We start from the raw sequence: 57671 nt of genomic DNA on the forward strand, positions 1-57671 counted from the left end.
ATGGATGAGGTACCTTCTGAAACCATTGATAAATATATTGAAAAACTTAATCTAAGACCAAAAAAGGTCTTGGGCTGGAAAACACCTTATGAAATCTTTTTTGAAGAGGTGTTGCACTTAACTTGACAATTCAAGCTACAAAAAATGGCGGTAGATTTTCATCTACCACCACAGATTATACAGAACCAGAAAATGTCACATAAAAAAAGCAGCTCCAGTCTGCTTTTTTGTTTAAATGACATTCATTGTAAATGAGCGGCTCTCCATCACACGGAGGATAGCTTCTGCTGTATCTAAAGCTGTGAAGAGTGGAATACCACGACTGATTGCTTCTTGGCGAATCAAGAAACCGTCTGTCTCAGTTGTCGAGACACGTTTGCTGCCCATAGTATTGATGATAGCTTGAACACGTCCCTTACGAATGTCATCGATAACGGTGTCTTCAGTCGACTCCGTTACTTTACCAACTTCTCGAACATAGAGTCCTGCAGTTTTTAGATACTGTGCCGTTCCCGAAGTGGCGATTAAAGAATATCCGATATTGGCGAAACGTCTCGCCATCTCCAATGTTTCTGCTTTGTCTTCATCTGCGACCGTAAAGAGAATTGAACCGTGATCAGCCATGTGTAGTTTTGCAGCTTCAAAAGACTTATAAAGCGCCTTTTCTAAGGTTGTATCTGATCCCATCACTTCACCTGTGGATTTCATCTCTGGACCGAGAAGGCTGTCCACTTTTGCTAATTTGCTAAAGCTGAAGACAGGCGCTTTGATGTGGACAAGTTCTGACTCTGGGGCAAGACCCGATGTGTAACCAAGTTCCGCCAATGTTTTCCCTAAAATCATCTGTGTGGCAAGCTGTGCCATCGGAATTCCTGTAACTTTTGATAGGAAGGGAACCGTACGCGAAGCACGTGGATTCACCTCAATAACATATACTTGCTCTTCATGGATGACAAACTGAATATTCATCATCCCGATACAGTTCAAACCCTCTGCCAAGCGTTGAGTGTAATCCACGATTGTCTCAATAATCTCAGGACTAAAGGTTTGTGGTGGATAAACTGCCATCGAGTCTCCTGAGTGAACCCCTGCGCGTTCGATGTGTTCCATGATTCCTGGCAATAAAACATCTTTTCCATCACAAATAGCGTCAACTTCACACTCTTGTCCAGTCAAATAGCTGTCTACTAATACGGGATGCTCTGGCGAAGCCTTGACTGCACGGTTCATATAATTACGCAAATCGACTTCATTATCAATAATTTCCATGGCACGTCCACCTAAGACGAAGGAGGGACGGAGTAAGACAGGATAGCCTATCTTCGCGGCATTGGCAACCGCTTCTTCTTCATTCGTGGCTGTCGCACCTGGAGGTTGTGGGATATTTAGGTCTGACAAGGCCTTCTCAAAGGAATCACGGTCTTCCGCACGCTCCAAGTCAGCAACTTGTGTCCCTAAGATACGTACACCTGCTTTTTCTAAAGGTTCTGCAAGGTTGATTGCTGTCTGTCCACCAAACTGCACGATAACACCCTTAGGCTCTTCCAAGTCGATAATGTTCATAACATCTTCGAAAGTTAATGGTTCAAAGTAAAGTTTATCTGAAATTGAGAAATCAGTAGAAACCGTCTCAGGATTGCTGTTGACGATAATTGCTTCATAACCTAAAGCCTGAATCGCTTTGACAGAGTGAACAGTCGCATAGTCAAACTCCACCCCTTGACCGATACGTATCGGACCTGAACCTAAAACAAGGATCTTTTCCTTTTCAGATTTTACAGATTCGTTCTCCCATGCATAAGACGAGTAGAAATATGGCGTGCTACTTTCAAACTCAGCAGCACAAGTATCTACCATTTTGTAGACCGGAAGAATTTCTCCATCTTTGCGACGACGACGTACTTCTGACTCTGTCACATTCCAAAGACGGGCAATCTCTTTATCCGAAAAACCATTTTTCTTGGCTGTCTTCAAAATCTCTGGATCAAAAACATTCAGTTCTAACTCTTTTTCAATCTCAACGATATGAAGCAATTTATCCAAGAAGAAAATATCAATCTTACTTAAAGCCGCAATTTCTTCAATGGGAATCCCCCGGCGAATCGCTTCGGAAATATAGAAGAGACGGTCATCCTGTGCTTTAATAATTTTTTCGTACAAGAACTCTTCTGTAACTTCCTCTGCTTCTTCCAGACGATTGTGGCTCACACCTATTTCTAAAGAGCGTACAGCTTTGAGGAGACTTTCTTCGATGTTACGACCGATAGCCATAACTTCCCCTGTCGCTTTCATTTGCGTACCAAGGTTACGGTCGCCATGTTCAAATTTATCAAAAGGAAAGCGCGCAATTTTAGAAACTACGTAGTCAAGAGCTGGCTCAAACATAGCATAGGTTGTGTTTGTGACAGGATTGATGATTTCGTCTAGAGTCATTCCAACTGCAATTTTAGCGGACATCTTAGCGATAGGATAGCCTGTCGCCTTAGAAGCCAAGGCAGAAGAGCGTGAGACGCGTGGGTTTACTTCAATCACATAATATTTATAAGAATGTGGATCCAAAGCAAGCTGAACATTACAGCCCCCTTCGATTTTCAAAGCACGAATGATTTTTAATGAAGCATCACGAAGCATTTGGTATTCAACATCTGACAAGGTTTGACTTGGCGCAAACACAATCGAGTCTCCTGTATGTACACCTACGGGGTCAAAGTTTTCCATGTTGCAGACCACGATGGCATTATCTGCTGAGTCACGCATCACTTCATACTCTATTTCTTTATAGCCAGCTATTGATTTTTCGATCAAACATTGTGTCACTGGAGAAAGTTTTAAGCCATTGGCAACAACTTCACGAAGTTCTGCTTCGTTGTCACAAATACCGCCTCCAGTTCCTCCCATCGTAAAGGCAGGACGAACAATGATAGGGTATCCGATTTCTTTTGCTTGCACAACTGCTTCTTCAACACTTGTGGCAATTTCGGATTCACATAAAGGTTCGCCGATACTTTCGCAGAGCTCTTTAAATAATTCACGGTCCTCTGCTCGGTCGATGGCGGATAGTTTTGTGCCTAAAAGTTCAACCGAAAGTTCTTCCAAAATACCGCTTTCGGCTAATTCCATGGCCATATTTAAGCCTGTTTGCCCTCCTAAAGTTGGCAAGAGCGCATCTGGTCTTTCTTTACGAAGAATTTTACTGACAAACTCAAGCGTAATCGGCTCAATATAAACCTTATCCGCAATTTCACGATCAGTCATAATCGTTGCTGGATTAGAATTAACCAAAATAACTTGATAGCCTTCTTCTTTAAGCGCTAAGCAAGCTTGAGTACCAGCATAGTCAAATTCTGCGGCTTGTCCAATAACAATCGGTCCTGATCCGATAATCATAATTTTTTTAATATCCGTACGTTTTGGCATAATATCTCCATTTCTAAAATTCCAAGTAGCTGTGAGATAAACTTTGCTCCGCTCTCTGACAGGTATTTTCTTATTTCCCAAAAAGTTTGAGAAAAAAGCACCTGCCAGAAAAAACAGGTGCAAAGAAGATAGAGTACGCCCTCTTTTGAAAAGAGCTTAATATTCATGTCCACAACCTTGCTAGCCTCTCTGGACCAGTTTAAAAGTTTTATCCCTAGTAGAATAACATTTTCTTAGTAAACAGTCAAATGAAAGCTTTGAAAGTGAAAAATATTCTTACTTAACTTCATATAAAATAAGGAAGCAATATAAGCTCTATTATTAATAATTTTCACTAAATTACTAAGATGATTCCACTCAATTAATAAAAATAACATTGGATTAAAATTAAAACTTTCCAATGATGCTCTTGACACGCTCTTTAAAAATGTTATAATTAGTTCATATATAAATTAGAAAAAAATAAGATTTTCTATAAAGGAGACAACATGATAAAAATTTATACCGTTGCCGGGTGTAGCTCAAGCCGAAAAGCAAAAAAATGGCTACTTAATAACGATATCACTTTTAAAGAAATCAATCTTCTCACAGATGATATCAAAAAAGAGGATTTTCTTGAAATTCTTGCTCTGACAGAGCATGGAACCGAAGAGATTGTTTCAATGCGGAGCCACGCTTACAAAAGTTTATCATTGGATTTAGAGCAGTTTTCTTTAAACTCTATGATTAAAATCATGAAAGAAAACCGCACAATTTTACGCCGGCCTCTCATTCTTGATGAAAATCGTCTTCAGATTGGTTATAACAATGATGATATCCGCAAGTTTCTCCCTCGCTCTGTACGCCAAGTTAAGCTGAAAGATATCAGTCGGGAAGTTCGCAATATCGTTATGGAACGTGATTTCCAAACTCAGATTAGTTAAAAAACCTCACCTTTGTGAACAACAGAGGCGAGGTTCTTTTTATTTAAGTTTATTTTTTAGTCTATCTTCATTTTTCATATTATTGATAGATTGTTTCAATGCTTTCAATAAGCCTCCACTACTATAAATCAAAACATTAGATTTATAGAACCGTGCTGAGAACAAGAGAGTAAACACCATTGCAGCAAGCATGATTCCCATCGAAAGCCAAACTTGTAAATTACTTGCAACTCCTGTCGCAATCTGCATTGGCAGAACAAAACTAGAAATAAATGGAATATAACTTGTTACAGTCATCACAATATTATCAGGTTGAGAGGCAAAGATAATGGATAGCATATACCCCAATAAACCAATCATTGTTATTGGTGTTTGAGCTTTAGGCACATCTTCCACACGTGAAATCAGTGATCCAGATAGAGCAGCGAGGAAAGTAAACAGAAGAACTCCTAAAATTACAATAGGGATGACCAACCAAAACTGTCCCGTGAAGACTTCTTGAAGATTTAATCCTTGTAGGAGATGCCGAACCATATCATTATCCTTGAAAACGAGATAAGCTACCCCAATCTGAAAAACATAGGCCATAATATTCACCGTACAAACGAGTATAATCCCAACAAGCTTTCCATAAAAATGTGTTTCAGCTTTGACACTTGAAAGGATGACTTCCATAATACGTGTCCCTTTTTCACTTGCAATTTCTTGTGCAACAATACTGCCATAAGTTGCAACAAATATCCAAATAAGAATAATTAAAGCTGTAGCAATGGCCTGCCTTAAACCAGAATAATCCGTTCCCTGTATCCTATTTCCTTCCTCATCAAACTCCACATGTATAGGTTCTAATCGAGCTGGGGAAAGTAGATTGGCTTGCTCTTCTGGAGAGAGTCCTAGCTGAGTTGCCAAAGCACTCTGCTGTATGCTTGTGAGTGTTTGTGACACCAACATTTGAGTTGCCATATCCATTGAACGTGTCGTTTCTAAGCGTGCATGAATTTTTCCTTGATTTGACTCCAAGACTAAAATCGCTTCAACCTCTTCATCTTTGAGTTTATGATCAGCTTCTGAGCGATCCATCACCTTATAGTTAATTTCTCCTTTAACTTCATTAAGAGCAGAAGCGATATTTTTATTTTCCGTAACTACAGCGATGCTATCAACATTTCCTTGACCATTGTCCACCACTCTAGCAACCACATAGAAAACAAGCCCTATCAGTAAAGGAAGGAAAACCATGATGAGAAAAGAAACTGACTTAACATTTTTTCGAAAAACTTCTCTTACAATTATCCAGAATTTACTATTCATGTGTTTCACCTGCTTTCATTTTGAATATTTCTTCCAAACTTGGTGGTTGTTGAGAAAACATATGAATATAGCCTGATTTTGTGACATAATCAAAGACACCTTTTCCAGCTTCTTCATTTTCCAAAGTCAACTCATAAGTACCATTACGTTGTAAAAGTACTTCTTTTACCCCCTCAAGATGAGATAATTCTTCTTGTGATACAGGTGCTTCGACAAATACTTTTGTCCGGCCAAAACTCTGACGTACAGCATCCACAGTTCCGTCCAATATTTTCTTGCCTTCTTTCACCATAATCATCTTATCAACCATTTTTTCGACATTCATCATATTATGATCTGAAAAGACAACACACACTTTTTGGTTCCGAAGTTCAGCCACTGCTGTTTTTAATAACTCTGCATTAACTGGATCCAAGCCCGAAAAGGGCTCGTCTAAGATAACAAGCTTTGGTTCATGGATAAGCGTAGCAATAAGCTGAACTTTTTGTTGATTACCTTTTGATAGTGTTTTTACCTTATCTGTCCGTTTTCCTTTGACCTCAAACTTCTCCATCCAGTAATCAATTTTTTCATCAATTTCTTTTCTAGTTTTTCCTCTAAGCTGACCAAAAAAGCGCAGCTGTGACTCAATACTCTCTTTTGGATAAAGTCCTCTTTCTTCTGGTAAATAACCAATAATATCATAGTCCTTGCTGGACAGTGGGGATCCATTCCACAAAACACTTCCTGAATCTTGCGTCAAAAAATCCAGTATAAGCCGAAATGTTGTTGTTTTCCCAGCTCCATTTTGTCCGATAAAGCCCAAAATCTCCCCATCTTCTATGTTGAAGCTTAGGTCATCTACTGCAACAAGATCACCAAATGTCTTCCTAAGATTTTTTACTTCAAGCATTCCCTTCCTCCTTCTAAAAGCAAAGCGCTATCTTTTATAATTAGTATAACTTATTTCAACAATAAATTAAACTCAAAATACAGCAGAATTTATTTTTTCATCTGAATATTCGGATATTATCATCTCATGACAACTTTACTAATTTTCTTCTAAAGAAAGGTTTAAATAAAATGCCTCCAAGTGGGAGGCTTAGGAAAGGTCTATAGAGGTTGCTTGCTGGCTAGCATTAGCACCTTGAGGTGCAAGGATAGAGGCCTATCAAAAAAAGCAAGATGTTCTTGCTTCTCCTGTTTGCTATGGATTGATAAAGTAAACACCTGATGTTGAAACAGTACGTGTTGATCCCCAACCTCCATTAAAGTTTCCTTCAGAAATTACAACTTGACCATTTCCCAAAACTTGTTCTACAACGGCAACGTGACCATAAAATGAGTCAGCACCTTGAACCCCTGGAGGAAAGACAATAATGTTACCCGGAGCTGGACCTGCATTAGCATAAACTACCCAGTCTGCTGCATTGCCCATATAGGTTGGCATATTGCCACCAAGACGTTCCCATACATAAGCCGTACATTGCCCTGGTGGGTATGGGTTATTGCCAGGTGTTGGTGGTGGAGCTGGTGGACCTACTGGTCCAGGAGGTGCTGGTGGATTTGGCGGCGTAACTTCTGAGCCGCCTCCCAAGTCTGGTGTAGAAGGCTGCACTGGACTTGGAGAAGTTTCATTTGCCTTCTCTTGTTGCGCTACCATAGACTGTTCAGCAGCCAATCTTTGCGCCTCAGCAGCAGCCTGTGCAGCTCTTTCAGCTTCAGCTTTTTGACTAAGTAATTCTTGCTTCTTGCCTTCCTCAGTTGTTATCATAGCCTCATAATTCAACTGAGCAACCTTGAGCTGAGCTTCTTGAGTTGCTAACTCGTCTGCTTGACTTTCCAAGTCTTGCTGCAAGCGTGTGACCTTAGCATACTTGTTTTGGTTATCTTTTAGTTTATCTTGAATATCCTTTTGATCTGCCTCTTGCTGCTCAATCATCGACTTATTAGCACCAGCAACAGTTGCCATGGCAGTCATTTTTTGGATAGCATCTGTCAACGATTTAGAATCTAAAAGAGCAGAGATATAGTTTGTTGCTCCTCCTTCTGTTTGTGCACTGCGGGCTTGAGCTTCCAAGGCTTCACTGCGTTCTTGGATATTCTTATTTAACTCTTGAATTTGTTTAGACTGTTCCTTCTGTTGATTGGATAACTTTTCAACTTCCTCTTTCATTGAAACCTGTTTCTCTTTCAATGTATTGACTTGAGTCCCTACTGCCTCGACTTGAGATTGGGCTTGTGCTGCCTCATCTTTTACGGCTGCAATCTTTGAATCTTGCTCAGCAATTTGACGTTCTGTTGAATCAGCGTTTACGCTAGACAATGGAGCCCCTGCAGTCAAAACAACTGTTGAGAGCATCAATGTCGCAATCAATTTCTTTTTCATAAAAAGTAAAATCTACCTCCTCAAATTCTCTTGAATGAATATTACCATTTTATCACAATTGCTTTTATTAATGTAACAAAACAAAGGCTGTTGATTACATCAAAGTAACATTATATTTCTCAACGTAATATTTTCTTAATGAAATAAAAACATTTAATAAAAAAGATAATAAAACAAAAAAGCTTCAAAATGACTGAAGCTTTCATTTAAAAAAGACGATTTAAAATTAATATTATAACTGAGAAACTACTTCATCAACAAAATTTTCCACTTGACTGATCTGGTCTTTTGTTAGATCACCACCTGCAGGAGCGAAAAATGTGATGCCTTGCATGTTCATGTGTAGATCAAAGGATTTTTCATTAACTTTAATCCCCTTTTCTTTTGCTGCTGTGGTAATTTTTTTAATCGCTGATTCCAGATGACCAGAAGTAGAAAAAGCCACAATCTGCTTGATTTTTCCACTGTCTAGAGCCGCCAGATATTCTTTCATATCCTTGGTTACAGAGGCAAACCAAACGCCTGCTCCAAGAAACAGCACTTCAACTTCTTCTTCGAGTGGCTCTGAAATACGTTTCGCTTTAATATTGAGCTTATCTGCAATTACATCTGCAACTGCACGTGTATTTCCTCCACGTGATGCATATCTTACTGCATATTTCATTTTATAATTCCTCCTTTGTATTCTCATCTATAGCCTACCACATTTTGTTAATTATGTGAAATTTTTAGTTTGAGAAATTTAATCTTCTTCCCTTAACGTACTAAATCCGAAAGAAAAAAGCTTTTTCTATTTGAAAAGCTTTTCTATTATTTACTGCTTCTGCGTCTTCCTGTTGCCTTAACCCTTTGTTGTTGTGAAGTACGTGACAAGCGCGCTTTTTTATTTTCTAAAGATTTTCTGCCAGCTTCACGAACCATCACAAACTCTGGTAGCTGATTATATTTCATAGAAAGAACAAGTCCAAGACCGATAATATTACTAATGAGAGCCGATCCTCCTTGGGAGATAAAAGGCAACGGAATACCTGTTAACGGAAGCAAACCAATTGCTGCCCCAATATTTTCAAATACATGGAAGAGAATCATCATAATAATCCCCGTCGATATAAAGATATAAAATTGGTTATTGGACTGAAATGTCACACGAATCATGCGATAAATGAGGGCAAAGTAAAGTAAGATGACGAAAGTTGAACCAACGAAACCAAAGTCTTCTCCAATCACAGTAAAAATCATATCAGACTCACGAACTGGTACATTAACGTTTGCCACACCAAAACCACGTCCAAACAGACCTCCTACCCCAATAGCAATCAAAGCACGCGACTGTTGAAGTGAAAAACTTTGAGTGTACTCAAAGGGCTGCAGCCAAGCCAAGAAACGATTAACTTGATATTGACTAAATACATTTCCCAGCAGCTCCTGCCCTTGAGGATTCATAACCATGGCAACGATACCTGCTGCGACAAGTGCAACTGCAGCAAGAACAGGTAGGATAATTTTCCAAGATACACCTGACACTAAGACAATACCTGCTGCGATGGCTAAGAAAACCATGAAAGTTCCGAAGTCTTCCTGTAGTGCGGCAAGTACAGCTATGGGAAAAGTTGCTAAAGTAATCTTGCCAATCAAGATAAAGTCGTCCCTAATATAACGTTTTTTTAACTTGTTTTGAAAGGACACAACAATTCTTGCTAAAAATAATATATATGCTATTTTCATCAGCTCTGAAGGCTGGAAAAGGTTTGTATTGTGAAAGGCAATCCAGTTCTTGGCTCCTGTTAGATCATACACCGATTGGCTATAGAAGAATATAGGTAATACCATTAAAATGAGACCAAATCCATAAAAAACTGGTGTGAGGTTCCAAAGGAGTCTCGAATCCATATGCATCACAATCAAAGCTAAAATAACTCCGACAATAATCCAAGTTCCTTGTTGCCCCACCATCTTAACTGCTTGTGTCGGATAGTCATGGCTAACGGCAACCCAAATGGCATACAGTCCAATGGCTGTTAGAAGAAAGGCCGGTAAGATGAGCGCATAATCAATACGGCTGTCAAAACTTAGCTTACTTTTAGACTGCTTTTTCTTTTTCTTTATTGTATTTGTTTTATTGTTCAAAATGGAGCTCCATCACTAGAAAGTTTACTAGGTCTATTATACATTATTTATATAAAAATGGTTGCTTTCGCAAAACCATTTTTAAACATTATTTGAAGTCCTCTACTAGAAGATATTGCCAAGCAAATTCCCACCGAAAATCAAGGCATAGGAATAAAATAGAATCGGGAGTGGTTTGCATAAAATCATCACCCAATTAAAGAATTTCCAACTCATTCGCGTTTGACTCGCAATAAGAACAAGAGCATCATCTGGTGCAATCGGCGACAATATCAAGAGAAGGAAAGCGATATTAAAACGTTTCTGCCCCTTTTCCAACCAAGCCATATATTTATTGTAGGTTTTCTCTTTAACAAAAATTTGGACCAAAGATTGTCCGTATTTTCGGCCAAGGTGGAAAAGTATCACAGAACCTACAAGAATACCCAAATAATTATAAACAAATCCCCATACAGGTCCAAAAATCAGGACTCCCGCTGCTATAGTCAGTCCTCCAGGTATAATCGGAATAATAACTTGAATGATTTGCATGAGCAAGAATATAACAGGCCCCAGAATAGCATGAGCTGTTATTATGCGTTTTAAAATTTCTTGATCTTGGAAAGCACCCAAATGCCAGAGGTAAACACTACCAACAATAGTAGCAATAAAACCCAAAATAGTAATCACGTTAAAAACTCGTTTGGTATATTTTAAGACATTGTCGTTCATCTTCACCTCGTTTGTATTTTAGTTTACTCTTTCTCTTAAATAACTTTCGCCTTCTTCAATCCACATCTCCCTTTTATCCGCTAAGCTTTTAAAACCAATCTTGTCACGAGAATCTGTGAATCTTTTTTTGCGATAAAAATAATGGTTTTGTGGATGCTCCTCAAGACTTCGAATGGACAAACTGACTTTTCCATTGTACTCGTCAATGTCAATGATTTGCGCTTTTACATGCTGGCCAATTTTTATGACTTCTCGGATATTTTTAACAAAACCTGATCGTACCTCTGAAATATGAATCAACCCTTTATGTTCATTGTTTTCTCGATCTACAAATTTTACAAAAGCTCCATAGTCTTGCAAGCCGATAATTTCAGCGGTAACTTTGTCCCCAATTTTTACTGATTGATCCATCATTTTATTTCTCAATAATTTCAATGTTTTCAATAATAACGTCATCAACTGGACGGTCTTGTACGCCCACGTGCACAGCTGCAATCTTATCTAGAACTTTAAAGGAATTTTCATCTGCAAGCTGCCCAAAGACTGTATGGCGGCCATCAAGATGTGGCGTGCCACCTTGTACATAGACTTCAGCAATCTCTTCAGGCCAGCCTCCTTCAACCAAAGCCGACTTAGGATAAGGAAGATTTTGATTTTGCACGATAAAGAATTGACTTCCGTTTGTATCCGGTCCTGCATTAGCCATTGACAATGCGCCGCGGATATTAAAAACATCTTGTGAAAATTCATCTTCGAATTTTTCACCATAGATGGATTCGCCACCCATCCCCGTACCTGTCGGATCTCCTCCCTGAATCATAAAGTCCTTGATAATACGATGGAAAATAACGCCATCGTAATAACCTTTTTTACTCAGTTCAACAAAGTTTTTAACAGTCTTCGGAGCCAGGTCATCAAAAAGTTTCACAGTCATATCCCCATGATTAGTATGAATGATCGCTGTTGTTCCTTCATGTTTCTCAAGATTAAGTTGTGGGTAAGTCATTTGCTTCTCTTTTCTAAATTTTATCATAAGTCTCGCCAAGGAAACTTTCATTTTTGTAAGTTTAAAAGATTAAAAAACACTACTGTATGGCGCAAATTTCTGGAAAAATCTTCTAAGATACTTGGACAGTTACAGGTCCTCGTTTTTTAATCCTACAAAGTATCATCAACATAGCAAAAATTAGTTTTAATTTTCGAAACTTTTTAAACTAAACTTTTATTCTTCTATTATAACAGATATGGAGTGTTTTCGCTATTGGACATGCATGTTTAAACTACAGTAAGATAAAAAAATCTATCCGTAAGTGTAATATGCATACTAATCAACAAGCTTATGTTGAATCGCATAAATAGTCGCCTGTGTACGATCACTCACTTCTAACTTGTTAAAAATATTGGACACGTGTGTCTTGACAGTTTTGAGACTGATATAAAGTTGATCTGCAATTTCTTGGTTTGATAAGCCTTGGGCCAAAATTTTTAGTACTTCCATTTCCCTTTTTGAAAGCTCATCATAAAGTTCTGGCTTACGGTGCTTTTGTTGATTTATTTTTTCTTTAACAGCTTCTGATAATACATCCTGTCCACTCGCAACTTTACGGACAGCATTCGCAATTTCAGCGGCTTGGGATGTCTTTAAAATATAGCCTTTAGCCCCTGCAGCCAAGGCAGGAAAAACTTTTTCATCATCCAAGAAACTCGTTAATATCAGGATTTTCTGCTCTGGACTTTCCGCCAATATTTTCTGTGTCGCTCCAATACCGTCTAAGCGATCCATAACCAGGTCCATCAGTATTACATCAGGTTTTAAACTTTGGGCTTTGAGATATCCAGACTCACCATCTGCAGCCTCTCCTACCACTTCAATATCTGGTTGAATATTCATAAAGCTTGACAAACCAAGCCGAACCATCTGATGATCATCCACGATAAGTAATTTTATTTTATCCATTTTTTCCTTTTATCTTCTTAATTTGATTCACTTGTGGGATACGTATCTCTACGCTCGTCCCTTGATTTGGAGCACTGACTATCTTAACATCACCACCAAGTAAGAGTGCACGCTCTTTAATATTGACAAGTCCATAGCTGGCTGACTTACTGTTTTTAGTGTCAAAGCCAACACCGTCGTCAGTTATTCTTAATATTATATTATCATGTTGTTCCTTTAAGAGCACTTCAATATTATCAGCTTGCGCGTGTCTTAAGGTGTTACTCAGAATTTCTTGAGCCATTCGGAAAAGGTTATCTTCTATGTTTGATGAAGCTTGAATATCACTGAGTTTTACATTGATATTTGATGAAATTTTTGCCTGTAATTCGTCAGTTAAGGAATTCAGACCTGCTGCTAATGATTTGCCATCCAGTTCAATCGGTCTTAGATGCAACAATAAGGCTCGCATTTCATTTTGGGCTTCATGTAAGATTTTTAAAACCAGACGTGTTTGCGTTAAAATCTGGTCCTGCGTGAGATGAGTGGCTTCTGCCTCACTTCCTGTTACAGAGGATAAAATCATCGTTGCAGCAAAAAGTTCCTGACTCACTGAGTCATGAAGTTCACGCGAAATTCGCTTTCTTTCTGTTTCAATAATTTCTGCTTTATTGGCTGACTTCTGTGCTGATAATTCTTGGAGCTCTGTCGTCATTTCTTTTAAGCGCAAATAGAGTTCTTGCAGCTCCTGATTTTCTGGCTCTTGATTTTGACTAAGACGCTGAATGTCATCAAAGAAATTTTTCTTTATCTTACTGTTCTCTAAATAGTTAAAAAAGGTAAAGACTAATGCTAATAAGCCTGCTACGGAAAGAAAAATCCATATCCCATAAAAATTATTAACTTTCAAACCCACGAGATTTATTGTGGAAGCATCACTCGTGACTAAGAATAGTAGCGTATTAACCAAAACTATGATTATAAAAAGGACGGTAAAGGTTCTAATGATTGATTTTTTCATCCCTTAACCACCTCAATATTTCCTGTGTCTACTTGAATGTTGATACGGATACGTTTTTGACTTTCTTCTTTCATCTCAGAAAAATAGCGGAAATTTTTAGGATTAATTTCTGTTTCCTTATCAAAAATTTTGACAATACCATTATGAACTGTTATCTCTAAAGCAATTGCTACATCCTCGGGAACGATAATTTTAGTATTTCCTGCAGATTTTTTGATACTTAAGCTATTTCCTTCAGGTCTGAAGTTTACATCGTAAAGATCAATGACATCATTGCCATTACTGCGCGTAAGTTTTTCTGAACTTTCAGCATAGTTTTGCCCATAGTCAAAGCTTGAACCAGTTTCTGACTGCTTTTTCCATAAACTAATCCCTACAAAGAGAGGGAACAGCAAGGCCAGCCAGAACCAACCTGCTGTCAATAACATTACAGCAAAAAAAATCCAAAGCACTACTGAAACTGAGCGTAGAAAAATTATTTTTCTCGACAGAATACTGAAAGAGACAGCAAAAGCAAGTAGCAAAAGAAAGTAAGGCGATTTCATAATATGAAACAGCAAGGCAGCTATAATACATAGTTCAATGATGATGAAGGTTTTTATCTGTCTACTCATATCTCCATTTTACCAAAAAAAGACCTTGTTTCACTCGGTCTTTGGTCCTATTTTACAAGATATCATCTAACGGATACCTAGAGCGATGCGCGCATAGCGGCTCATTTTATCAACAGTCCATGCTGGATACCAGACGAGATTCACCTTAATCTCAGTTACTTCGTCAACTTCTTTAAGTGCATCATGAATTTGGTCTGTCAATACATCGGCTAAAGGGCAGCCCATAGTGGTCAAGGTCATTTTAACTTCGGTAAATCCATTATCCTCAAAAGAAATCTCATAAACCAAGCCCAGATTAATAATATCAATACCCAGTTCAGGGTCAATCACCGTTTCTAAAGCTCCTAAAATCTTTGTTTTAATTTCTTCAATTTGCGCTTCAGTGTATTTGCTTTCTTCGCTCATAAATTTCTCCCTGTTCTCACTGTAAAATCTATTTGACATTGTTATTCTATCATATTTTTCAAAATTTGACGAGAAGGATAGAGACAAATTTATTCACTATTTGCTTATGTATTTTTATATACAACGCGTCTAAAAAGTGCTATAATAAACTTTTAAAACAGGAAAGTAAAAATATAAGTTTCACAAAAGAAAAGGATTAAACGTTGGAAAATAGAAAAGAACGTACAAAAATGCGCCTTCGTGATGCAATGACTCAGTTGCTGCAAGAAAAAACATTTGACCAGATTACGACAACTGAACTTGTGAAAGTTGCAAAAACGAGTCGCAGTGGCTTTTATACACACTATCAAGATAAGTACGAGATGATTGACCAGTATCAAAAAACATTGCTCAATACCATTCAATACGTCTTTGAAAAAAATAATGGGGATTTGCAAAAAACGATGCTGGAAACATACGAGTTTCTCGATCATAACGAGATTTACGCTGCGCTTCTCTCCGAAAATGGCAGTAAAGAAATTCATCAATTCATGCAAGCCAAGTTAAAAAATATGATTGAACGCTCTATTCTTCCAAAAGATGCCAGAAGAAGTCACCTTGGCCAGCTCGGTAAAATCTATGCAGGAACTTATTATGCTCATGCAATTTTCGGGCTTACGCAAGCCTGGATTCGCCGGAAGCGTAAGGAAACACCTGAAGAAATCACCAGAATCCTTAGTCAACTCATTCACTAGCCTACAAAGAAAAGCGTCAACTCTTAGTTTGAACGCTTTTCATTTTTAAAGAGACTGGATACTTTTAAGTAAACGCTCAAGTCCTTCTTTGACCTTAGCTCTTGAGCAACCTATATTTAGCCGGAGAAAATTTGTTCCTGCTTGGCCATAGATTGCCCCATCCATAATTGCCACTTTTCCTACGTTAATCAAGGCTTTTTGCAAGTCTTCCATCGGGATTCGCAGCTCTGAAATATCAAGCCACAAAAGATATGTTGCTTCGGATTCAATCAGCTTTACCTGAGGCAACTTTTCTCGTAAAAAATTTCTCGTAAACACGATAGACTCATCCAAGTAGTCGTTGAGTTCTTCCACCCATTGACCAGCCGTTTTATAAGCTGAAACTGTTGCTTCCATGCCAAGAATACTGCAAGAAGAAAGACCATCTTTTTCTTTCAAGTGTTTACAAAATTTATCCCGAAGCTTGCCATCAGGAATCAGTAGATAAGAAAAAATTAATCCTGGAAAATTGAAGGTTTTACTCGCTGATGTGAGAAGAGCGATATTTTCCGTTCCATACCGTAAAATAGGATGGTGTTGTTTCCCTTTCCGAAGAATATCCATGTGGATTTCATCTGAAATGATAAACACATCATATTTTTGACACAGTAAAATTACTCTTTCTAATTCCTTGCTTGTCCACACACGACCTGTAGGGTTATGCGGTGAGCAAAAGAGCAAAATTTTATTCTGTGGTTCTGCTAATTTTTCTTCCAAATCTTGAAAATCAATTCTGTACTGCCCTTCTTGAAAAAGTAGGGGATTTTCAACATACAAACGTTCATTTGCCGTAACTGTCTTAGAAAAAGCATCGTAAGCTGGTGTTTGTACAACAACACCTTCTCCTGGCTGAGACATGATTTCAATCAGCTGTGAAAGGGAGTAAATAACACTTGGACTGTACAAAATCCAGTCTTCTTCTATCTTGAAGTCAAATTGCTTGTGGTACCAAGTTGAGACAGCAGACTTGAAATACTGGTGATTCCAACGCGTGTAACCATATATAGGATGCGTAAGTCGCTTTTGTAGTGCTGTGTTCACTGTCTCAGGAATTGCAAAATCAGTATCTGATATGGTAAAAGGAAGTAAATCCTTCTGGCCAAACCGATCCTCTACAAAATCCCACTGGGTACAAAACGTTCCTTTGCGATCAATTATTCTATCAAATTCTGTCATATCAATAAATAGTAAAACAAGACTTTCTGCCTTGTTTTACCTTTCTCCTTCTAAATCAAATTATCCAAATCATTTCGAACAGTTGTTACTTTTGTCCCGATGATAACTTGGACACTTGTATCATCCAAATGTACGACACCTAGAGCACCTAAATCTTTTAGCTTATCATCTTCAACAATGTTACCGTCATTCAAAATCAAACGAAGACGTGTAATACAGTTATCCAAAGTGACGATGTTTTCTTTTCCACCAAGAGCAGCTAAGATTGCTTCTGCATTATAACCTGAGGTATTTCCTGAGTGAGCCATTTCTTTGTCTGAATACTCTGGCTCTATAACTGCTTCACGTCCCGGTGTTTTCAAATTTTTCCAAAGAATAACTTTTTTGAATGTAAAGTAGTATGCTGCAAACCAAAATGCACCAACAAGAGGAATCAAGAACCACTGTGTATAAGAGCCTTGCATCACTCCGAAGATAAGGAAGTCAAGAACACCACCGTCTGTATTTCCGATTGTCACGCCTAAGAGACTCACAATCAATGCACCAAGACCTGTCATGATAACATGGAAAATCCAGAGGAATGGACTGATGAAAAGGAAGAGGAATTCAATTGGTTCTGTAATACCTGTAACAAATGTTGCAATAACACCGGAAATTAAGAGTCCTTTTATTTTTGCGCGATTTTCTGGTTTAGCGGTACGATACATCGCAAGGGCAGCGGCCGGAAGACCGAACATAAAGGTTGGCATCTTTCCTTGTGACAAGAAAGCAGTTGCTGAACCTGAGATAGGTAGGCGATTAGAGAGCTCTGCATAGAAGATATTCAAAGCGCCATACACTTCTTGTCCATCAATGAGTGCTGAACCTCCAGCCTGAGTGAAACGAATAGTAGCCACCAAGATGTGATGCAAGCCAAAAGGTAAAAGCAAACGTTCGCCAGAGAAGAAAAGGAAAGGTCCGAAGATACCTGCACCTTGTATCAAGCTCCCCACCTGTTGGATAAGAAGAGCAAAGAGCGGCCAAATTACAGGAATAAGCAAACCAACTAACGCCATTACTAGAGCTGTAATAATCGGGACAAACCTTGATCCCCCGAAAAATGCAAAACTATCTGAAAGTTGGATATTGTAGAACTTCTTATGGAGATTGTAAACAATAATACCAGCAATGATACCTCCAAGAACTCCCATTTCGATAGTTTGAACACCTAAGGCCATTCCTTGCCCTGCTTTTTGCATGAGTTCTGCATCCGCAAGTTGTCCACGTTCTGTTAAAAAGAAATTAATCGAGAGGTTCATCACCATGTAGCCTACAAACCCAGAAAAAGCAGCCACTCCCTTTTCTTTCTTTGCCAAACCTAAAGGAATTGCCATCGCAAACATCACTGGAAGATTACTAAAAGCAAACCCACCAATTGCGGAAAAGAAACGGAAAATAACTTGGAGTACTTCGTTGCCTAAGAATGGAAAAGCATCAATAGTAGATTTGCTGGAAAATGAACTTCCCAAACCTAAGAGTAAGCCCATAAAGGCCATAAGGGCAACTGGAAGCATGAAAGTTTTCCCTAACTCCTGAAAGAAGCCTCCCAAGGCAAATTTTTTCTTTTTCTTCTGAGGTTCGGAAGTCTTTGTTTTAGCTACTCCTTTTACAATGGCTTCACCAATCGGACTTCCACCTTTGACCTTTCCTACCTCACTGATCTGGAGTCTTTCCAGTTTTTCAGCTGTATTAGTAATGACTACGATAGCTGTTTTTTTAAGTCCAGCTTCTTCAACAGCTTTCCAATTTACGCGTCCAATAGCTTGTCCAGCTTTTACACTGTCCCCTTCTTTAATGTGAAATTCAAATACTGATTTGTCAAGGCTGACTGTATCAATACCGATATGAAGCAATACCTGCAAATCATCTGCTGTATCAAATCCTGCAGCATGCCCTTGAACCATTCTTACTCTGCCAGAAACAGGAGCATATATGGCTTCTCCTGTAGGCTCAACTGCATAGCCCTCCCCCATCGTTTTCTCAGAGAAAATCGGATCTTTAACATGCTCTAGTTTAAGGATTTCCCCATCAAAAGGAGCATAGAGATTCTTTTGGTTACTCATTGTTTAACCTACCTTTTTATTTTTGTTATAAATAAATATTACCACAATGTAAAACGCTTTCAACAAAACTACTAAAAAAACACTTTTCCTTCGAAAAGTATATTTTTAAATGTGTAAAATTCCACGATAGGCATAATAAAGCGACTGTAAAATCAAGAGTAAAGGCGTTTTATCAGTTGTATTATAACCGTTCACCTCCTCTTCTTCCGTTAAGCAAAAGAGCGAAATGTCTGAGAGTTGAACTAATCTGTTCCCCTTTAGATTAGTAAGGCTAACAATTTTGTGCTTGTTCTCCTTAGCCAGTGCCGCTAATTCTAAAACTGACGGTGTTTCGCCAGATAAGGAAACAAAAAAGAACAGCTCACTGGATGAGCTCAGAATTTTCTTTTTCATCTCCTGCTGATATTCAAAAAATTGAAACTTATTATCCAAAGCAAAGAGACTTTTCACATACATTTTAGTTAAAAGGCCTGTCTGATCCAAGGCATAAAAATTGACAAATTTAGCTTTCTGCATGAGCTGCACGACTTTCATCTCTCGTTCTTTATCAATGAGATCAAAGTTTTTCAAAAGAATTTCCTTGTGAGAGCTCGTTACTTCCGGAATTGCTAACTCTTGCTTGAGATTTATTTTAAACTCAGAAAAATTATCATAGCCTAATTTTTTACAGAAACGTGTAATGGTATTAGGTACGGTATAGAATTTTTGTGATAAGCTAACAATTTTTGTTTGACTCACTTCTTCCTTATGTTTCAGAATATAGTTTGCTAAGTCTTCCTCTAGCTCTGTCAATCTATTTTCTTTATTCTTTATACGTTCCTGAAAACTCAGCATATTTATTCCTCTTCATCCGTTTTTGATGCCTGCTTATTTATCTTTTATTCTATCACAGAACCTTTTTAAATCAAAAATGCTTTAATCACAAGTAAGTGTCAACTGAACTGCTCTAGTAAGTTTTGTTTTTATGACAGAATAATTTTTGTGGCGTTTAATGGACGGTGCGCCGACTGGAGATGATGCTTATGATATTTGTGTGAGCTAACCTCACAAAACATAAAGGCGATAAATTTGTCAGTGTATCAAGCATTGTCATTAATGATTGCATTTGCAACATTAATACTCATGCTCAATGATAGGAACAACAAAAATAACGTCCAACTTTAGCCAGTATTGACGTTATTTTAACATGAATATTAGGTTACCGTTCTTAAAACGGCTACATGGGACTTATTGACGTAAGTCCTTTTTTGATGCCTCGATTATGTCATATTTAGATTTTAAAGTTCAACAGTTCAAATCCAACTGCTCCCTTTTTTAATTTCCAGATTTCACTGTCTTTTATAAGTCATTTTAACAAAAAGAAAAACCGCTCAACAGGGCGGTTAGACAAGTCAAAATTATTTACGGCGTTCTGGGATACGAGCCGCTTTACCTTGCAATGCACGCAAGTAGTAAAGTTTAGCACGACGCACACGACCGTGACGGATAACTTCGATTTTTTCAACACGCGGAGTGTGAAGAGGGAAGATACGTTCTACACCCACACCGTTTGAGATTTTACGAACAGTGTAAGTTTCTGAGATACCAGAACCTTTACGTGCAATAACGACACCCTCGAACATTTGGATACGTTCGCGAGTTCCTTCGACAACCTTAGCGTGAACACGTACAGTGTCTCCTGGACGGAATTCAGGGATATCTGAACGAAGTTGACCTGCATTGATAGAATCGATCAATGAAATAGACATTTTTTTCTCCTTTTGCTTATCAATAAAGCCACTGGCCCAGCGGATAAACAGTTTTATTTATGCCAAAACGGCACTTGTCATATTCTATCAAATTTTCTCTTTCTTTTCAAGCATTTTTTCTGGAATTTTGCTAAAAACCATCGTGAAAACGGTCTGATTATTTTCACTTTTGACATCGATTTGACCTTGGTGTTGTTCAACAACGGTCTTGACAATAGCTAAACCAATACCATGAACCCCTCCTGCACCTTTGTAAAAACGTTCAAAAATATGTGGCAAGGTCTCTGGATCAATGACAGCCCCATCATTTGCAACTGAAATGAGAACTTCACGCCCTTTATTTACACATGTGAGCGTAAGTTCTGTTTCCACATAGCGCATAGCGTTTGAAACCAGATTACTCACTGCTCGACGTAAGGCCTTATAGTTACAGGTTAGCATGACTGCTTTTTTATCGAAGACGCTTGTTATCTTCACGCCTCTTTGCTCTGCGAAGATTTCTTGTTCTTTAACAATATCCTGCATAATTGCTCGGACATCTTGACGCTCCATTTCTTGCTGCCCCCCTAGACTATCAAGACGTGATAGAGTCAAAAGATCTTCAACCAGCTCACTCATACGGTCGGTTTCATAAAGAATCGTTTCGCTCGCCTTTTTGGGGTCCATTACTTCATAAGAAATCCCCTCTGCATAGCTCTTAATCGCCATAAGAGGTGTACGGAGCTCGTGCGAAGCATTTTGAAAGAAAAGCTTTTGATTTTTATCATTATTATCGAGCTGTCTTGCAGCCACATTCATATTATGAGCTAAGGTAGCTAGTTCACGGTCTTGGAAGCTTCCCTTGTATTCAGTAAAGTCTCCTTGCCCAATCCGTGTCGCAAATTGCGCTAATATAGACAATGGTTTAATCAGTCTTTGCGTTACAAAAGTTACGGCCAAACTTAAAATTAAGATGACGGCTAGAGCAACTGAAACCAAAAATAGATTCACCGAGTTAGTAAAATTAATAATCCCTGTGATATCAACATACAACACTTGATAGAGTCCAGATTCTTGACGACTCGCTTCGATATAAAAAGTGCTCCCTGATATATCAAGGCGGTAATTTTTTACATTATCAAGTGAAACTTTTTGGCTTTTCAAGGCATGAGCAATATGATTTGCTGTTTCTTTCTCAAAGTTGCCTACTTTTTCTAAATCCTGAACTTCATACTTCTCATTAATATTAAAAGCAACAGGATGTGTATTAAAACTCCCACGAGGCGCATCTTCTAGATTAATAGATATACTGCCTGAGGGCGAAGTGGCTTGTGCTTGATAACTTCTAACTTGCGCTAACTGACTGGAGGCTGAATTACTGATATAGTTATTGATTAAGACATTAAAAATTAAGATAATCCAGAGAAAAGCAAAGAAGACAAAACCAATATTTGTAAGAAGCAAGCGCGTTTTAATACTGAGTGGTTTTCTCCTCATCATATTTACTCCTTACTCTGTTTCTTCATTTTTTTGTTTTTCAAACTCAATACGGCGGAAAATTGCTTTGACACGCATGACCAGCTCCATTGGACTAAAAGGTTTCGTAAAGTAATCATCACTTCCCAAGTCCAGTCCTGTGGCATAGTCTAAATCACTGTCACGTGCAGTCAACATAATAATCGGAACTATACTTTGGGCACGAAGGGCTTTTAAGATTGTAAAACCGTTTGAACCAGGCATCATGACATCCAAGATAACAAAGTCACTTGGTTGTTGATTAAAACGCTCCAATAGCAAATCTCCTGTCGGAAAATCTTCTACTTCAAATTCTTCTTTTTCCAAAAAAGCTTTAATTGCTAAGCGAATATTATCATCATCATCCGCAATGTATATTTTTTTAGTCATTAAATCTCCTCCTCATTTATCATATCTACTAATTCATGAATAAGATACATCCGATTATCCAGCGCATGGATTTGTTCTGCGCATACTTGAAGCTCGTTGCTAAGGTGGTCTGGCATTTCCCCACCATACTTATAACGAACCTTGTGTTCCAATGTCGCCCAAAAGTCCATTGCTGACGTACGAAGTTGTATCTCTACGCGGCAAGTTTGGTTGTCAAAAAGGGGACCAAGATAAACTTCCAAAATCATATGATAAGAACGGTAGCCACTTGGTTTCGGATGCTCCAAATAATCCTTTTCACTGATAACCTTAAAGCCTTCTTGACTTTTGATAATATCCACTATTTCGTAGATATTTTTGGCGTAAGCGCAAATGATTCTTACTCCTGCTATGTCAGATAAATATTGTTCAGCAGCTTCTGCTGTCACGGGTAAACCTTTTTTCTTCAACTTACCCGCAATACTTTCTGGGGATTTTATCCTCTTCTTGATGTGCTCGATCGGATTAACCGGTTCATAAGCGTTATAGTAGGCATTGAGATTAGAAAATTCGGTCATTATGACCGCTAAGGCGCATTCGTATTTGACTAGATTTTGCTTAAGTTTTTCAAATTCTTCTACTTCAAAACGAGTATTCATTATTTCTTTATTCATGTCCCATTCCATTCTTGAAAGAGTTTTCACATACATTCATTATAACAAAGACTGCAAAATTTATCAGTTTTAAAGTCTCTCTTCTCCTTCCTTTCTTATTCTTAAACTCTCAGTTAAAACGAAAAGAGCTTTCGCTCCTTTTCCATTACTTATGTATTTTAGCTTAAGCTATGCTTGATGCATAACAAGAAAATTATACGCCATCCATCTTAAAGTCCACTCAATTGAAACTTATCTTTTTCTAAAAGAGGGAAAGTTTGTATATTCTTTTATTGTTTTGAACATGCTGATTACTGCTTATATGTTTGAATTCCATGCTCCGTCTTGGTCGCGGAGGATTATGGATAAAGCTTGTGGAAATACACCGGCCGCATTAGTCCAATGTGTTACAACATTAAATGTGCCACTAGCAGCTGCAGCATCTGGTCCCGAAAGCATCCATGAATGTGTCTCATTAAACGGTGTTCGTGTCCATCCGCCAGTCATATTTCTTGAATTCATTGTTGGAAAGGCCTTCCCAGGACCCGAAAGATGGTTGACTTCCGCTACAGAAAGGGCAAATGCCTTCTTCTCGCCGTTAGGGTCCACCTCCGCAAAGTCATTTTTCAAAGCATCCGTAAAAGCTGGATGTTCAAAGTCTAGAATAAAGGCTCGTGGCGTGCCTACAACTGGCATCACCCCACTAGGCCATCTTGCATCATTCGAAAACCAATTAAGAAAAATATACGCATCAGGACCTGCACCAGTAAATTCTTTTTGTACAGGTTGTACTTGGCGTTGTATAACGCTGGGCAAGTTATTATACCAGTTCTTAGCAGCACTGTCTAAACTTGAACCATTATATCCTTCAACTCCCAAGATAGTATTCCATGGAGTAGTAATCTGATGAAAATTAGCAGTTTGTACCAAATGATTTCCATCCCCCTTGTTCTCAAGATAGCGGTATTGCGTGCCACGCATCGAGAATGTCTGCCCCGGCTCCATCTCACCAAGGATAGGTAAGCCATTACGTACTTCATCCACTAACTGTTTGGCAAGGTCGCTATGGTTTTCTGGGGCTTCTTCCCAAAGGGCAGACACATCACCATCTGTGTTGGCGACCATATTGGCAACGGCCTTAATCCCGTAGTAATAATCTCCCCGAATCCCGCTCGTAGAAAAATTAGCCTGATCGAGGAGGAAAGAGGTCGCTTCCTCTGGAAAGAGTAGGTTGGCCCAGTAAGCCCAGCCTGTCTGGGGATCCACCACCCAGAAGTTGCCGACACGGTCTTGAACGGGTAGGGCATTCCACTGACTGAGCAACATGACCGGCTGGTCTTGGATGACGGTTTGGCGAGCCGTGTGTGTCCCGGCTTCTGTATCGGGCGGTGTTCCTAGGAGCGAGGTGGCTGTGCTGCCGCTGTTCCAGTAGCCATCTGTCCCATTCCCGGGATGTGTAACCCCTGTGGCATCTGCGCCGGCATTGGTTCCGTTAGGGCTAGCCGATGTATCCGCCTCTTCTCCCGACTGGGTCCAGTCACGCCCGTCTCCTGCGGCTGCTGTCTTGTGGTCATCGCGGGCGCGGTTAAAGGTCGGCATGAAGTAGGGAGCATTCAGCTGCCCAGAGCCGTCTGTGGCTGCTCGGGGATTCCAACCGACGGTCCAGCGGGCCCGGGCATTGAAGACGGCGCCCGGTCCGACACGTTGGCCGACTGTATTGCCTGAGGCTTCTGGTGTCCAAGGCGTCCATGTGCCCGTGTCTTCTTTGATGGGTTGGACTGCGTTACCGTCTTCCACCTCTTGCGGGTCGGCTTGGACTAGAGATTCGCCATTAATTTCCATGTATTCGAGGAGTTTTACGCGCACCAAGATAGGAGCATCGCCAAAGTTCTCGGCGAAGACATCCTTGTTGCCTGAGGCACGGTCAAAGTAGTCGTGTAGGCGGCCTACTTCTTCGAAATTAATATTTCCACTTCGGTCATTGATGGCCCGCTGTGTAAAGGAGAACCATGCAAAGGTACCCGAAATCAATAACAAGACTGACAGTATGACTAAAAGGATGCCTAGTTTTCTCTTTTGTTCCATTTCTATTTTTCCACCTACTCCATAAATATGATGTAACAAAAGAAATCTTTTTGTTACAAACTCTAAGAGTATTAAAAAAAAAAAAAAGAAAATGAAAGTGAAATAGTATTTAGATGAGGAGAACAAAGCTTCTTAAAATGAGCGTAATACATCTAAAAGGCTATGGTTTAGGTGTTTCACGGGAGTAGAGCAAGGAGATTCAATCACTGGCCTATCATTTTTATAAATTACTGCAGCTATAAAAAAATGGCAATAGATTTTTCATCTAGAGCCACAAAGTTTACAGAGCACTGTAATTTTTATATGTTGAAATAAATAAGAAGGGCTAAGAGAGACAGGACTGCCGTAACAGTCCAAAACACGATATCAATCTTCCACTCGCTCCAACCCTTTCCTTTGCCCGAAAATCCACCAAGTTCAAAGTGGTGATGAATGGGGGTCATGCGGAAAATACGTTTCCCATGTGTCAACTTAAAGTAAGAGACCTGCATCATGACGGAGACTGTTTCTAAGATGTAGATAAAACCAATCAGAAGAAGGGACCACTCTGCATGCAGCAGGATGGAAATCATGGCAATAAAACCACCAAGGGCTAGACTTCCAACATCTCCCATAAATATCTTCGCAGGCTTGTGATTGAAAATAAAGAAAGCAAGTAAGCCACCAATAACAGATAAGAGGATAAGAAGTACATCATACCGTCCCTGCGCAACAGCTATGACAGCATAGGCACTTAAAGAAATAGCAACCGTGATACTTGCTAAACCATCGATACCGTCTGTAAGATTCACAGCGTTTGACCAGCCAACGAGCCAGAAAATAATGAAAATGGCAAAGAACCAGCTCAAATCAATTTTCCAGCCCAGAATATTGAGAACATTTGTACTGTCTACTTGCATCAAAATCAAATAAGAAACGATACCCGTAGCGATTTGTGCTATAAGTTTGTGGCTGGCTTTGAGACCCCCATGATTTTTTTGACTAAAGACTTTCATGAAGTCATCTAAAAAACCAATCAGCGCGTACATTGCTAAAACCCACCATGCTGTAATAAACATGGGTGTGAATTGGCCAAAGGTGAGAGCGAAGACGGCTGAAACGAGGAGCGCTGAAACGACAAATACCAGCCCTCCCATCGTTGGTGTACCTGCCTTACTGGCATGTTGTTTTACTTCTTCAAGCGTGGGTTGTCCCCCAAGTTTTTTCTTGTGAAAAAACATAATAAAGCGTGGAATTCCAATCATGGTTAAAACCAGCGCAACTAGAGCTGCTAAAAATGCAGTGATTAACATAGTGCCTCCGACTGTTACTTGGAAACTTTGTTTCCTTTTTTATAGTTAGAGCTTTCCTAGCTCAAAATTGAAAGAGGCGAAAAATTTCGCCTAATTCATTGTCACTGTGATTGTTTGATTATCTTTAAGTTTGGTTCCCATCACTACACTTTGTGTGTTAACATGGTTACCAGAACCTTGATATTCGACTTTCAAGTTATACCATTTGGCCAGCTGTTCAACTTGCTCTTTAGACCATTTGAACATATCGGGCATGAAGTGATCCCCATCAGTGAGGAGCATGACAGGTGAATTTGCCTTGACTTCTTCACCTTTAGGTACAGATTGGTCAGTTATTTTCGTCCCTTGACCTATAACGACCGGTGCTAAAAGATTACGACGGAGCTCATCTGAAATCTTACCAGGTGCTTCCCCTTCATAATTTCCAATAGTAACTTTACCCTCTTTTAAATTAGCCATATCTGATGCAGCTGCATCCTGATTCTTGATTTGTTCTGCCCGTGTCATCAATGGGTTGGCAACATCTGAAATGTAAGTCAACGACCAAGGATTTGACGGAATTTTAATATTCATGTAGAAGATAAAGTCGGGATTTTCTGGTGGATACATGGCTACAGCAGAATAAATATTGTCTTGCATGCCTTTAAGATATCCTCCCGTTTCTGATGCAATTTGTGCTGTCCCTGTCTTCACAGCCATAGTATTCCCATTAACCATAAAGAGTGGACCAGGAGAATGTCCTTGCGATTCGGTAGTGAGATAAGAAGTTCCCCATGTTGGATCTGTGTTAACACCAACCATTAAATCTTTTGTTTTGTTCACAGCATTTTCAGAAACTGGTCGCCCAATCACTTCTGTCTGATTTTTCAAATAAGTGTTGTTGTCTTTATTTACAATCCTATCAACAATGTGTGGCTCAAGCATTACGCCTTTATTGGCGAAACTGGTCCAACCACGCAAAAGCTGGATTTGAGTTGTACTGATCCCTTGTCCAAATGAAGATTGGACTTGAGATACTGGATTACTGTCGTCAGGAAGTGAGCCGAACTGCTCTCCGCCCATACCGATACGTGTAGGTATACCAAATCTAAAACGACGCAAATAGCTGTCCCAGAGATTATTTCCCATATTTTGGACAATTCGTGTCATTCCTGTATTACTTGACATCATGAAGCCTTCAGCGAAGGTAACTGTGGATGGTAATTTAAAGCTGCCATCTTCAGTCTCATTGGCATCCCAGTCATTAATTACAACATCGTATAAGTTTACACGGCGATAGTAAGAAGCATTCAAGTCCACCTTATTACTATCCAAAGCTGAGGCCATGAGGAAAGTTTTCATGACTGATCCAGGTTCAAACTGCGACTGATAAAGCATACTATTTTCCGTAAAATGCGGCTGTTCCCGCGTTGCCTTATCATTAAAGTTATTGGAGCTAAAAGTCGGGCGTTGCGTTGTGGCTAAGATATCTCCTGTATGCGCATCCATCAGTGTAGCTGAGAGCTGCTGACCTCCAGACCTTTTCACGGCTTCATCCATGAGTGTTTCTAGAGTGCTTTGCAAACGTGCATCCAAGGTTGTATAAATATCCTGACCATTTTTGACTGGTTTGCTTACTGTTGTTGTTCCAGGTAAAGGACGGCCATAACGATCTTTTTCATAAGTTTCTTCGCCATTGCTGCCACTCAAGATATCGTTAAAGGAAGCCTCTAAGCCATTAATACCAACCAAACCTGAGTTTGGATCACCTGGTGTTTTCTGTTGCGCAATACCAATAAACTGTGAAGCATAATTAGGTTCTGGGTTTGAGCGCGTCACATTGGCTGTGAAACCAATCCCGACTATGCCTGCATCTGCCGCATCCTTTTTCATCTGCTCCATCTTAGCCAGAGGAATTTTGGTTCCTGCCGATCCAAATTGGACTTGTGCTTTACCTGAATTTAATTGTTGTTCAATGAGTTTTTTGTCAATCCCCAACTCTTTATTTAGAAATTCTGTAACTTTTGGGAAGTCTGCCTTATCTACATAGAGCTTATTGTTGTTGTTGTCAACTTGTGCTTTATCAAGGACCGCATAAACAGTGTAATCACTGGCATCTACAGCCAGAGGGACACCATTTCTGTCGAAGATTGTTCCACGTTTAGCATAGACAGTGGTTGTATTTAAATAATTCGTTTTGGCCATTTCGGAGAGGTTGACACCACCGATTTCGTTCACTGTAATAATCCAGACAAAGCGGAATATAAAAATCGCAAACAGAGCAATAGCTACCAAAAATAGACTTTTACCTACACGTTTACGATTTTCTTCAGGCCTTTGATGGCTTTTTTTCGCTTTTTTCGAAATACGTCTGAAAGGAAGGGTAATTATTCGAAAAATATTTTTCATTTTGTCGCTTTCAATACATTATCAGAGTTGTAGGAGATACCATGGTCATCTATAACTTTTTGAAGTTTGTCTTGAGAGGTGAGCTCCTGAATTTTCTGATCATATTCAGAATTTTTTTGTTCTTTAGCAGTAATCTGACTGTTATAGTGCAGAGTTCTACTTTCTACTTCTTGCGTTTTAGTTTGGATGAAGAGCTGAGTAACTGCCAGAACTAATGCGACAATTACCATAGAGAGATAAAATACTTTTTCAACTCCAGAAAAGCGTTTAAATTTTTTAGCTAAAACTTCTGGTGCCAATGAATCTTTTGAAATTGCATAGCTGTCCTTTTTGGCTGCTGTTTCAATATCAAAATATTCTTTAGGTTGTGCGGCCATATTTTTCTCCCCTCTCTAATTCCATACTTATTTTTTTCAGATGTTAATTTCTTTGTTTTTCTGCTACACGAAGTTTAGCACTGTGCGCACGGTTGTTAAGCTTAAGTTCTTCGTCACTTGCAAGAATCGGCTTGCGATTGACCAGTTTTAGTTTGGCTTCCATATCTTTTGGAAGCAGCGGCAATCCTTTAGGGACATTAACGGTGCTGTATTCTTTAAAAATTGTTTTGGTCAAGCGATCTTCTAAAGAATGAAAGGTAATCACGCTGATCCGTCCGGAAACGTTAAGCAAATCAATTGCTTCTTCTATTGACTCCTCTGCTGCTCCAAGCTCATCATTCACTTCAATTCGAATTGCTTGAAAAATGCGTTTAGCTGGATGTCCTTTTTTCTTAAGTTCTTTTTGTGGAAGTGCAGACTTGATGATGTCTGCCAATTCCGTTGTCAACTCAATAGGTCTAAGCTTACGGGCTTGTTCAATCTTTCGCGCCACCTGCTTTGAAAACTTTTCCTCACCATAACGGTAAAAAATTCGGACCAAATCTTCATAAGGGTAATCATTGACCACCTCATAAGCAGACAGTGCCTGAGACTGATCCATTCTCATATCTAAACGCGCTTCTTTTTTGTAGGAGAAACCACGCTGGCTGTCATCAAACTGTGGACTAGATACACCTAAATCATAGAGTATACCGTCAATTTTTGTAATCCCCTGCTCTCCTAACTTTGAGCGCAAGTAGCGGAAATTACTTTTTATCAGAGTAACTTTGTTCTCATCCAAAGCCGTTTTCAGACGAACTTTAGCATTTTCATGCGCTGCATCATCCTGGTCAAAGGAATATAGATGCCCTGTTGTCAACTTACTCAAAAGATATTCACTATGTCCTGCCCCTCCAAGGGTTGCATCAACATAGATGCCATCAGGTTTAACCTCAAGCATATCAACAGTTTCGTGTAGCATTACAGTGTCATGCTTGAATTCCATGTTTACAAGTTTACAGGCAAAAAGCCCCTTCCTTCCCTAATAGCTAATATTCATTATAACATTTTTCTCGAAAATGTGTAGTAGTTTACAACCTATTGTAAACTTTTTTTCTTGCTGCCCCTCAATGCTTTGTTTTCTGGCGCTTGTACAGTGCATTTGCCATTTTATAAAGGAGTTTATTTACGGGTAAGTCAAATTCACCTACGTATTCTTCAATTCGTGGATTAAAATGCTTTTTAAATTTCAAGAGTCCATCTTTTTCTGAAAGAGAATTTTCTAGTCCCCCCATATTCAGTGTGTTTGCTCCATTTTTGAAGGCATGTTGTATCGTTTCAAACCATACTAAGTACGAAGGGTAATATTTTTGAAATGCAGTATCTGTTCCTGCATAAAGTGTCTCTGCTGCACCAAAAGCATTGATAGACAAGGTTCCTGCTACAGGAATGATTTCTCCTTTTTCAGCAATGAAGGCTGAAATATCAGAAATGTTTTTTTCAGCAATTGCAAGTTCTTCACTTAAAACTTTGAGACGTTTTTCATTTTTGGCTTTTGTTTGATTAGCCTTAATTTTTGCCACGTTGACTTCCATATCTTTTTTAACTTTAGCCATATCAAATTTCACCAAAGTTATAAAAGCATCTGAGCCATAAGTGTCCAAAAGTTTGGTGTAATAATCTGCGTCACGAAGGTTCACATTCTTACGTGCCTCAGTTTTTTTCATTAATTCAACAAAAGCAGGAACTAACTCCTTTCCACCAAAAACAATTTCTGGATAAGAATTTCGGGCCTTGCGAATAAATTGACGTGTTTTTTTGTCCAGAGTTTCTTCTGAAAAATCTTCCCTATAAATGACCGCATTGTAACGCGGTTGGATCGTATCATGCATCTCTGTCGTACGTCCAGTGTATTCCACACCAGAATTTGTTAAATTTGTCATGATATCATAGGCGTCATCAAATTTGTAGGCAGGATCAAATTTGATAAAAAGTGCTCTTTGACTTTTACCAAATTTCCTTAATTCTAACAAAACAAACTTTAACAAAGCTTTATCTGTGTAATCCATCAAAATACCACGTGGAATATACAGCATTGTAAAACCAAGTGGAAGAGGTCGAATCAAGACCATACTGCTCGCAACCAATTCATCCTCTTGATAAAATCCAATGATTTCTGATTTCCAGCTGCTCTTGATTGTGGCCCATTTTGAAGTTTGTAAGAGGTTTGGCATGCCGGAGGCAGCAACAAACTCATCGTGAAGGTGAGCGTCAAGCCCAATTTTTACTGTATACATACTTTTATTCTATCAAAAATTATTAAAAAAAAACAGGCTCAGCTTGAGCCTGTGCAAACAACTGGGGTAGCTGGATTCGAACCAACGCATGAGGGAGTCAAAGTCCCTTGCCTTACCGCTTGGCTATACCCCATTGCCTATCTTTCGACAACAGTAAGTATTTTATCAAATTTATTCATGGATTTCAAGAATTTACTTTTTTTTCAAAGAAGAAGCAAGATTTTTGTCCCTTCTGTTTTTATATATTTTCAAACCATAAACTTTAAACTGACTTATTCTGCTTTTCAAAATTCAGAAACTGAGCTTTATTCATGTGCCTCCATTCCTGTGGTTGCAACTTCTATCGCTGTCCTTTTACCTGTCCTTTCACATGAATAACTTTGCTTTTCAAATTCTTTTGTCCAATTGTTCGTCATGAACTAAAAAGAAGCGCCCGACAAAAAACTTTGTGTGAACGCTGTCGCTCATTTATTTTTATCTTTTGAAAAATATGGAGGCCTCGAAAAATTCGTTAACCCACCTTGACTGATTGGCGAATGAACTTCAATATCGGGGGGATTCATCTTCATCATAGGTTTTACATTATTATACACCTAAATTATAAGCTTTTATTGCTTCTTCCAGTGCCTCAGAAAACTCACGGGTAACAGCAATTTCTTTTCCCGAACTTACAGCCACGAAGCTGCCATTTTCCTCAGTGATTTCAGCAATAATTTTTTTCCCTGATTTTACTTGAACACCTGTTTCTGTATCAATAATTTCAATTTCTGTATCTTTTTTCTTAGGCATAATCAGTCTCCTTATCATTCTTTTTGAGGCACTTTCCTCAACTGTTCAATGATACCATTTTGATTGACTTTTGTCACGCTATTCTTTTGTGCAAGATCTCGTTCATTAACCCAATAAATAGTGAATAAACTGCTAGGTACTTTAGTTCATATTTGTCTCTATGTCAGGATTTTCAAATAGAGGTAAATTTATTTTCTTTAGCATTGATTCTCAGTGAGCTTCCTCAATCACATACTGTTCGTCATAAAAGATTACTAAACAAAATAGAGTCCAGCAATTATTTAGTCTATAAATTAAAGGGACATACTTCTTTCACGACTCGTTCATTTCTATAAAGATTTCAGTTCTTGCGCCAACTCCTGATCTCTAGAGACTACCTCCGAAATTTTAGCCTTAATCTTATTCTCAAGATTTTCGAACTTTTCACTCGTGCGCTTCACTTGACTTATCTTGTGTTGGTATATTTGTGTAGGAGTGCCCACAATAGCCTCATGAGTGAAACCTGCCTCTTCAAGAGCTTCATAAACTTCCCATTTATCCAACTGATTGCCTATACTCATAGCTTCAGATAGTGTTTCTTGCCAGTGTTCCTCTACTTGTTTGATCCCATCTTGATAAAGTTTCATAACTTTACTCAAAGCCAAGTTAAATTCAGCCCTAGCAGTAGAAACAATGGCTAGAGCTTGGGCAGAGTCCAAATATATTTCTTCTGATGAGGATAGTCCACCTCCACTTTCCAAAAAATTAGTGCGAAGATATTCCAATTGAAACATTGCTTGTGAAAATCTAACATTTAAAAGACTTTGACTTTGTTTTATACGAGCAGCAGTCATAGCCGAAGATTTTGGAAGTTTGACCATTCCATCTTTATCAAATTTCCAATCTGCTAAATCATGACTATCTCCATCTAACCAAACTATGGTACCATAATCTTCACTATTAAAAAATTCTGAGTTAAAGTCATTCCACACTGTTACATTATCATTCTTTCTCCGATAATTAATAAACCAATCTGAATGACTCTTCATAAATTCTTTTTCCTTTTTAGACAGCGAACCATACTGAAACCAGCCATTAAAAACAGTTGTAGGAATATGAAATTTGGCTCCGACTTTGAGCATATATGCTGACTGAGAATATCCAGAAAGTTGAGTTATTTTCCAGTTTGGATGATTTTCCATTATATCTTGAACAAATTGTTCAGCAGAGGATTCTTGAAGAGAACCTATATCCGTTGCTGCATCGAGGGCTTCCAATAAATCAATAGGCTGACTTGGATCAGTTCCAGCAGCTACCACCGTAACTTGACTATAATCTACATGACCTCCTTTGACTGGTGCAACTGCCATTCCTTGAAATCCCCATTTCCCATTTTCAACAGAGATAACTCTAAATTCTTGACCACCAGATAATTTGAGAGTATTTTCTTCCCTTGACTTAAGTTGATTATCTGATTTAGCGACATAGGTCACGTACTTCCCACCTTTATATGCTGGATCCACTAAATATACTTGCTGATTCAAATCTCTTAATATTTTATCACTATTCATTTATTGTTCTCCTATAGAACCATCAGAGTAAATAACTTTTACTAGCGATTCTGTTTTACCATTCTGTAATTTTGGACGCGCAATAGAACCCACATAATTTTCATTTTCTTTGTCATTAAGAGTCATGGAGATGCTAAAGTTTGACTTGCTCACTGAGTCGGTTGAAACTGTGACATTCACCAATGTAAAACCAGTCATTGAATCATAAGAATAATCTTTATCGAAATCTATTTTTTTTAAACCTGAATAAGTATTTTTCACTTGCTCAGCCGCAATCTTTTCCATTTTCACAACTTCAGATAATTGCTGTTTTTCTTTTTTTATATTTTCTTTATTCATGTGTAATCTCCAAAAAAATCCTACTCCAACAATAGCCATAAAACAAATAATCATTATTTTCATTTGTTTTTTTATCTTCATTTGCTCATTTCCTTTTCAATTTCTTCTACTTTTTGAATTTAAAAAATGACTTTTAAAGTAATATCAGCTAAAACTTGATAATCATTAGGAATAATCTTCATTTGGTAACTTCACGTTTTTCATTACTATAAGTTACCTCTCATGAGTCTTTTTTAGTTGAACTTTCACCATGCCCTAGGATGTATAATTCAGACATTCTTTGTCTTAGGGGATATACGAAATATTCCGTTCCTACAACCCAAGAATAGCCATTTCCAGCGCTATTTCCTTCAGTTGCAAATACTGCCTTAGTCGCATAAGGTTCTTCTTTTTATGATAATGCTGATTGTCTTTGATTTTCTAAATTCTTCTTATGTGCTCAATCTCCCAAAATAATAACAATAGACATAACACCTAAAATACTTTTTTAACTTTCTATAGTCCATCTAAAAATTTATTGCTCTTTTATGAAGCGCGTCCGTTCAGTACAAAAGCAAAAAGATTGTTCTTTTCCTCACATTTTTATTTTATCATTCAATTTTCGATGTTGTCAAGAAATCTTAAGGTTTTGAAATCAAGTAAAGCTTCTTATCCTATGTTGCTTTTTACAATGTGTAAAAGTTTAATAAACACTGTTTTTTGAAGGATGTACTTATGAATGTGAATACAAGCTTCAACAGAAAGGAGTATTCTTATTGCTAATAAAGTACTATTCATTGTTTTTGAAATAGACAGTTTTCTAATCGTTTTACCAATGTTTATCGCCCGATTGATGAAAAAATAAAAAACCGTCTGGCTTGGCAAACTAACGGTTCTTTAACTTATTCCTACTACCGATTATTCGGAGGTACTGAAAACTTTTATATTTCTACTCAGCCTCACTCTCCAGCTTTCCCATCAGAACCAAGCACTTGAATTTTTTGTTTCACAAGTTCTTTAACGGCTTGTTTAGCTACGGAGTTGTACTTTTTCGGATCTACGACTTTTTCATCTTCGGAGAGGTAAGATTTAATGGCATTTGTGAAAACAGCGCGAAGTTCAGTGGCATAGTTAACTTTAGCAATCCCCATAGCAACGGCTTTTGAAACATCTTCATCAGGGATACCTGATGTTCCGTGAAGCACCAATGGTACATCGCCTGTTTTCGCTTTGACAGCTTCTAAGACGTCATATTGTAACTTTGGCTCTGCTTTGTAAAAGCCGTGTGAGTTGCCGATACCGATAGCTAAAAAGTCAACATTTGTCGCTTTGACAAATTTTTCAGCTTCTTCTGGGTCAGTGAAAGCTACCGTTTCCGCATTATTTCCATCTTCTTTGCCACCAACGATACCTAGTTCGGCTTCAACGGGAATCCCCATCGAATGCGCCATCTTGACCACTTCTTCGGTTATTGCGACATTTTCTTCAAATGGCTTTTTCGAAGCATCAATCATCACTGAAGTATAACCTGTGCGTAAACAACGTGCCACACGTTCAAAATCATCCCCATGATCAAGGTGCAGCACTACAGGCACTGAGACCTTGTCTGCTGCTGCTTTAACCATGTGGTAGAACATTTCTGGTGGTGTCGTATTGAGCGTACCTGACGTTGTTTGGACAATGACGGGTGCATGCATCTCTTCGGCTGCTTCTACGATTGCTTCCGCCATTTCCATATTTTCTGCATTAAAGGCACCAATGGCATAGCCATTTTTAAATGCCTTGTCTATCATTTCTTTACTTTTTACAAGTACCATTTTTTCTCCTCTTAGCGTCTTTGTTTTATATTTTTTCTACTTTGAGTTGGTCAAACAAAGCTTGATAATTCGTCCGATTAATATGACCTGTCTTCGCCTCCTGCGCATTGAGCATGCCACATACGTTAGCACCTTTCAAGGTATTCTCAACCCTTTCATGCTGACTTATCCCATAAACAAGGCCTGCAACAGTCGCATCGCCGGATCCGACAGGATTTACGACATCTATTTTGGGGATTTTCACACGATAAAAGTCATCCGAAACTTTAGCAAATGCGCCTTCTTTTCCAAGAGAAACCACAATCCACTCGATACCGTTAAAAAGCCTATCCTGTAAACTTTCTTTGATATTTTCTAAGGTGACTTCTTTCCCTAACAAATCCGTCAACTCTTCCAAGTTGGGTTTGATTACACTTGGTTTATCTGGGGTTTTAAGCACTGCTTCAAGTGTGCGCCCCGAACAATCCAAAACAACTGTTTTCTCCTGCTTGTTGGCAATTGCGATAAGGTCAGAATAGAAAGTTTCCTGTAAGCCATCAGGCAGAGAACCTGAAATGGCAATTGCTTCAACTTCAGCTAATATTGCTTTAAAATTGTCAATAAATCCTTCTGCTTCTTCCCTTAAAATCCGTGGCCCTTTTTCTAAAATCTCGGTCTGTTGCCCTTCGTGTAAAATCGCGATACAGTTGCGTGTCTTTCCAGAAATCTTAGTAAATCGACTATCAATGCCTTCACTTTTTAAGTTCTCGACAATCTCCGCACCTAAGATATCGTCAACAAAGCCTGTCGCCAAGACATCTGCACCTAATTCTTTCAGCACACGTGAGACATTGAGCCCTTTACCACCAGCCGTTTTACCAACCTGTGCCACACGATTGACCGTGTTTAAGTGAAAGGTTTCCAATGGATAAGAAATATCGATCGCAGGATTGAGTGTGACTGTTAAAATACTCATGGTTTACTGCTCTCCTATTTTTCCAGAGGATGGATAATCACTCCTTTTACGACACGGTTGACTGTGCCTGATGCTGAAGGTGTATCAGGCGTATTTTTCGCCAAAATTGAAGCATTCAAGGCAATGACATGAGCAAAAGCAAATGCTGGGAAGACGAGATAAGCCTCCTTGAGTGCTGGTGCTTCTTTATAAGCAAAACCTTCCGTAAGATGTTGTCCAATGACGACTGTTCGTTGAGCAATTGCATCATCGGCAACCTCTTTGTAGAGATCCAAGTCATATTGACGTGTATAAGCGTTATTGGCAGCAAATACGAAAACGACAGTATTTTCATTAATGAAAGATTTAGGTCCATGACGGAAGCCCATCGAGCTGTCAAACATGGTTGCTATTTTTCCTGCTGTTAATTCCAAAACCTTGAGTTGAGCTTCACGTACAAAACCTGAAAGTGTACTTGAGCCCACATAAACCATACGGTCTGTATCATCATTGAGAAAACTTACAATTTCCGTTTCTCGCTGAAAAACATCTGTAGCCAAATCCGCGGTAATGCTGACCTGCTTTTCTTTATCCGAAAGTTCTTCTGTTGAAAAAATAAGCGTTGATAAAAGCGTCATTGAACTGCATGAACCCGTCATTGCAAAACCTTTATCGTTAGACTCATCTGGCAGGATACAAGTCAACGCATTTTCCATGGTGAGGGCTTGCTGAGCGAGCTTGCCTTCTTTGGCGCAAGTAATCACCAGCTGATAACTGTCTTGGACAAGCTCTTCGACAATGTTGACCGCTGCAACAGATTCAGGGGAGTTTCCGCTGCGCGCAAACGAAACCAACAAGGTCGGTGTATTCTGCTCCAAAGTAGCTTGTGGGGCCGCTACGATATCTGTTGTTCCGATTGATTCAAAACGGAAATGTTCCGTATCTCCCAGCTCAATTAAACTTTTAAGTACGGTGTCCCCCACATACTGCGAGCTACCTGCCCCAGTGAAAATAACTCGGATAAAGCCATGTTTTTCGATCAGTTTTGCTAAGAAAGCATCAATTTCTGTTTTTCTTTCTGCGTATTCTCCGAAAACCTTGCGCCATAATTCTGGCTGCCCTAAAGTTTCTTTAACGGTGATAGCCGCACCTAGTTCTTTGAGTCGTTCTTCTGGTAATTGAAGCATATTATTCCCTCGATTTCTATTTTTCTTTAAGCTTATGGTGTCTATTATAAGGTGATAAGCATAGGAAAATTTTCCAAATGGCACTTTATCAAAACGGAAATTTTTCCTGATTTCAAGGGGATGTTTCAATGCTCCATAGAATTATTTCGTCACATCATGAAAAACCGAGAAGTTCCAGTACTTCAGTTAAATGCTCAACGCACCTGTCCGCCTGACTCTGGTCACTGCCAAATCGTTGGTCTCTAAGCGCCCAAACCGTTGCGCCCGCTGCTTTTCCAGCTGTGATTCCATTAGGTGAATCTTCAATGACAAGCACATCAGATGCTCTGGCATTCAACTGCTCCATGGCAGACAAATAAACGGCAGGATGGGGCTTGGACGCTGCAAAATCTTCGCCAGATGAAATAACCTCAAAATATTTACGAAGATTGTGTGTATCTAGAACTTCTGCAATTTCCTCGTGTGACGAACTTGAGGCTAAACCAATCTTTAGTTTTGTTTCAGACAAGCGTTGCAGCACAACTTTCACATCGGGAAAGAGCATTTCCTCGATGGGAAAATGGCTCCTTTTTTTATAGGTGAAGAACTCTTTTTGTAACCTTGCCGCTTCTTCCTTATCAAAATCCTCTCCCAAAATGAACGGCCACAAGTCTCTCAGAGGACGACCTAAAAGTTCACGGCGATTTAGATGGGCGATCGGAATGCCCTTTTTCTCGAAAAAAGCATCAAATACTTGGGCATAATGATACTCCGTATCGACCAATACGCCGTCCATGTCAAAGATAATCGTATTAAAGCTCATCTTATACTCCTGCATATGCAAGGTTTTCTGAAGCTTCTTCACTATTTTCAGCGAGTTTTTGGTTAATGATTGACACAATCTCTGCTTGACTGTCCGCTGCTTTTAACTGGTCAATCACCGCTGGTATCATGAGCATTTTTGCGACAGATGAGAGCAATTGCAGGTGTGCTGTACCTTTTTGATGTTCGGGGATAAAAAGTCCGATGACAAAAGTAATCGGTTGCCCATCTAAGCTGTCCCAAGCAATGCCTTTCTCATTTTTTACAATAATCAAACTGGCTTTATTAATATTTGACGATTTAGCATGTGGGATAGCAAAGCCGTCCATCATGCCTGTTGTTCCTTCGAGTTCACGTGCCACTAACTTTTCTTTGACTTCTTCCTTGTCCGTAGCGATACCTCGTTGGACTGTTTTTTCTGCTAAAAAGTCGAACATTTCATCTCGTGTATTGAATGTCTGATTGAGAAAGACATCATTTTCAGAAAGGAATGCTGAGGGAGCTAGAATTTCTTCAGTGGCTAATTCTTTATTTTCACGTTTTTCCTTCTCCCAGCGACGTTTTTGATAGAGACCAAGTAAAATTCCACCTACTGCTGAACCAATCAAAATTGATAAAACCCATTGGAAAGCACCTGTGACAACAGGTAAAACCAGAAATCCTCCATGTGGCGCGGGAACCTTTACTCCGAAAAGATAAGTTAAAATTGAAGCGATTGAAGACCCCACCATAAAAATAGGCAAAATAATCAAGGGATTTTTAGCTGCGAAAGGAATTGCTCCCTCAGTGATATGTGTGGAACCTAAGATGAGGTTCACAAGCCCTGCATTACGTTCTTCAGTATTGTAATATTTTCTAAACGCAAACGTTGCAATACTTGTAATCAATGGCGGCGCAATACAAGCAGCCGACACACCTGCCATAAAGGAGTAATTCCCTTGAGCTAAGAGCGCTGTACCTGTAACATAGGCAGCTTTGTTGACCGGCCCTCCCATATCAAAGGCACACATTGAACCAACAATAAGTCCTAAAACAATCGGGTTACTGTTTTCAAATCCAGCCAAGAAGTTCATCATGGCCTGATTGATGGTTTCCATAGGACCTGCTAGCAAATACATAGCTATTCCGACAATTGCGACTCCTAGAACCGGTAAAATAAAGACAGCTTTTAATCCATCAAGAGATTTGGGCATCTTACGCAAGAGTTTTTGAAGGAAAAGAATCAAGTATCCCGCCAAGAAACCTGATAGAATTCCTCCTAAGAAACCTGCACCACCAGCATTTGCTACGATACCACCAATCAAACCTGCAACAAGCGCGGGACGTTTAGCAATGCTTTCGGCAATGAAAGCTGACAATATTGGGACCATCATTCCCATAGCTTGTCCGCCAATATCCTTGATCATCGCTGCTGTGGCATTATATGTTGCGTGATCGGGTTCTGCAGAATGAATCCCCCAAACTGCAAAGGAAATCGCAATCAGAACACCACCAGCAACAACGAAAGGCAGCATATGCGAGACACCATTCATAAGGTTTTTGTAGATGCTGTGCCCGATTTTAGATACATCTGGTACGGTGGAAGAATTTTCCATAGTTGCTGTTCCGTCCTTGATTTTCCCTTTGCCAGCTAAGGCATCTTTAATCAAGCGGTCTGCCTCTTTAATCCCTGCTGAAACAGAAACTTCAATGATACGTTTTCCAGCAAAACGCTCTGCATGGACATCTTTATCGGCTGCAATAATTACAGCTTCAGCATGACGAATGTCCTCGTTTGTCAATTCATTTTCTACACCAATCTGTCCATGTGTTTCCACCTTGATTGATACACCTGCTTTTTTTGCTGCCGCTTCTAAAGCTTCCTGTGCCATAAACGTGTGCGCTATCCCTGTTGGACAACCTGTCGCAGCGATTATTTTATAGTTTCCCATAAATCCTCCTTATAGTTTATTCATAATTTCAGTAACAGTAATTTGCTCCATCAGCCGTGGCACATCGGAAAAGTCAGTCAAGCCCTTTTGGAAAGCTGTAGAAGAGCCAGCTGCAATTGCTGTTTGCAAATTTTTTCCGATAGCTTCATTTTTGATTATTCCGGCTAAGAAAGTTCCAAGCAGGCTATCGCCTGCACAAGCTGTGTTGACAACTTCTCCTTGTGGTGCATTGACGGCTAAGATTTGGTCCGAATTGATAAACAAGGCACCTTTTTCTCCCAAGGAAATCAAAACATTTTTCGCTCCCTGCTCCACCAATTTTTTACCGTAATCAATCACATCTTCTGGCGTTTTTAGCGCCACATTAAACCAGTGTGCCAGTTCCTCATCATTGGGTTTAAGTAAAAAAGGTTCGTAAGGCAAAGTATCCAGTATTTCGGCATAGCTGGTATCAATAATGAGTTTCACCTTGTTCTCTTGACAAACCGCAGCAACCTCTCTTAGGAGTGTAGACGGAACACCTTCGGAAAAACTGCCAGATAAACAAAGGTAATCCCCTGCTTTGAGTTGATGCACTTGCTTTAAAAACATTTCCACTTGCTCAGGTGTAACTTTTGGCCCTTTATTAACCAGCTTATATTCCATATTTTCTTTTTTTACATGTGTAAAAACGTTGATTCTGGTTATACCGTCCACTTCGATAAATTCTGTGTGGATGCCTTCATTTCGGAGCGTGTCTTCGATGAAATTTCCAGTAAATCCAGCCTTAAATCCCAGTGCTGTACTTGCCACTCCGAGTTTCTGCAAGATTAAAGAAACATTGACTCCTTTTCCATTGGCTTGAACATCGTACTCGTCTGTACGGTTTACTATTTTAGGAGACATCTCCTTGGTGTCAATAAAAAGATCAATGGCTAAATTTAGTGTAGCTGTGTAGATCATTGAACACCTCACTTTCTTTTTATCATAGTCTTATCATAGCGCATTATTTTTGTACGCGCTTACAAGTTTTTGACATTTCTGAAAAATGTTACACTTCTATTTTTAAATTTGCTATACTTAGGTTAATAATTTTTGAAAAATAGGGAGGTATATACTGTGAGTACTAAACTAAGTGACTCTGAGCAATATTTATGGAATTATATTGAGCGTAATATTATAGAAATCCCTAACTATTCCATTGCTGAATTAAGTGTTGAAGCTGCGGTTTCAACGGCAACAATCGTACGTACACTAAAGAAAAAAGGCTATTCTGGCTATGCCGACTTCAAGTATAAACTTAAAGAACGAAGAAAGTTACATGAGGATTTTTCACAGTTTGATCAAGAGGATGAAGGGATTCGTTTCGTCATTACCAAAAATGAACAAGAAGTGATGCGGACCCTCTCGATGATTAACATTCAAAAACTTGAAGAAGCAATTCGGATCATCACTGCTTCAAGACGGCTCATTTTGTTTGCCCGCGGTTTTTCCGAAATGGTCGCTCAAGAGATGATGACCAAGTTTCAACTGACAGAAAAATACTGTGAGTTCTTTACCGATCCTGAAATCATCAAAATCATGAGTAAAAAGTTATCTCCTGAAGATGCTGTCCTCTTCATTTCTTTAAATGGTGAAACTCCAGAGCTGGTAAATGCTGCGCAAAATTGCCAGCAGCACAATATTGCAACGCTTCTTCTTACGACAGCTGGTGAATCTACGCTAGCTGCCCTCTCTGACGTTGCTCTAGTTGGTTTTAAATCAGACGGCTCCTTTTTCCCAGACTATGAAGTACGCTCACGACTTCCTCTGACCATTCTTTCACGGATATTACTGGATTCTTATGCCTTAAGAAAAAAAGAAACACAAAAAAAGTAAGTGTGGAACAAGCGCACTTACTTTTTCCTTGTTACGGCCAGATTGAAGGCCAGATACCGATTCCTGAGCCGAGAATACCCAGACAGAGGAGCAAAAGGATACAACGAATCGGTGTCCACTTGTGCTTTTGCATGAGATAGAACAAGAGCAAAGTTAATCCTAACGGCAACATTGATGGCAAGATACCATCTAAGATGGATTGAATATTAATTTTAGCTTCGCCGTTTGGTATGACTATATTTACTGAAGTAGCCCCCATAGCTGAAGTCAAGGCTCCAACTACGAAAATCCCAAGGATAGAGGCCGCACGTGTAAATTCTTTTGCATTAGCAGTCATGATGCTAATGGCATCTGTTCCTTTTCGGTAAGACCAATGCATCAAGAAGTAACGCAAGCCGAACTGTACAGCATTGAAAATCAAGAGGAAGATGAACGGTGCTGCGATATTTCCAGCAATGGCCATATTGGCTGTAATACCGGCGGTGATTGGTACAAGCGTGAACCAGAAGAGCGCATCACCAATCCCTCCAAGAGGTCCCATCGCTGCGACACGGACAGCACGTATCGTTTGAATATCTGTTTTATTTTGCTCAAGTGAAAGCACAATCCCCATGACAAAGTTAACCAGAAATGGGTGTGTATTGAAAAATTCTAAGTTGTGCGCCATTGAAGCTGACAGATCTTTTTTGTCCGTGTGGATTTTTTCCAAGCCGGGCAAGATAGAATAGAGCCAACCACCTGCTTGCATCCGCTCATAGTTAAAAGATGCTTGGAGGTAAACGGAGCGCCAAACCATTTTGTTGAGTGTTTTCTTATCAAGTTGTGGTGCTGGCGTTTGATTAGAATAATTATCAGGAATATTAAATACCATCTTCATAATCTCCTTCACTAGCTGATGCTGCAGGGGCAGCTGTTTTGAGTTTTGTATTCATTTGGAAATCCCAATAGGCGAATGCAAAACCGATGACGGCGAGTAAAAGTAATGCTGGTCCTTTAAAAGCTTCGATACCAGTAACGATAACTGCAAGTACAAACCCAAGGAAGTAGAATCCCCAAAGTTCTTTGGAAACCATGACCTTAATCAAGATTGCAAAACCGACATAGCGCATCATATTTCCTGCTGCACCGAGTCCACTCATAAGCCAGGCTGGGATAGCATTTACTACAGTATCGCCAAAGGCTTGTCCACCGACGAAAAAGAGCGTAACAACAATACCAAAGATAGTACCGAGCGCACACATAGCAAGCCAGTTAATTTTAGCAATTCCGGCTGGGTTTGCTTCTTCGGCATATTTATCCGCAACACCCATTACCGGTGCCATAACTGTGAAGATTAAAGTTACACCATATTGTCCGAGTAGTGAAAATGGGATGGCAGTAGCAACGGCCGCTGCTGGTTCTAACCCAAGTGAAATGGCAAGAACTGTTGCCATAATCCCTCCGATAACCGCATTCGGTGGTTGAGCTCCTCCGACCGGCATGTTACCAATGGTCATCAGTTGATAAGTCCCCCCGACAATCAAACCGGTTTGAACATCACCAAGAATAAGACCGATGACCAAACCTGTAACGATAGGCTGGTACAAAGATTGAAGTAAACTAAATTGGTCAATGGCGACAACAAAAGTCACTGCAAAGATCAAAATAATCTGAAAAATGGAAGCATCCATAAGTTTTTCTCCTTATATTTTTTTATGATTTTTGATTCGAAATAAGTAGTGCGCGATCAAGGATAAGCACCTTCATCCTAAATACACCTTCCTCATCAAAAACTCTTGTTCCCTAAACTAAATTAATTAAAGAGCTTTCCGAGTGGCTCTACGGGTGTAGTTGGCACGCGCTGTATCTCAAGCTCAACACCCAGTTCTTTCAGTTTCTTAAAAGCTGCCACATCATCGTCATCCACAGCAATGACAGTTGCAACTTGACGTTTTCCTTCTGACATGTGCATATTACCGATATTCACTTTTTTAATGGGTACGCCACCTTCAACAAGACGTAAAACATCTTGTGGGTTTTCACAGATAATGAAAATCAACTGACGATCCGCAGCTTTACTGATAATATCAATAGTCTTTTGAACACTAAAGTAGCGTGTAGCCACTCCAGTCGGTGCGGCCATATCCATCAGTGCTTGACGCTGTGGATTGCTTGCCACATCATCATTTGCGACAAGCAAAAGGTTTGAACCGACAAAGCTGTTCCACTGTGTGGCAACTTGACCGTGAATCAAGCGGTTGTCAATACGAGTAAGTAAAATATTTGGCATAATAATGACCTTTCTTAATATCAAAGCGGAGACTGAGCATCCGTATTTAAATTTTATTAACTAACCTAGAAACTAGGAAAATGAACCTTTTACAATATCTGCGTGATGGCATAACGCGAAACTTTAATCACCAACTTATCCGCAAGCTTGATGCGACAGAATTCTTCATCTAAGTCAGTAATAATTCCCGTCAATCCGCCACTAAACATGACTTCACTCCCTACAGCAAGAGTCTGATGCAACTCGGCGATAACTTTTTTACGCTTGCTAAACTGCAGACCACTAACTATGCTATAAAAAGCACCGCCTAGAAGAATAAAACCAATAAAAACAAGTGAACTGTTGATAATAAATTGTGCTGTCATCTAGATGCCATCACTTTCTTCAGCTTCTTGCACTTTTTTGCCAAGCTCTAAGTCAAGAGTGACGCCATCTTTAGCTGTGGAAACAGACAAGTCAAGCATTAAATCAACTTCTGCTCCCATCATTTCTTGAGAAACAAACTCAATCAGCATGGGAAGATTCGTGCCCGTAAAAATATGCACCTTTTTCTTATCCCCTTTAGCTATCATCGCTTTATTAAAAGGTGTCCCTCCAAGTAAGTCCGTAAAAATAGCTACTTCTTCACCACTTTTACAAAAATCATTTAAAGCGTTTTGATATTCTTCAAGGTTAGTTGCTTCATCAAAAGTAAGTGTGAGCAAGTCTACCTGTGGACCAGTAATTAATTCGACTGCGCTCTTCATGCCTTCTGCAAAATGCGCATGGCCAGAAATTAAAGCTTTCATCATTTCTCCTTGTCTTCTAAATTTATTTTTATTATAAGCTATAGATTGTAGGAAATTTTTCCAAATATTAAGTAACATTTTGGTAAACTTTTCCAAATTAACCGCTTACAACTATTTTGTTTAGTTGATGCGTAAATTCAATTTTTAGAATTATATCGCCCGTTCACCGTCTACATACACTTCCGAAAGTTGCATATCAGGGCCTAGAACGATGAAATCTGCACTGTACTCTTCTTTAATCTGCCCACAGCAATCATCGATATTGACGGACTTCGCAGCAGTCAAGCTTGCCATCATAATGGCTTCCTCTGGTGTTGCAATGCCCCAGTCTACCACATTTTTAATCGCATCCTTTAACATGAGGACAGAGCCAGCCAAACTATCTCCTTCTTTAAGATGGACCGCGCCTCCTTCGACACGTACAGGAAATTCTCCCAGCATATAATCTCCATCGGGCATTCCTGCAGCACGCATCGCATCCGTAATCAAGACCGTGTGCGCTGCCCCCTTACTTTGAATTAATATTTTAGCCGCTGTCGGATGAACATGATGTCCGTCACAGATCAACTCGGCATAGGTATTCGGAAGGCTCAGTGCCGCACCAACCATTCCGGGTTCCCGATGGTTAAAGGGACTCATGCCATTAAAGGTATGGACAAAGACAGTAGCTCCCGCTTCTACTGCTGCTGTTGCTTGGGCTAAAGTAGCGTTAGAGTGCCCCAAAGCAACCGTGATTCCTCGCTTTGTTAAAGCTCGGATAAATTCGATACTTCCTTCTCTTTCAGGTGCAACGGCTATTTTTCGAATCATACCATGCGCTGCTTGGTTCCAGTTTTCGAATTCTTGCACATTTGGATCTGTCATATAAGCGGGATTTTGGGCACCTTTATGCTGAGCAGTAAAGTATGGTCCTTCAAAGAAAAGTCCTTGTATTTTGGCTCCTGTAACCCTTGGTTTATAATTTCCAACTGCTTCGCAGACTTCTCTGAGACGCCCATGTTCCCCTGTCAATGGTGTCGCGATCCAAGAAGTTACAGCTCCTCTAAGTAAGCCCTGGCTCATCTTATCAAGAAGCTCTGACTGCCCATCCATCACATCTGCGCCATCGAAACCATGTATATGTGTATCCACCAATCCTGGCGCAATCCAGTATCCTGTATAATCTTTAACCTCAGCATCTTTAGGAACTTCTTGTCTGTGTTTACCAAATTTGCCCTCTTTAATTTCTAAATAGCCGCCACTGAGCGTGTGATAAGGATAGAAAAATTTATCTGCTTTAATATAGTAAGTCATACCTTGCCTCCATTTGTCTTTTTTCTTAGTATAAATCAGAAATAGGGGGAAAATTTTCCGAAATACCCTTTGAGTGGTCGGAAACTTTTCCCCAAAAAAGCAGAGGTCTTACAACCTCTGCTTGGTACATTTAATCTTCCCTAATTGGAGCTAAATTTTTGTAAAGGGCAAAAGCATCCAACAAGATGCGATTCACAACTTGTAAACATAGGCGACTGCCGACATCCAAACCAAAATTAATCGTTTTTTGTGTGGACTTATAGGCATGAATGCAAACATCCGCCTGACTTCCAATAGAGCTGGGCATGGCGCCAACGAGAGCAATAATCTTCGCCCCACGATTTTTTGCCTTATGCAGCGCTTGAGCAATCTCTGGTGTCTCACCACTCAAAGAGAAAGCAACGATTAAATAATCACGGTTGGCTTTACTTGCAAAATACTGCATATAGTCAAAATCATCATGAATCACACAAAGTTTTCCAAAAAGTTGCAGCTTATCCATCATTTCCCTCGCAACATTGGCACTTAGGCCCGCACAAAAAATCATAATTTTGCTGTGATGATTGATCAGTTTGATGGCAACTTCAATATCATCTGCTGAGAGTTGATTAATGGTGCGTGTAATTTCTATTTCATTTTTGCGAATCGCTTGATTGACTTCTTTAGAAAAACCATTCTTCCGTCGTTCATTTTTGGTATTACGAATGGTTTGTTTAAAGTCTGAGTAACCTTCGTAGCCCATTTTTTTCAAGGTTCTGTTGACTGTTGAAACACTCACATGTGACTCTGTTGCCAATATAGAGATAGATAAATTTGGGATCCGATTTAGATTGTCTTGGATATGGTTCCAACAATACGACTCTGCTTCACTCAATGTTTTCATTCGTTACTCCTTTATTATTGAACCATTTATCTTTGGATATCCCAAATTAATATTTTTCATAGTTTTCGAAAAGATACTCTAAGTCTTCAATTGTCTTTAAAAACTCTTTCCCAATATTGGTATCCTTGACACATGTTCTCTTCTCAACCCTATCAACCAATCTCTTAACACTGACAATGTCGCTCCCTTCCTCGACAGCTGCTTTGATTGTTTTAAAAGGCTCATGTGCTGCCAGCTGCATACCGTAGCTGTTATAAAGCAAGGTGTATCCAGCTATACCTGTTTCTTTTTGATAAGGCTTTGAAAAGCCGCCGTCAATGACAATCAGCTTGCCACCTGCCTTAATCGGCGCCTCACCTTTTCTTTCCTTAACAGGTGTATGTCCGTTGATAATATGCCCTTTTTCATCCATACCAAAATTTTTCAAAATACGGCTAATCGTTTCTGGATTTTCTCTTAATTGATAATATGGGTTTTTCTTCTCCACATGTGTCGCCTTATCAGCAATATAATAACGCTCAAAGGTTGTCATCGCCTCTTTGCCAAAAAGTGAGGAGGATTCTCCAACCCACAGGTACCAGAGAAGGTCTGTGGATAAATCTTCTTCTCTATCAGGATGCGCCAAACTCTTTCTCACGTGGTATTCAAAAAGATCCAGCAATTCACGTCCAGAGTAAGCCTCTCCCTCAAGTCTAAAACATTTGAAATCACTGTTTTCATGCAGCGGTAAACACCCATGAATTAGAAGATTCCCATTGTAAGAAAGATACATCGACCCTTTTTCCAGAAGAAAATCAATGTGCTGTTTCAGTTTCTGTGAGGCTTTGAAGTTCTTTAGTAACTTCTTTAAGAGAATCTTTTCTTCATCCGTTAATTCCTCTGGTTTATCTGGATTAATTGTGGGTGCTTGAAATTCTTTCAGATCATAAAACTTTCCCTTTAGTTCAATGCGGTTTTCTTCATAATTAATAAAATGCAGCACATCACGCTCTGCCAGATGAAACTCTGGGCGTCTTGCAATCAACTGGCTTTCTAACTTAAACTGTAAAATGGCTGTCGCCTGTTGGAGTTTGTTTAACAAGTCACATTCTTCCTGTGACAGATACTCTCCCTCCGTCAGACGAGGTACAAATGCAGGACTGGGCTCATAATAACGCTCTGCATACTCAATCAGTGGACGAAGATTAATCCCATAAGAATCTTCAAGAATATCCAGATTACCATAACGGGAACTGATACGAATAACGTTCATCATTGCAAGCGACGAACCTGCCAAAACGGCCATCCAAATAATATCATGGTTGCCCCATTGGATATCAACTGAAGGCATACTTATCAGCCGATCGATAATTTTATCAGGATAAGGGCCTCGATCGTAAATATCACCCACGACATGTAAATGATCGACCGTCAAACGTCTCACACTATCCGCAAGAGCAATGATTAAGTTCGGAAGTTCTCCAAGATGCTGAAGTTTTTCAATGATGGAGTCAAAATATGCCTGTTTCTCTGAACTAGACTCAACTTCATGTTTTAATTCCTCAAGAATATAGCGGAATTTTTCAGGAAAGGCTTTACGTACTTTAGACCGTGTATATTTTTTCCCCGCAAAGCGCGCGAGTTTCAATAAGAAAATCAGATTTTCCCGGCAATAGTAGGCAAAAGCATCTTGAGAAAGTTGGCTCTCTTTTGAAGCCAGTTTCTCTTCTGGGTAATAAATCAAGGTCGCAAGCTCCGAAATTTCTGTTGGGTCTAAGTCAGGAAAGCACTCACGGAGCTTTTCTTTGATTGAGCCTGATCCGTTGCGGAGGACATGATTAAAGGCATCGTACTCCCCATGAAGGTCACTGACAAAGTGTTCTGTTCCTTTCGGTAGCTCACAGATGGCACTGAGATTTATAATTTCCGTTAAGACTGCTTCTTTTGAGACAAATTGTTCCTTCAACAGTTTGTAGTATTTCTCGTCCATATTTGATTCTCTCCTCTAAACTTGTTTCTTCATAAAGCAACATGCCTACATTATATTATTTTTAACATTTTTAGTAAAGCGCTTACTTTAATAATAGTTATTCCTTAGTTCTTTACACAATAAAAAAAGCAAAGTTTGAACTTTACTCCTTTTAAATTTGTCAATTATAATTTTTGTTTCAAATACTGCCCGGTGTAAGATTGCTCAACCTTAGCAACTTCTTCTGGTGTCCCAGTAGCTAAAACAGTTCCGCCGCCAGCACCACCTTCTGGCCCGAGATCGATAATGTAGTCAGCCGTCTTAATCACATCAAGATTATGTTCAATAACCACGATGGTATTGCCTTGATCCACTAGGCGGTCCAAAACTTTAATCAATGTAGCGATATCTTCGCTGTGCAAGCCTGTTGTGGGCTCATCCAAGATATAAAAGCTCTTGCCTGTACTGCGTTTTTGTAACTCAGAAGCCAGTTTCATCCGTTGCGCTTCACCACCAGATAAGGTTGTGGCTGGTTGACCCAAAGTAACATAGCCTAAGCCGACATCAACGATAGTTTGCAATTTTCTCTCAATTTTTGGAATATGACGGAAGAATTCCAAAGCATCCGACACGCGCATGTCAAGAACTTCCGAAATATTTTTTCCTTTATAATGTACTTCCAAGGTCTCTGAGTTATAACGTTTACCATGACAGATTTCACATGGGACATACACATCTGGAAGAAAGTGCATCTCAATCTTGATAATACCGTCACCCGAACAAGCTTCACAACGTCCGCCTTTGACGTTAAATGAAAAACGTCCTTTTTTGTAGCCACGTATTTTGGCTTCATTGGTTTCCGCAAAGAGTCCACGGATGTCATCAAAAACAGAGGTATAGGTTGCTGGATTTGAACGTGGAGTACGTCCGATCGGCGATTGGTCAATATCAATCAAACGTTCAATTTCTTCATAACCGGTAACTTTTTTATGTTTACCTGGTTTTTCTGAATTATGATTGAGTTTTTGCGCCAAGGTTTTCTTCAAAATCGAATTAACCAAGGTTGATTTACCGGAACCTGAAACACCGGTTACAGCTGTCATAATCCCGAGAGGGAATTGAGCGTCGATATTTTGTAAGTTATTTTCTGATGCACCGATAACCTTAACCATACGCTTTTTGTCTATCTTACGGCGCTTCTCGGGTACAGGGATGGAACGTTTTCCTGATAAGTATTGTCCTGTCAGGGATTTTTTATTTTTCGCTACTTGTTTCGGCGTTCCAGCAGCGATGATTTCTCCCCCTAAATCTCCAGCGCCTGGTCCGACATCAATCAACCAGTCTGCGGCTTTCATCGTATCTTCGTCATGCTCAACCACAATAAGTGTGTTGCCTAAGTCACGCATTTTTTGCAGGGATTCAATCAAGCGGTCATTATCCCTTTGATGCAGACCAATTGATGGCTCATCAAGAATATAAAGAACACCTGAGAGGTTAGAACCTATCTGTGTCGCTAAACGAATACGTTGCGATTCTCCACCTGATAAAGTACCTGAAGCCCGTGACAGCGTCAAATAGTCTAGTCCTACATTTTTCAAGAAAGACAAGCGGTCCTTAATCTCCTTCACGATAGGTCGAGCAATCCTCTCATCATTTGGAGTTAAAATAAGTTGTCCAAGAAAGTCTAAACCGGCTCCAATCGCAAAATTTGAAAACTCGCCGATATGCTTGCCGTCAATCTTGACAGAAAGGGCTTGATCGTTCAAACGATAGCCATGACAAGTCGTACATGTCAACTCTGTCATGTAGCCGCGCAAGTATTCACGTGTATAATCACTTGAAGTTTCGCGGAAGCGACGGTTGATATTATTGATAATCCCAGGGAAAACCATGTCTTTATCAGACACATTACCAAAATCACCGACATAATGAAAATGAAACTCTCGTTTACCTGAACCGTTAAGGATCAGATTTTTGTGTTCCTCAGGTAAGTCTGCCCATGGCGTATCCATGTCAATCCCAAAGTCACGGCATGCACACTCCAACATGGTTGGATAATAATTTGATGAAATAGGATTCCAAGCCACTATGGCTCCTTCACGCAAGGTCTTACTGTCATCTGGAATAACCAAGTCAGGATCGACTTCATTTTTCATTCCGAGACCATCACAGTCCGGACAAGAACCAAAAGGCGCATTAAATGAAAAGAGACGCGGTTCCAACTCAGGAACTGTAAAGCCACAGACAGGACAGGCATAAAACTCACTGAAAAGAAGCTCTTCTCCATCCATCTTATCCACAATGACGTAACCTTCAGCAATACGGAGGGCTGCTTCGACAGAGTCAAACAAACGTGAACGAATACCTTCTTTTACAACAATACGGTCAATAACAACTTCAATATTATGCTTTTTATTTTTATCAAGTTCAGGTGCTTCTGTGACATCATAAACTTCACCATCCGCACGGACACGTACATAACCTTCTTTTTGAATGCGCTCAAACACCTTGACATGCTGCCCTTTTTTGCCACGCACAATCGGAGCTAAAATCTGCAAACGCGTTTTTTCTGGCAGTTCAAGAATCTGATCAACAATCTCTTCAACAGACTGGGCTGAAATTTGTCCGTGTCCATTGATACAGAAAGGTTTTCCGACACGCGCAAAAAGTAAACGGAGATAATCGTTAATCTCCGTCACTGTTCCAACAGTGGAACGCGGATTTTTACTGGTTGTTTTTTGATCTATAGAAATTGCAGGCGATAGTCCGTCAATACTGTCTACATCAGGCTTATCCATATTGCCAAGGAACTGACGTGCATAGGCAGAAAGCGACTCTACATACCGGCGCTGTCCTTCCGCATAAAGTGTTTCAAAAGCCAAGGATGATTTTCCTGAGCCAGAAACACCTGTAACAACGACTAACTTATCACGTGGAATAGTGACATCTATATTTTTTAAATTATGCTCTCTCGCACCATGTATAACAATTTTATCTTGAGGCATTTTTCTTTCCTTCTCAGCTCTATCCCGTATATTCAGGATTGAATTTTCTTATTTTCGATAAAGATACTTCAATTATACTATATTTTAAGGTACAATAGCCTTATCATGAAATCTTATTTTGTCTATGTTCTACGTTGCGCAGATGATACGCTTTATTGTGGCTACACCGATGATGTTGCCAAACGTCTAGAAATGCACAATTCTGGCAGAGGAGCCAAATACACCAAAGCTCGCCGCCCGCTTAAGCTGTTAACTTCCGTTGAATTTTCTGACAAAAAAACAGCCTTAAAATGCGAATGGTGGTTTAAAAATAAACTCACACGTTCACAAAAATTAAAAATAATCCAAGCTAAAGCAATCAAAGAAAACTTTGAAAAAGCACTTGCAGCAAAAGAAAAGGAAAAATAGGTTTCCTTTTCTTTTCTCCTGAATACATAATATTGTTTTTAGCTTAATAAATGTTATATAATAAACCTGTATGTCACCTTGGCGTAACATAAAAGCAAAGGATTTATTTATGAAAAGAATTTTATTAAACTTCATCGTTGTGCTTGGTGCATTGGCTTTAGTCACTCTCGTTTGGGTATTTATCTTTAAACATATTTCCGTCCAGAATTTTATCATACTCTTCATTCTTAGCTTGTTCTCAGTATATCTGAGATTATTGTACAATAAAATTCCTCATTTTATTCTTTTTGGTTTATATTTAATTCTTTTAACTGTTCTTATCAGTTTAGCCATTATTCATTTATAAAAAACGCAAACATCAAGTTTGCATTTTTTTATATTTTTTCCAATTTAACGGCAGTTCCGTACGCAGCAACGGAGTCTACATTTCCAAAAGTTGAAGAATCAAAGCGCATAGCAAGCACGGCATTTGCACCTTTCTCTCTTGCTTCTTGTGTAAGACGTTCAATAGCGCTTGCACGCGTTTCATGTTGAAGCTTTGTGTAACCAGCGATTTCACCCCCAACAATTGTTTTTAGTTGCTGACCTGCACTTGAAAAAGCGTTACGTGAACGGGTTGTAAGTCCAAATACTTCACCATAGACCTCAACAACACGATAACCTGGGGCGTCATTCATTGTAAGAACTAAGATATCTTCCATTTTGCTCTCCTTTTTTCATTATAGTTGCTTATTATTTTATCATGTTTTTTCTAAAATTTCATGGATAATTTCATGCGAATCCAGAATATTTGTTTGCTTCATCTGCTTCATAAGTTTGTCTCTATTATAACCATCAAAATTAGCTACTGCTTCAACCATACTAAAAACTAAACTTTCAAAACCACGATTATATGTGGCACTTTGCCAGCCATTAATTCCGATTTTTTGCTTGTCTAGTCCAGTAAGGATTTCTAGCTCCGTAAGCTCTGATAAACGATAGGTTCCACTGCTTGCTTCGACCGTAAATTCCTCAGAAAAAGCACCTGAAGTCAGGTTCATGCTGGCAATACCCATACAAGATTGGGTTCTCAGTGTGACAATTACACGTGAAAGTTTTTTGCCAGGGGTCATCGCTAATTGATAACTGTAACGTTCGATCTCATCATCAAGCAAGTAAATCAAGGTATCTAAAGGATGAATAAAAATATCATACAAACTAAACTGCACCTCGTCCGCATTATTCGCTAGATTTTTACTTACCTTGATAAAGTTTTTTTGATTGACCTCTTTAAGTTTGTCTGTCATTGGGGCAAAACGGCGATTAAAACCGATAACAAAGAGGACATTATTTTCCTCTGCCAAGCGATAGAGTTCTTGGACTTCATCAAAGTTTTCAGAAACCGGCTTGTCCATCATGACATGTGTGCCTGCACTCAAATAGCGTTTTGCAAGTTCAAAATGTTGAGCAGTTGCTGCATGGATGGCGACCATATCACAAGTTTCCAAAGCGCCTAAATCAGTCGTCGCATATTCAAACTTGTATTTTTTTCGAATTTCTTCCGCTTTTTCCCAGGTTCTCGAATGCAAAATGAAACGATGCTCGGCTTGCATTTTTGCATAAACGGGCAGATATGCCTTCCCTGCGATATTTGATGTTGCACCAATTATTCCAATAATCATATAGTCTCTCTAACTGTCTTTTGAATAAATGACGATAAGCTTGCCTTGAGCAATTTTTAACTCCATCGTCTCACTGATAAAAGCATTACTTGCGTAAATATCCGCAAAGTTATCCTCAGCTTTAAGTGGATATTTTGCGTTTTTAATCTCTAAGCTTCTTTCCGTACCTACCTGAACAATTCCCAAATAGGGATAGCCTTCAATCTTGCGAATTGTATGCTGACCCTCGGCGAGATATTTTACAAAATTTTGATTGTCTTTTAAAGAAATTCTTTCAGGGTGAGCAAAATTTAAAGGAAGATATACATTTGTCAAATGATGATCCAGCCTTCCACCTAGCGCGCCAATAATCATAATTTCTGCATCTGCAAAACGAGAAAGCACCTGCTCTAAACCAGCTTCCAAATCCGTCTGATCCTTCTCTGCCGGCAGTTTAACAAGTTCATGAGCAGCTTCTGATATTTTGTCGAATTCTTCCTGACTTACAGAGTCAAAATCACCAACTGCTAAGTCGATATTTTGACGATCTTCAAGTAAAAATAAGGCGCCTCGGTCAATGCCGACATAATAGTCATAGCTTTCATCAGGTAAGCTTGCTGGCCGTCCTGCGTGAATTAGTACTCTCATCGCTCATCCCCACTGCCCGCTATTTTACCTCTGAGCTGACGACTTTCCAGTTTATTTAAGTTGGCTTGAGCGACTTGTTCCAAATCAAGCCCCAAATAGCGCGCACAGGTCGCCACATGCCATAGGACATCACCCAACTCTTTTTCCAAAGCGCTTTTATCATCCTCGCGAATGATTCCATCTTGGTCCCGGATGATTTTTTTTATCTTATCCGCAACTTCTCCTGATTCGCCCGCTAAACCGAGTACCTTATCTAAAAAAGCAAAATTTATTTGCTCAATGTCCGCTAGAGGACCATTGACATCAAATTTTATTATTTCCTTTTGATAATCCTTAAGTTCCATAGATAAGGTTCCTCCTTTAATTCTCCCCCCTATTATATCAAAAACGCATTCCTTTGTGTTTATACTTCTCCTTATTCTTCTAATCCCCTCTGTTGACACATTTCTCAAGAAATTATTTTTCAATAGTACCCCGTCTGACTACTATATCATCTATTTTTTTGTGAATAATTCGAGAATCTTCTACAGAGAAATTTTCTAATAATTGATTACTTTGGTCTTGCAATGTTGGCGTTACATGTCGTCCATAAACCTTGCTAATCATCTGATTATCCACCATCTCATCCAATTATCTGTTCATCAATTCCAAGATCTTTTTTATACATCATATTCCCATGTCTAAATACATAGGAAACAAAAGTTGATTTTAGTTTATTTGAAAAATGTTCACAAAATTGTTAAAGAAACTCATTAATAATATTTGTAGTAAATAATGCTCCACTCTCTTAAATAAATATAAAGTCTGATTTTTGACGATTATTCAATTTAAACCAATTTAAAATATCTAGCTCACGTGACTTCAAGTTAATATCACGCTCACTTTTTTAATGAGGCGAACTTTGGAGCATTAGTTTTCGAATTTAAACGATTAATTTGGGAGCGCAGATGCAATATACCATTTTCAAAATCAATATTTTGATATCTCAATACAATTGATTCTGATATCCGATTACCAAGAGAAAATTGAAATTCAACAAAGTAACGTTTACTCCAATAGTTTTGTGATTTCATAAAACTATGGTATTGTTTCGTTTTCAACTCCATTAATTCAAGCAATAATTTCATTTCATCAATTGTAAAAAACTTATCCTCATGTTTCTGTTTTTCTTCCAGAGTCTCTCTGGGTCTTGGAAGTCTTACCCGAAACATAGGATTCTCGTCAATATCTTCCTCATCTCACAGTACTAAAAAAATAAATTCAACTTGCTTCGATAATTTTTTCTTGATGTAGGTACAACCTCTAAACCTAGTAAATATTTTTTTTATGCTCTTTTTTTATTTTTGAAAGCTCCCACTTACCAAACTTTTTCTTAAATCCTCATGTATTAGCTTCATCATCAACATGTGTACCTTTCGCAATAGAATCTTTCCGAAAATCATGCCAAAGTTCCAGAGCCTCATTAATTGCTAGATTTATTATCTTTTCATCAAGCCCCTCCAATTTGGTTTTTATTTTAAATTCTAGTTTCGTTTTGGCTTCGTCAAGAGCTCTTTTTGTTTTTGAGTTAATCCCACAAGTAACTTGTTCCCCACAATCTTCATAAGGATGCTTATAGTCTAATATCGCCCGATATTTATACTTACCTGAAGCTTTCTCATCGTAAACCCTTAATCCATTCTTTGTTGCCATAATAATTTTCTCCTTTTCTAGATTCATTCACGAAAAAAGGAGCGTTTAGAACACTCACATTTCAGCATGAATTCCTTGATTTTACTGGGTTACCTACTTTTTAGTTGTTTAAGATAAAATCTGGTGCTTCTTTGGAATTTCTGATTCTTCAAACAGTTCCTGATAGCGTGTAGCATCTAACATGCTCAAAAATTTCATGGTCGGCAATGCAGAATTCATTGCCCAGAACCAAATATTCTCAACATTTTTTGGTTTTGGATTCATTTTAAAATAATAGACATTACGACTTCCCATGAGGTCAAACCACTCCTCATCCAAATGTCCCTCTGCATCAGAGTATACAGTCA

Annotated in this window: 56 protein-coding genes, 1 tRNA gene and 1 pseudogene (1 of these 58 running past the window's edge); 6 read left to right on the plus strand and 52 right to left on the minus strand. The window is 39.2% G+C overall.

Annotated features, from left to right (window positions below; all coding sequences use genetic code 11):
* Positions 1-126, plus strand: a pseudogene (locus ACGHCK_RS03980) (IS30 family transposase); the annotation flags it as partial.
* A gap of 105 nt (positions 127-231) precedes the next feature.
* Here ACGHCK_RS03980 and carB read toward each other — a convergent pair.
* Entirely contained in the window at positions 232-3417 is a 3186-nt protein-coding gene (carB, locus tag ACGHCK_RS03985) for a carbamoyl-phosphate synthase large subunit (protein WP_251423428.1), read from the minus strand.
* 488 nt (positions 3418-3905) lie between these two features.
* On the opposite strand from carB, the gene ACGHCK_RS03990 reads away from it, so the two are divergent.
* Entirely contained in the window at positions 3906-4340 is a 435-nt protein-coding gene (locus tag ACGHCK_RS03990) for a Spx/MgsR family RNA polymerase-binding regulatory protein (protein WP_202230500.1), read from the plus strand.
* A gap of 39 nt (positions 4341-4379) precedes the next feature.
* Here ACGHCK_RS03990 and ACGHCK_RS03995 read toward each other — a convergent pair whose 3' ends face one another.
* The 12 genes from ACGHCK_RS03995 to ACGHCK_RS04050 form a co-directional block, all read right to left on the minus strand.
* A complete protein-coding gene (locus ACGHCK_RS03995; RefSeq protein WP_202230498.1) occupies positions 4380-5651 on the minus strand; it encodes an ABC transporter permease in 1272 nt (423 codons plus the stop codon).
* Positions 5644-6543 (minus strand): ABC transporter ATP-binding protein, encoded by a 900-nt coding sequence (locus ACGHCK_RS04000; protein WP_202230496.1) that lies wholly within the window; start codon positions 6541-6543, stop codon positions 5644-5646. The genes ACGHCK_RS03995 and ACGHCK_RS04000 overlap by 8 nt, the downstream gene beginning before the upstream one ends.
* A gap of 294 nt (positions 6544-6837) precedes the next feature.
* On the minus strand, positions 6838-8019 hold the full coding sequence (locus tag ACGHCK_RS04005) for a CHAP domain-containing protein (RefSeq protein ID WP_271328263.1): 1182 nt from the start codon (positions 8017-8019) through the stop codon (positions 6838-6840).
* Between the two features lie 232 nt (positions 8020-8251).
* Positions 8252-8683, minus strand: a complete 432-nt coding sequence (locus ACGHCK_RS04010) for a flavodoxin family protein (RefSeq protein WP_202230493.1) — start codon at positions 8681-8683, stop codon at positions 8252-8254.
* A 146-nt stretch (positions 8684-8829) separates the two neighbouring features.
* Complete coding sequence (locus ACGHCK_RS04015; RefSeq protein ID WP_271328264.1) at positions 8830-10146, minus strand: FtsW/RodA/SpoVE family cell cycle protein; 1317 nt, start codon at positions 10144-10146, stop codon at positions 8830-8832.
* 105 nt (positions 10147-10251) lie between these two features.
* The gene (locus tag ACGHCK_RS04020; protein ID WP_202230491.1) at positions 10252-10857 is read right to left on the minus strand and encodes a TVP38/TMEM64 family protein; all 606 of its coding nucleotides are present in this window, start codon (positions 10855-10857) and stop codon (positions 10252-10254) included.
* 18 nt (positions 10858-10875) lie between these two features.
* Complete coding sequence (locus tag ACGHCK_RS04025; RefSeq protein WP_202230507.1) at positions 10876-11271, minus strand: CvfD/Ygs/GSP13 family RNA-binding post-transcriptional regulator; 396 nt, start codon at positions 11269-11271, stop codon at positions 10876-10878.
* Position 11272: 1 nt separating this feature from the next.
* Positions 11273-11863: a peptidylprolyl isomerase gene (locus ACGHCK_RS04030; RefSeq protein WP_202230506.1), complete on the minus strand. Its 591-nt coding sequence runs from the start codon at positions 11861-11863 to the stop codon at positions 11273-11275.
* Positions 11864-12181: 318 nt separating this feature from the next.
* Positions 12182-12814, minus strand: coding sequence for a response regulator transcription factor (locus tag ACGHCK_RS04035; RefSeq protein WP_202230490.1), 633 nt, complete (start codon positions 12812-12814; stop codon positions 12182-12184).
* Positions 12807-13814 (minus strand): sensor histidine kinase, encoded by a 1008-nt coding sequence (locus ACGHCK_RS04040; protein ID WP_202230489.1) that lies wholly within the window; start codon positions 13812-13814, stop codon positions 12807-12809. The genes ACGHCK_RS04035 and ACGHCK_RS04040 overlap by 8 nt, the downstream gene beginning before the upstream one ends.
* Complete coding sequence (liaF, locus tag ACGHCK_RS04045) at positions 13811-14428, minus strand: cell wall-active antibiotics response protein LiaF (protein ID WP_251423418.1); 618 nt, start codon at positions 14426-14428, stop codon at positions 13811-13813. The genes ACGHCK_RS04040 and liaF overlap by 4 nt, the downstream gene beginning before the upstream one ends.
* 66 nt (positions 14429-14494) lie before the next feature.
* Positions 14495-14833, minus strand: a complete 339-nt coding sequence (locus tag ACGHCK_RS04050) for a metal-sulfur cluster assembly factor (protein WP_202230487.1) — start codon at positions 14831-14833, stop codon at positions 14495-14497.
* 203 nt (positions 14834-15036) lie between these two features.
* Between ACGHCK_RS04050 and ACGHCK_RS04055 the strand changes: the two genes are divergently transcribed.
* The gene (locus tag ACGHCK_RS04055) at positions 15037-15567 is read left to right on the plus strand and encodes a TetR-like C-terminal domain-containing protein (protein ID WP_251423414.1); all 531 of its coding nucleotides are present in this window, start codon (positions 15037-15039) and stop codon (positions 15565-15567) included.
* A gap of 45 nt (positions 15568-15612) precedes the next feature.
* Here the strand turns inward: ACGHCK_RS04055 and ACGHCK_RS04060 are convergent, their stop codons facing one another.
* From ACGHCK_RS04060 to ACGHCK_RS04070, 3 genes are all read right to left on the minus strand, one after another.
* Positions 15613-16782, minus strand: coding sequence for a MalY/PatB family protein (locus ACGHCK_RS04060; RefSeq protein ID WP_251423411.1), 1170 nt, complete (start codon positions 16780-16782; stop codon positions 15613-15615).
* Between the two features lie 50 nt (positions 16783-16832).
* Complete coding sequence (gene malX / locus ACGHCK_RS04065) at positions 16833-18884, minus strand: maltose/glucose-specific PTS transporter subunit IIBC (RefSeq protein ID WP_271328265.1); 2052 nt, start codon at positions 18882-18884, stop codon at positions 16833-16835.
* Positions 18885-18989: 105 nt separating this feature from the next.
* Entirely contained in the window at positions 18990-19718 is a 729-nt protein-coding gene (locus ACGHCK_RS04070; RefSeq protein WP_251423409.1) for a MurR/RpiR family transcriptional regulator, read from the minus strand.
* A 234-nt stretch (positions 19719-19952) separates the two neighbouring features.
* Between ACGHCK_RS04070 and ACGHCK_RS04075 the strand changes: the two genes are divergently transcribed.
* Positions 19953-20048 carry a putative holin-like toxin gene (locus tag ACGHCK_RS04075; protein ID WP_271328266.1) on the plus strand — a complete coding sequence of 32 codons (96 nt, stop codon included), beginning with the start codon at positions 19953-19955 and terminating at the stop codon, positions 20046-20048.
* A gap of 233 nt (positions 20049-20281) precedes the next feature.
* On the opposite strand, the gene rplS is transcribed toward ACGHCK_RS04075, so the two are convergent.
* The 20 genes from rplS to pfkB form a co-directional block, all read right to left on the minus strand.
* Entirely contained in the window at positions 20282-20632 is a 351-nt protein-coding gene (rplS, locus tag ACGHCK_RS04080; RefSeq protein WP_202230482.1) for a 50S ribosomal protein L19, read from the minus strand.
* Positions 20633-20719: 87 nt separating this feature from the next.
* Positions 20720-22111 (minus strand): sensor histidine kinase, encoded by a 1392-nt coding sequence (locus ACGHCK_RS04085; protein ID WP_271328267.1) that lies wholly within the window; start codon positions 22109-22111, stop codon positions 20720-20722.
* 9 nt (positions 22112-22120) lie between these two features.
* Positions 22121-22516: a response regulator transcription factor gene (locus ACGHCK_RS04090; protein ID WP_202230480.1), complete on the minus strand. Its 396-nt coding sequence runs from the start codon at positions 22514-22516 to the stop codon at positions 22121-22123.
* Positions 22516-23169 carry a GTP pyrophosphokinase gene (locus ACGHCK_RS04095; RefSeq protein WP_251423402.1) on the minus strand — a complete coding sequence of 218 codons (654 nt, stop codon included), beginning with the start codon at positions 23167-23169 and terminating at the stop codon, positions 22516-22518. Before ACGHCK_RS04095 ends, ACGHCK_RS04090 begins: the two co-directional genes overlap by 1 nt.
* A gap of 297 nt (positions 23170-23466) precedes the next feature.
* Complete coding sequence (locus ACGHCK_RS04100; protein WP_394304477.1) at positions 23467-25233, minus strand: hypothetical protein; 1767 nt, start codon at positions 25231-25233, stop codon at positions 23467-23469.
* A 299-nt stretch (positions 25234-25532) separates the two neighbouring features.
* The gene (gene mraY, locus ACGHCK_RS04105) at positions 25533-26525 is read right to left on the minus strand and encodes a phospho-N-acetylmuramoyl-pentapeptide-transferase (RefSeq protein WP_251420847.1); all 993 of its coding nucleotides are present in this window, start codon (positions 26523-26525) and stop codon (positions 25533-25535) included.
* A gap of 90 nt (positions 26526-26615) precedes the next feature.
* On the minus strand, positions 26616-28913 hold the full coding sequence (locus ACGHCK_RS04110) for a penicillin-binding transpeptidase domain-containing protein (protein ID WP_251420849.1): 2298 nt from the start codon (positions 28911-28913) through the stop codon (positions 26616-26618).
* Positions 28910-29290: a cell division protein FtsL gene (locus tag ACGHCK_RS04115; protein ID WP_202230475.1), complete on the minus strand. Its 381-nt coding sequence runs from the start codon at positions 29288-29290 to the stop codon at positions 28910-28912. Before ACGHCK_RS04115 ends, ACGHCK_RS04110 begins: the two co-directional genes overlap by 4 nt.
* A gap of 43 nt (positions 29291-29333) precedes the next feature.
* Entirely contained in the window at positions 29334-30275 is a 942-nt protein-coding gene (gene rsmH / locus ACGHCK_RS04120) for a 16S rRNA (cytosine(1402)-N(4))-methyltransferase RsmH (RefSeq protein ID WP_251420851.1), read from the minus strand.
* Positions 30276-30396: 121 nt separating this feature from the next.
* The gene (locus ACGHCK_RS04125) at positions 30397-31566 is read right to left on the minus strand and encodes a peptidoglycan bridge formation glycyltransferase FemA/FemB family protein (RefSeq protein ID WP_271328563.1); all 1170 of its coding nucleotides are present in this window, start codon (positions 31564-31566) and stop codon (positions 30397-30399) included.
* 61 nt (positions 31567-31627) lie between these two features.
* Positions 31628-31699: transfer RNA gene (locus ACGHCK_RS04130), tRNA-Gln, on the minus strand.
* A 452-nt stretch (positions 31700-32151) separates the two neighbouring features.
* Positions 32152-32355, minus strand: a complete 204-nt coding sequence (locus ACGHCK_RS04135) for a DUF2969 family protein (RefSeq protein ID WP_202230472.1) — start codon at positions 32353-32355, stop codon at positions 32152-32154.
* Positions 32356-32684: 329 nt separating this feature from the next.
* Positions 32685-33905 carry a hypothetical protein gene (locus ACGHCK_RS04140; RefSeq protein ID WP_251420855.1) on the minus strand — a complete coding sequence of 407 codons (1221 nt, stop codon included), beginning with the start codon at positions 33903-33905 and terminating at the stop codon, positions 32685-32687.
* Positions 33906-34325 carry a hypothetical protein gene (locus ACGHCK_RS04145; protein WP_202230470.1) on the minus strand — a complete coding sequence of 140 codons (420 nt, stop codon included), beginning with the start codon at positions 34323-34325 and terminating at the stop codon, positions 33906-33908.
* An 857-nt stretch (positions 34326-35182) separates the two neighbouring features.
* Positions 35183-36040, minus strand: coding sequence for a class II fructose-1,6-bisphosphate aldolase (fba, locus tag ACGHCK_RS04150; protein ID WP_251420857.1), 858 nt, complete (start codon positions 36038-36040; stop codon positions 35183-35185).
* A 25-nt stretch (positions 36041-36065) separates the two neighbouring features.
* Positions 36066-36995 (minus strand): tagatose-6-phosphate kinase, encoded by a 930-nt coding sequence (lacC, locus tag ACGHCK_RS04155; protein ID WP_251420858.1) that lies wholly within the window; start codon positions 36993-36995, stop codon positions 36066-36068.
* Positions 36996-37009: 14 nt separating this feature from the next.
* Positions 37010-38161: an SIS domain-containing protein gene (locus ACGHCK_RS04160; protein ID WP_251420860.1), complete on the minus strand. Its 1152-nt coding sequence runs from the start codon at positions 38159-38161 to the stop codon at positions 37010-37012.
* Positions 38162-38315: 154 nt separating this feature from the next.
* A complete protein-coding gene (locus ACGHCK_RS04165; RefSeq protein ID WP_202230503.1) occupies positions 38316-38963 on the minus strand; it encodes an HAD family hydrolase in 648 nt (215 codons plus the stop codon).
* Position 38964: 1 nt separating this feature from the next.
* Positions 38965-40893 carry a fructose-specific PTS transporter subunit EIIC gene (locus tag ACGHCK_RS04170; protein ID WP_251420863.1) on the minus strand — a complete coding sequence of 643 codons (1929 nt, stop codon included), beginning with the start codon at positions 40891-40893 and terminating at the stop codon, positions 38965-38967.
* A 9-nt stretch (positions 40894-40902) separates the two neighbouring features.
* On the minus strand, positions 40903-41835 hold the full coding sequence (pfkB, locus tag ACGHCK_RS04175) for a 1-phosphofructokinase (RefSeq protein WP_251420864.1): 933 nt from the start codon (positions 41833-41835) through the stop codon (positions 40903-40905).
* A 156-nt stretch (positions 41836-41991) separates the two neighbouring features.
* Here pfkB and ACGHCK_RS04180 point away from each other — a divergent pair, with 156 nt between their 5' ends.
* Positions 41992-42750 carry a MurR/RpiR family transcriptional regulator gene (locus ACGHCK_RS04180; RefSeq protein WP_202230464.1) on the plus strand — a complete coding sequence of 253 codons (759 nt, stop codon included), beginning with the start codon at positions 41992-41994 and terminating at the stop codon, positions 42748-42750.
* 31 nt (positions 42751-42781) lie between these two features.
* On the opposite strand, the gene ACGHCK_RS04185 is transcribed toward ACGHCK_RS04180, so the two are convergent.
* The 9 genes from ACGHCK_RS04185 to uvrA all read right to left on the minus strand — a co-directional run bounded on the left by ACGHCK_RS04185 (position 42782) and on the right by uvrA (position 52936).
* Entirely contained in the window at positions 42782-43621 is an 840-nt protein-coding gene (locus ACGHCK_RS04185) for a PTS system mannose/fructose/sorbose family transporter subunit IID (RefSeq protein ID WP_202230463.1), read from the minus strand.
* Positions 43611-44420, minus strand: coding sequence for a PTS mannose/fructose/sorbose/N-acetylgalactosamine transporter subunit IIC (locus ACGHCK_RS04190; RefSeq protein ID WP_271328119.1), 810 nt, complete (start codon positions 44418-44420; stop codon positions 43611-43613). Before ACGHCK_RS04190 ends, ACGHCK_RS04185 begins: the two co-directional genes overlap by 11 nt.
* A 122-nt stretch (positions 44421-44542) precedes the next feature.
* A complete protein-coding gene (gene agaV / locus ACGHCK_RS04195; RefSeq protein WP_202230461.1) occupies positions 44543-45019 on the minus strand; it encodes a PTS N-acetylgalactosamine transporter subunit IIB in 477 nt (158 codons plus the stop codon).
* A gap of 89 nt (positions 45020-45108) precedes the next feature.
* A complete protein-coding gene (gene yajC / locus ACGHCK_RS04200) occupies positions 45109-45384 on the minus strand; it encodes a preprotein translocase subunit YajC (protein ID WP_202230460.1) in 276 nt (91 codons plus the stop codon).
* The gene (locus ACGHCK_RS04205) at positions 45385-45807 is read right to left on the minus strand and encodes a PTS sugar transporter subunit IIA (RefSeq protein ID WP_202230459.1); all 423 of its coding nucleotides are present in this window, start codon (positions 45805-45807) and stop codon (positions 45385-45387) included.
* A 150-nt stretch (positions 45808-45957) separates the two neighbouring features.
* Positions 45958-47100 (minus strand): N-acetylglucosamine-6-phosphate deacetylase, encoded by a 1143-nt coding sequence (gene nagA, locus ACGHCK_RS04210; protein WP_271328118.1) that lies wholly within the window; start codon positions 47098-47100, stop codon positions 45958-45960.
* 130 nt (positions 47101-47230) lie between these two features.
* On the minus strand, positions 47231-47983 hold the full coding sequence (locus ACGHCK_RS04215; RefSeq protein WP_251420870.1) for a MurR/RpiR family transcriptional regulator: 753 nt from the start codon (positions 47981-47983) through the stop codon (positions 47231-47233).
* Positions 47984-48029: 46 nt separating this feature from the next.
* A complete protein-coding gene (locus tag ACGHCK_RS04220; RefSeq protein WP_271328117.1) occupies positions 48030-49952 on the minus strand; it encodes a fructose-1,6-bisphosphatase in 1923 nt (640 codons plus the stop codon).
* A 164-nt stretch (positions 49953-50116) separates the two neighbouring features.
* Positions 50117-52936, minus strand: coding sequence for an excinuclease ABC subunit UvrA (gene uvrA / locus ACGHCK_RS04225; RefSeq protein WP_271328116.1), 2820 nt, complete (start codon positions 52934-52936; stop codon positions 50117-50119).
* Positions 52937-53041: 105 nt separating this feature from the next.
* Here uvrA and ACGHCK_RS04230 point away from each other — a divergent pair, with 105 nt between their 5' ends.
* Positions 53042-53344, plus strand: a complete 303-nt coding sequence (locus tag ACGHCK_RS04230; protein WP_202230454.1) for a GIY-YIG nuclease family protein — start codon at positions 53042-53044, stop codon at positions 53342-53344.
* Between the two features lie 374 nt (positions 53345-53718).
* Here ACGHCK_RS04230 and ACGHCK_RS04235 read toward each other — a convergent pair whose 3' ends face one another.
* The 7 genes from ACGHCK_RS04235 to ACGHCK_RS04265 form a co-directional block, all read right to left on the minus strand.
* On the minus strand, positions 53719-54045 hold the full coding sequence (locus ACGHCK_RS04235) for a heavy metal-binding domain-containing protein (RefSeq protein WP_202231697.1): 327 nt from the start codon (positions 54043-54045) through the stop codon (positions 53719-53721).
* Positions 54046-54084: 39 nt separating this feature from the next.
* Entirely contained in the window at positions 54085-55005 is a 921-nt protein-coding gene (locus ACGHCK_RS04240; protein ID WP_202231696.1) for a Gfo/Idh/MocA family protein, read from the minus strand.
* Positions 55006-55014: 9 nt separating this feature from the next.
* Positions 55015-55632: a thiamine diphosphokinase gene (locus tag ACGHCK_RS04245; protein ID WP_202231695.1), complete on the minus strand. Its 618-nt coding sequence runs from the start codon at positions 55630-55632 to the stop codon at positions 55015-55017.
* A complete protein-coding gene (locus ACGHCK_RS04250) occupies positions 55629-55976 on the minus strand; it encodes a nucleoside triphosphate pyrophosphohydrolase family protein (RefSeq protein WP_202231694.1) in 348 nt (115 codons plus the stop codon). Before ACGHCK_RS04250 ends, ACGHCK_RS04245 begins: the two co-directional genes overlap by 4 nt.
* A 112-nt stretch (positions 55977-56088) precedes the next feature.
* Positions 56089-56238, minus strand: a complete 150-nt coding sequence (locus tag ACGHCK_RS04255; RefSeq protein ID WP_271328115.1) for a hypothetical protein — start codon at positions 56236-56238, stop codon at positions 56089-56091.
* 774 nt (positions 56239-57012) lie between these two features.
* On the minus strand, positions 57013-57324 hold the full coding sequence (locus ACGHCK_RS04260) for a hypothetical protein (RefSeq protein WP_251420876.1): 312 nt from the start codon (positions 57322-57324) through the stop codon (positions 57013-57015).
* Between the two features lie 108 nt (positions 57325-57432).
* Positions 57433-57671, minus strand: the 3' portion of a protein-coding gene (locus ACGHCK_RS04265; protein WP_251420878.1) for a replication initiation factor domain-containing protein. The gene runs 238 nt beyond the window's last position; 239 of the gene's 477 nt are visible here — the last part of the coding sequence; its start codon lies beyond the right edge, outside the window — the gene reads right to left on this strand; its stop codon occupies positions 57433-57435.

Origin of the sequence: Lactococcus muris (assembly GCF_042849115.1) — a bacterium.
Classification (GTDB): Bacteria; Bacillota; Bacilli; order Lactobacillales; family Streptococcaceae; genus Lactococcus; species Lactococcus muris.

Bases quoted from the DNA above. Each gene is read 5' to 3' on its own strand.
- agaV (WP_202230461.1), bottom strand. From the start codon at position 45,019: ATGCCAAATATTTTACTTACTCGTATTGACAACCGCTTGATTCACGGT.
- ACGHCK_RS04060 (WP_251423411.1), bottom strand. From the start codon at position 16,782: ATGACAGAATTTGATAGAATAATTGATCGCAAAGGAACGTTTTGTACC.
- ACGHCK_RS04205 (WP_202230459.1), bottom strand. From the start codon at position 45,807: ATGAAAGCTTTAATTTCTGGCCATGCGCATTTTGCAGAAGGCATGAAG.
- ACGHCK_RS04040 (WP_202230489.1), bottom strand. From the start codon at position 13,814: ATGAAAAAATCAATCATTAGAACCTTTACCGTCCTTTTTATAATCATA.
- ACGHCK_RS04220 (WP_271328117.1), bottom strand. From the start codon at position 49,952: ATGGACGAGAAATACTACAAACTGTTGAAGGAACAATTTGTCTCAAAA.
- ACGHCK_RS04020 (WP_202230491.1), bottom strand. From the start codon at position 10,857: ATGAACGACAATGTCTTAAAATATACCAAACGAGTTTTTAACGTGATT.
- ACGHCK_RS04140 (WP_251420855.1), bottom strand. From the start codon at position 33,905: ATGAATAGTGATAAAATATTAAGAGATTTGAATCAGCAAGTATATTTA.
- pfkB (WP_251420864.1), bottom strand. From the start codon at position 41,835: ATGATCTACACAGCTACACTAAATTTAGCCATTGATCTTTTTATTGAC.
- ACGHCK_RS04050 (WP_202230487.1), bottom strand. From the start codon at position 14,833: ATGAGCGAAGAAAGCAAATACACTGAAGCGCAAATTGAAGAAATTAAA.
- ACGHCK_RS04035 (WP_202230490.1), bottom strand. From the start codon at position 12,814: ATGGATAAAATAAAATTACTTATCGTGGATGATCATCAGATGGTTCGG.
- ACGHCK_RS04215 (WP_251420870.1), bottom strand. From the start codon at position 47,983: ATGAAAACATTGAGTGAAGCAGAGTCGTATTGTTGGAACCATATCCAA.
- ACGHCK_RS04240 (WP_202231696.1), bottom strand. From the start codon at position 55,005: ATGATTATTGGAATAATTGGTGCAACATCAAATATCGCAGGGAAGGCA.
- lacC (WP_251420858.1), bottom strand. From the start codon at position 36,995: ATGAGTATTTTAACAGTCACACTCAATCCTGCGATCGATATTTCTTAT.
- ACGHCK_RS03990 (WP_202230500.1), top strand. From the start codon at position 3,906: ATGATAAAAATTTATACCGTTGCCGGGTGTAGCTCAAGCCGAAAAGCA.
- malX (WP_271328265.1), bottom strand. From the start codon at position 18,884: ATGAGTAACCAAAAGAATCTCTATGCTCCTTTTGATGGGGAAATCCTT.
- rsmH (WP_251420851.1), bottom strand. From the start codon at position 30,275: ATGGAATTCAAGCATGACACTGTAATGCTACACGAAACTGTTGATATG.
- ACGHCK_RS04190 (WP_271328119.1), bottom strand. From the start codon at position 44,420: ATGGATGCTTCCATTTTTCAGATTATTTTGATCTTTGCAGTGACTTTT.
- nagA (WP_271328118.1), bottom strand. From the start codon at position 47,100: ATGACTTACTATATTAAAGCAGATAAATTTTTCTATCCTTATCACACG.
- ACGHCK_RS04010 (WP_202230493.1), bottom strand. From the start codon at position 8,683: ATGAAATATGCAGTAAGATATGCATCACGTGGAGGAAATACACGTGCA.
- ACGHCK_RS04260 (WP_251420876.1), bottom strand. From the start codon at position 57,324: ATGGCAACAAAGAATGGATTAAGGGTTTACGATGAGAAAGCTTCAGGT.
- ACGHCK_RS04100 (WP_394304477.1), bottom strand. From the start codon at position 25,233: ATGGAACAAAAGAGAAAACTAGGCATCCTTTTAGTCATACTGTCAGTC.
- ACGHCK_RS04110 (WP_251420849.1), bottom strand. From the start codon at position 28,913: ATGAAAAATATTTTTCGAATAATTACCCTTCCTTTCAGACGTATTTCG.
- ACGHCK_RS04000 (WP_202230496.1), bottom strand. From the start codon at position 6,543: ATGCTTGAAGTAAAAAATCTTAGGAAGACATTTGGTGATCTTGTTGCA.
- ACGHCK_RS04125 (WP_271328563.1), bottom strand. From the start codon at position 31,566: ATGTATACAGTAAAAATTGGGCTTGACGCTCACCTTCACGATGAGTTT.
- ACGHCK_RS04160 (WP_251420860.1), bottom strand. From the start codon at position 38,161: ATGCTTCAATTACCAGAAGAACGACTCAAAGAACTAGGTGCGGCTATC.
- ACGHCK_RS04170 (WP_251420863.1), bottom strand. From the start codon at position 40,893: ATGGGAAACTATAAAATAATCGCTGCGACAGGTTGTCCAACAGGGATA.
- yajC (WP_202230460.1), bottom strand. From the start codon at position 45,384: ATGACAGCACAATTTATTATCAACAGTTCACTTGTTTTTATTGGTTTT.
- rplS (WP_202230482.1), bottom strand. From the start codon at position 20,632: ATGTCTATTTCATTGATCGATTCTATCAATGCAGGTCAACTTCGTTCA.
- ACGHCK_RS04245 (WP_202231695.1), bottom strand. From the start codon at position 55,632: ATGAGAGTACTAATTCACGCAGGACGGCCAGCAAGCTTACCTGATGAA.
- ACGHCK_RS04025 (WP_202230507.1), bottom strand. From the start codon at position 11,271: ATGATGGATCAATCAGTAAAAATTGGGGACAAAGTTACCGCTGAAATT.
- mraY (WP_251420847.1), bottom strand. From the start codon at position 26,525: ATGTTAATCACTGCATTTTTAGCAGCTCTAGTTGCGCTGGTTTTAACC.
- ACGHCK_RS04135 (WP_202230472.1), bottom strand. From the start codon at position 32,355: ATGCCTAAGAAAAAAGATACAGAAATTGAAATTATTGATACAGAAACA.
- ACGHCK_RS04250 (WP_202231694.1), bottom strand. From the start codon at position 55,976: ATGGAACTTAAGGATTATCAAAAGGAAATAATAAAATTTGATGTCAAT.
- ACGHCK_RS04255 (WP_271328115.1), bottom strand. From the start codon at position 56,238: ATGATTAGCAAGGTTTATGGACGACATGTAACGCCAACATTGCAAGAC.
- ACGHCK_RS04185 (WP_202230463.1), bottom strand. From the start codon at position 43,621: ATGGTATTTAATATTCCTGATAATTATTCTAATCAAACGCCAGCACCA.
- ACGHCK_RS04230 (WP_202230454.1), top strand. From the start codon at position 53,042: ATGAAATCTTATTTTGTCTATGTTCTACGTTGCGCAGATGATACGCTT.
- ACGHCK_RS04165 (WP_202230503.1), bottom strand. From the start codon at position 38,963: ATGAGCTTTAATACGATTATCTTTGACATGGACGGCGTATTGGTCGAT.
- fba (WP_251420857.1), bottom strand. From the start codon at position 36,040: ATGGTACTTGTAAAAAGTAAAGAAATGATAGACAAGGCATTTAAAAAT.
- carB (WP_251423428.1), bottom strand. From the start codon at position 3,417: ATGCCAAAACGTACGGATATTAAAAAAATTATGATTATCGGATCAGGA.
- ACGHCK_RS04090 (WP_202230480.1), bottom strand. From the start codon at position 22,516: ATGACTAAAAAAATATACATTGCGGATGATGATGATAATATTCGCTTA.
- ACGHCK_RS04115 (WP_202230475.1), bottom strand. From the start codon at position 29,290: ATGGCCGCACAACCTAAAGAATATTTTGATATTGAAACAGCAGCCAAA.
- uvrA (WP_271328116.1), bottom strand. From the start codon at position 52,936: ATGCCTCAAGATAAAATTGTTATACATGGTGCGAGAGAGCATAATTTA.
- ACGHCK_RS04005 (WP_271328263.1), bottom strand. From the start codon at position 8,019: ATGAAAAAGAAATTGATTGCGACATTGATGCTCTCAACAGTTGTTTTG.
- ACGHCK_RS04085 (WP_271328267.1), bottom strand. From the start codon at position 22,111: ATGATGAGGAGAAAACCACTCAGTATTAAAACGCGCTTGCTTCTTACA.
- ACGHCK_RS04235 (WP_202231697.1), bottom strand. From the start codon at position 54,045: ATGGAAGATATCTTAGTTCTTACAATGAATGACGCCCCAGGTTATCGT.
- ACGHCK_RS04070 (WP_251423409.1), bottom strand. From the start codon at position 19,718: ATGCTGAGTTTTCAGGAACGTATAAAGAATAAAGAAAATAGATTGACA.
- ACGHCK_RS04145 (WP_202230470.1), bottom strand. From the start codon at position 34,325: ATGAAGATAAAAAAACAAATGAAAATAATGATTATTTGTTTTATGGCT.
- ACGHCK_RS04095 (WP_251423402.1), bottom strand. From the start codon at position 23,169: ATGAATAAAGAAATAATGAATACTCGTTTTGAAGTAGAAGAATTTGAA.
- ACGHCK_RS03995 (WP_202230498.1), bottom strand. From the start codon at position 5,651: ATGAATAGTAAATTCTGGATAATTGTAAGAGAAGTTTTTCGAAAAAAT.
- ACGHCK_RS04030 (WP_202230506.1), bottom strand. From the start codon at position 11,863: ATGACTTACCCACAACTTAATCTTGAGAAACATGAAGGAACAACAGCG.
- liaF (WP_251423418.1), bottom strand. From the start codon at position 14,428: ATGAGTAGACAGATAAAAACCTTCATCATCATTGAACTATGTATTATA.